48 protein-coding genes, 1 tRNA gene and 1 riboswitch (2 of these 50 only partly in view) are annotated in these 57,671 nt (G+C 54.9%); of the genes, 16 read left to right on the top strand and 33 right to left on the bottom strand.

Going from position 1 to position 57,671, the window contains the following annotated elements; translation table 11 throughout:
• Positions 1 to 2,832, top strand: the 3' portion of a protein-coding gene (locus ACZYUB_RS07805) for a putative bifunctional diguanylate cyclase/phosphodiesterase (RefSeq protein WP_463946906.1). Its footprint begins 108 nt before the window's first position; the window shows 2,832 of its 2,940 coding nt (coding positions 109-2,940); the start codon falls outside the window, past its left edge; it ends in the stop codon at positions 2,830 to 2,832.
• Between the two features lie 45 nt (positions 2,833 to 2,877).
• Here ACZYUB_RS07805 and tamB read toward each other — a convergent pair whose 3' ends face one another.
• Both tamB and tamA read right to left on the bottom strand, forming a co-directional pair.
• The gene (gene tamB / locus ACZYUB_RS07800; protein ID WP_463946905.1) at positions 2,878 to 6,630 is read right to left on the bottom strand and encodes an autotransporter assembly complex protein TamB; all 3,753 of its coding nucleotides are present in this window, start codon (positions 6,628 to 6,630) and stop codon (positions 2,878 to 2,880) included.
• Positions 6,627 to 8,381 (bottom strand): autotransporter assembly complex protein TamA, encoded by a 1,755-nt coding sequence (gene tamA / locus ACZYUB_RS07795; protein ID WP_463946903.1) that lies wholly within the window; start codon positions 8,379 to 8,381, stop codon positions 6,627 to 6,629. Before tamA ends, tamB begins: the two co-directional genes overlap by 4 nt.
• A gap of 169 nt (positions 8,382 to 8,550) precedes the next feature.
• On the opposite strand from tamA, the gene ACZYUB_RS07790 reads away from it, so the two are divergent.
• Together ACZYUB_RS07790 and ribB are read left to right on the top strand one after the other, a co-directional pair.
• Positions 8,551 to 8,826, top strand: a complete 276-nt coding sequence (locus ACZYUB_RS07790) for a peptidylprolyl isomerase (RefSeq protein ID WP_463946902.1) — start codon at positions 8,551 to 8,553, stop codon at positions 8,824 to 8,826.
• A gap of 77 nt (positions 8,827 to 8,903) precedes the next feature.
• Positions 8,904 to 9,063: riboswitch (FMN riboswitch) on the top strand.
• 93 nt (positions 9,064 to 9,156) lie between these two features.
• The gene (gene ribB / locus ACZYUB_RS07785) at positions 9,157 to 9,810 is read left to right on the top strand and encodes a 3,4-dihydroxy-2-butanone-4-phosphate synthase (protein ID WP_463946900.1); all 654 of its coding nucleotides are present in this window, start codon (positions 9,157 to 9,159) and stop codon (positions 9,808 to 9,810) included.
• 102 nt (positions 9,811 to 9,912) lie between these two features.
• Here the strand turns inward: ribB and htpX are convergent, their stop codons facing one another.
• The 5 genes from htpX to bioB all read right to left on the bottom strand — a co-directional run bounded on the left by htpX (position 9,913) and on the right by bioB (position 14,782).
• Positions 9,913 to 10,794: a protease HtpX gene (gene htpX / locus ACZYUB_RS07780; protein WP_463946899.1), complete on the bottom strand. Its 882-nt coding sequence runs from the start codon at positions 10,792 to 10,794 to the stop codon at positions 9,913 to 9,915.
• Between the two features lie 270 nt (positions 10,795 to 11,064).
• Entirely contained in the window at positions 11,065 to 11,745 is a 681-nt protein-coding gene (gene bioD / locus ACZYUB_RS07775; RefSeq protein ID WP_463946897.1) for a dethiobiotin synthase, read from the bottom strand.
• Positions 11,742 to 12,524: a malonyl-ACP O-methyltransferase BioC gene (gene bioC, locus ACZYUB_RS07770; protein ID WP_463946895.1), complete on the bottom strand. Its 783-nt coding sequence runs from the start codon at positions 12,522 to 12,524 to the stop codon at positions 11,742 to 11,744. The genes bioD and bioC overlap by 4 nt, the downstream gene beginning before the upstream one ends.
• A 14-nt stretch (positions 12,525 to 12,538) precedes the next feature.
• Complete coding sequence (gene bioF, locus ACZYUB_RS07765) at positions 12,539 to 13,696, bottom strand: 8-amino-7-oxononanoate synthase (RefSeq protein ID WP_463946893.1); 1,158 nt, start codon at positions 13,694 to 13,696, stop codon at positions 12,539 to 12,541.
• 3 nt (positions 13,697 to 13,699) lie between these two features.
• On the bottom strand, positions 13,700 to 14,782 hold the full coding sequence (gene bioB / locus ACZYUB_RS07760) for a biotin synthase BioB (RefSeq protein WP_463946892.1): 1,083 nt from the start codon (positions 14,780 to 14,782) through the stop codon (positions 13,700 to 13,702).
• 99 nt (positions 14,783 to 14,881) lie between these two features.
• Here bioB and bioA point away from each other — a divergent pair, with 99 nt between their 5' ends.
• The 3 genes from bioA to asnS all read left to right on the top strand — a co-directional run bounded on the left by bioA (position 14,882) and on the right by asnS (position 18,541).
• Positions 14,882 to 16,174 carry an adenosylmethionine--8-amino-7-oxononanoate transaminase gene (gene bioA / locus ACZYUB_RS07755; RefSeq protein WP_463946891.1) on the top strand — a complete coding sequence of 431 codons (1,293 nt, stop codon included), beginning with the start codon at positions 14,882 to 14,884 and terminating at the stop codon, positions 16,172 to 16,174.
• A 117-nt stretch (positions 16,175 to 16,291) separates the two neighbouring features.
• Positions 16,292 to 17,023, top strand: coding sequence for a HAMP domain-containing protein (locus ACZYUB_RS07750; protein WP_463946890.1), 732 nt, complete (start codon positions 16,292 to 16,294; stop codon positions 17,021 to 17,023).
• A 117-nt stretch (positions 17,024 to 17,140) separates the two neighbouring features.
• Entirely contained in the window at positions 17,141 to 18,541 is a 1,401-nt protein-coding gene (gene asnS, locus ACZYUB_RS07745; RefSeq protein WP_463946889.1) for an asparagine--tRNA ligase, read from the top strand.
• A gap of 115 nt (positions 18,542 to 18,656) precedes the next feature.
• Here the strand turns inward: asnS and sucD are convergent, their stop codons facing one another.
• From sucD to sucA, 4 genes are read right to left on the bottom strand one after another with little or no spacing between them, the layout of a single operon-like run.
• On the bottom strand, positions 18,657 to 19,532 hold the full coding sequence (sucD, locus tag ACZYUB_RS07740; RefSeq protein ID WP_463946887.1) for a succinate--CoA ligase subunit alpha: 876 nt from the start codon (positions 19,530 to 19,532) through the stop codon (positions 18,657 to 18,659).
• Positions 19,529 to 20,698 carry an ADP-forming succinate--CoA ligase subunit beta gene (gene sucC, locus ACZYUB_RS07735; protein WP_460884958.1) on the bottom strand — a complete coding sequence of 390 codons (1,170 nt, stop codon included), beginning with the start codon at positions 20,696 to 20,698 and terminating at the stop codon, positions 19,529 to 19,531. The genes sucD and sucC overlap by 4 nt, the downstream gene beginning before the upstream one ends.
• A 53-nt stretch (positions 20,699 to 20,751) precedes the next feature.
• Complete coding sequence (odhB, locus tag ACZYUB_RS07730; protein WP_463946886.1) at positions 20,752 to 21,957, bottom strand: 2-oxoglutarate dehydrogenase complex dihydrolipoyllysine-residue succinyltransferase; 1,206 nt, start codon at positions 21,955 to 21,957, stop codon at positions 20,752 to 20,754.
• 58 nt (positions 21,958 to 22,015) lie between these two features.
• Positions 22,016 to 24,814 carry a 2-oxoglutarate dehydrogenase E1 component gene (sucA, locus tag ACZYUB_RS07725; protein ID WP_463946885.1) on the bottom strand — a complete coding sequence of 933 codons (2,799 nt, stop codon included), beginning with the start codon at positions 24,812 to 24,814 and terminating at the stop codon, positions 22,016 to 22,018.
• Positions 24,815 to 25,437: 623 nt separating this feature from the next.
• On the opposite strand from sucA, the gene gltA reads away from it, so the two are divergent.
• Positions 25,438 to 26,727: a citrate synthase gene (gltA, locus tag ACZYUB_RS07720; RefSeq protein ID WP_460884955.1), complete on the top strand. Its 1,290-nt coding sequence runs from the start codon at positions 25,438 to 25,440 to the stop codon at positions 26,725 to 26,727.
• Positions 26,728 to 26,832: 105 nt separating this feature from the next.
• Here gltA and fbp read toward each other — a convergent pair whose 3' ends face one another.
• The 6 genes from fbp to ACZYUB_RS07690 form a co-directional block, all read right to left on the bottom strand.
• Positions 26,833 to 27,870 (bottom strand): class 1 fructose-bisphosphatase, encoded by a 1,038-nt coding sequence (gene fbp, locus ACZYUB_RS07715; RefSeq protein ID WP_463946883.1) that lies wholly within the window; start codon positions 27,868 to 27,870, stop codon positions 26,833 to 26,835.
• A 208-nt stretch (positions 27,871 to 28,078) separates the two neighbouring features.
• A complete protein-coding gene (gene kdsB, locus ACZYUB_RS07710; protein WP_463946882.1) occupies positions 28,079 to 28,825 on the bottom strand; it encodes a 3-deoxy-manno-octulosonate cytidylyltransferase in 747 nt (248 codons plus the stop codon).
• A complete protein-coding gene (locus ACZYUB_RS07705) occupies positions 28,822 to 29,010 on the bottom strand; it encodes a Trm112 family protein (RefSeq protein WP_463946880.1) in 189 nt (62 codons plus the stop codon). Before ACZYUB_RS07705 ends, kdsB begins: the two co-directional genes overlap by 4 nt.
• Positions 28,994 to 29,980, bottom strand: a complete 987-nt coding sequence (gene lpxK / locus ACZYUB_RS07700; protein ID WP_463946879.1) for a tetraacyldisaccharide 4'-kinase — start codon at positions 29,978 to 29,980, stop codon at positions 28,994 to 28,996. The genes ACZYUB_RS07705 and lpxK overlap by 17 nt, the downstream gene beginning before the upstream one ends.
• A complete protein-coding gene (gene msbA / locus ACZYUB_RS07695) occupies positions 29,977 to 31,743 on the bottom strand; it encodes a lipid A ABC transporter ATP-binding protein/permease MsbA (protein WP_463946878.1) in 1,767 nt (588 codons plus the stop codon). Before msbA ends, lpxK begins: the two co-directional genes overlap by 4 nt.
• A 42-nt stretch (positions 31,744 to 31,785) precedes the next feature.
• Positions 31,786 to 33,981, bottom strand: coding sequence for a DNA internalization-related competence protein ComEC/Rec2 (locus ACZYUB_RS07690; protein WP_463946876.1), 2,196 nt, complete (start codon positions 33,979 to 33,981; stop codon positions 31,786 to 31,788).
• A 49-nt stretch (positions 33,982 to 34,030) separates the two neighbouring features.
• Between ACZYUB_RS07690 and ACZYUB_RS07685 the strand changes: the two genes are divergently transcribed.
• Together ACZYUB_RS07685 and ACZYUB_RS07680 are read left to right on the top strand one after the other, a co-directional pair.
• Entirely contained in the window at positions 34,031 to 34,558 is a 528-nt protein-coding gene (locus ACZYUB_RS07685) for a DUF2062 domain-containing protein (RefSeq protein ID WP_463946875.1), read from the top strand.
• 175 nt (positions 34,559 to 34,733) lie between these two features.
• Positions 34,734 to 35,354 carry a DedA family protein gene (locus ACZYUB_RS07680; protein ID WP_463946874.1) on the top strand — a complete coding sequence of 207 codons (621 nt, stop codon included), beginning with the start codon at positions 34,734 to 34,736 and terminating at the stop codon, positions 35,352 to 35,354.
• Positions 35,355 to 35,606: 252 nt separating this feature from the next.
• Here the strand turns inward: ACZYUB_RS07680 and lolE are convergent, their stop codons facing one another.
• The 3 genes from lolE to ACZYUB_RS07665 are packed head-to-tail and all read right to left on the bottom strand — an operon-like array spanning position 35,607 to position 38,768.
• On the bottom strand, positions 35,607 to 36,854 hold the full coding sequence (gene lolE / locus ACZYUB_RS07675) for a lipoprotein-releasing ABC transporter permease subunit LolE (protein ID WP_463946873.1): 1,248 nt from the start codon (positions 36,852 to 36,854) through the stop codon (positions 35,607 to 35,609).
• Entirely contained in the window at positions 36,854 to 37,540 is a 687-nt protein-coding gene (gene lolD, locus ACZYUB_RS07670) for a lipoprotein-releasing ABC transporter ATP-binding protein LolD (RefSeq protein ID WP_463946871.1), read from the bottom strand. The genes lolE and lolD overlap by 1 nt, the downstream gene beginning before the upstream one ends.
• Positions 37,533 to 38,768, bottom strand: a complete 1,236-nt coding sequence (locus tag ACZYUB_RS07665) for a lipoprotein-releasing ABC transporter permease subunit (RefSeq protein ID WP_463946870.1) — start codon at positions 38,766 to 38,768, stop codon at positions 37,533 to 37,535. The genes lolD and ACZYUB_RS07665 overlap by 8 nt, the downstream gene beginning before the upstream one ends.
• Before the next feature lie 82 nt (positions 38,769 to 38,850).
• Between ACZYUB_RS07665 and ACZYUB_RS07660 the strand changes: the two genes are divergently transcribed.
• From ACZYUB_RS07660 to ACZYUB_RS07645, 4 genes are read left to right on the top strand one after another with little or no spacing between them, the layout of a single operon-like run.
• Positions 38,851 to 39,420, top strand: a complete 570-nt coding sequence (locus ACZYUB_RS07660) for a PilZ domain-containing protein (RefSeq protein ID WP_463946868.1) — start codon at positions 38,851 to 38,853, stop codon at positions 39,418 to 39,420.
• A gap of 9 nt (positions 39,421 to 39,429) precedes the next feature.
• Positions 39,430 to 42,891, top strand: coding sequence for a transcription-repair coupling factor (gene mfd, locus ACZYUB_RS07655; RefSeq protein ID WP_463946866.1), 3,462 nt, complete (start codon positions 39,430 to 39,432; stop codon positions 42,889 to 42,891).
• A 7-nt stretch (positions 42,892 to 42,898) separates the two neighbouring features.
• Complete coding sequence (locus tag ACZYUB_RS07650) at positions 42,899 to 43,546, top strand: CsiV family protein (protein WP_463946864.1); 648 nt, start codon at positions 42,899 to 42,901, stop codon at positions 43,544 to 43,546.
• A 13-nt stretch (positions 43,547 to 43,559) separates the two neighbouring features.
• Positions 43,560 to 44,039 (top strand): DUF2919 family protein, encoded by a 480-nt coding sequence (locus tag ACZYUB_RS07645; protein ID WP_463946863.1) that lies wholly within the window; start codon positions 43,560 to 43,562, stop codon positions 44,037 to 44,039.
• Between the two features lie 77 nt (positions 44,040 to 44,116).
• Here ACZYUB_RS07645 and ACZYUB_RS07640 read toward each other — a convergent pair whose 3' ends face one another.
• From ACZYUB_RS07640 to hinT, 8 genes are all read right to left on the bottom strand, one after another.
• Positions 44,117 to 45,430, bottom strand: coding sequence for an NAD(P)/FAD-dependent oxidoreductase (locus ACZYUB_RS07640; RefSeq protein WP_463946861.1), 1,314 nt, complete (start codon positions 45,428 to 45,430; stop codon positions 44,117 to 44,119).
• A gap of 67 nt (positions 45,431 to 45,497) precedes the next feature.
• Positions 45,498 to 46,037, bottom strand: a complete 540-nt coding sequence (gene ycfP, locus ACZYUB_RS07635) for an alpha/beta hydrolase YcfP (RefSeq protein ID WP_463946859.1) — start codon at positions 46,035 to 46,037, stop codon at positions 45,498 to 45,500.
• Between the two features lie 130 nt (positions 46,038 to 46,167).
• Positions 46,168 to 47,013: a DUF6279 family lipoprotein gene (locus tag ACZYUB_RS07630; protein WP_463946858.1), complete on the bottom strand. Its 846-nt coding sequence runs from the start codon at positions 47,011 to 47,013 to the stop codon at positions 46,168 to 46,170.
• On the bottom strand, positions 47,010 to 47,828 hold the full coding sequence (locus tag ACZYUB_RS07625; RefSeq protein WP_463946856.1) for a phosphotransferase: 819 nt from the start codon (positions 47,826 to 47,828) through the stop codon (positions 47,010 to 47,012). The genes ACZYUB_RS07630 and ACZYUB_RS07625 overlap by 4 nt, the downstream gene beginning before the upstream one ends.
• Positions 47,822 to 48,421 carry a penicillin-binding protein activator LpoB gene (gene lpoB, locus ACZYUB_RS07620; RefSeq protein ID WP_463946854.1) on the bottom strand — a complete coding sequence of 200 codons (600 nt, stop codon included), beginning with the start codon at positions 48,419 to 48,421 and terminating at the stop codon, positions 47,822 to 47,824. Before lpoB ends, ACZYUB_RS07625 begins: the two co-directional genes overlap by 7 nt.
• 2 nt (positions 48,422 to 48,423) lie before the next feature.
• Positions 48,424 to 48,825 carry a YcfL family putative periplasmic lipoprotein gene (locus ACZYUB_RS07615; protein ID WP_463946979.1) on the bottom strand — a complete coding sequence of 134 codons (402 nt, stop codon included), beginning with the start codon at positions 48,823 to 48,825 and terminating at the stop codon, positions 48,424 to 48,426.
• Between the two features lie 27 nt (positions 48,826 to 48,852).
• Complete coding sequence (locus tag ACZYUB_RS07610; RefSeq protein WP_463946852.1) at positions 48,853 to 50,310, bottom strand: COG3014 family protein; 1,458 nt, start codon at positions 50,308 to 50,310, stop codon at positions 48,853 to 48,855.
• Positions 50,311 to 50,314: 4 nt separating this feature from the next.
• A complete protein-coding gene (gene hinT, locus ACZYUB_RS07605; protein ID WP_463946850.1) occupies positions 50,315 to 50,665 on the bottom strand; it encodes a purine nucleoside phosphoramidase in 351 nt (116 codons plus the stop codon).
• Positions 50,666 to 50,888: 223 nt separating this feature from the next.
• On the opposite strand from hinT, the gene ACZYUB_RS07600 reads away from it, so the two are divergent.
• Complete coding sequence (locus ACZYUB_RS07600) at positions 50,889 to 52,895, top strand: methyl-accepting chemotaxis protein (protein WP_463946849.1); 2,007 nt, start codon at positions 50,889 to 50,891, stop codon at positions 52,893 to 52,895.
• Between the two features lie 72 nt (positions 52,896 to 52,967).
• Here ACZYUB_RS07600 and ACZYUB_RS07595 read toward each other — a convergent pair whose 3' ends face one another.
• Entirely contained in the window at positions 52,968 to 53,843 is an 876-nt protein-coding gene (locus tag ACZYUB_RS07595) for a 6-carboxytetrahydropterin synthase (RefSeq protein WP_463946847.1), read from the bottom strand.
• Positions 53,844 to 54,181: 338 nt separating this feature from the next.
• Here ACZYUB_RS07595 and ACZYUB_RS07590 point away from each other — a divergent pair.
• Positions 54,182 to 54,258 (top strand) — tRNA-Pro (locus ACZYUB_RS07590).
• 211 nt (positions 54,259 to 54,469) lie between these two features.
• Here ACZYUB_RS07590 and ACZYUB_RS07585 read toward each other — a convergent pair.
• Positions 54,470 to 54,934, bottom strand: a complete 465-nt coding sequence (locus ACZYUB_RS07585; RefSeq protein ID WP_463946845.1) for a DUF3465 domain-containing protein — start codon at positions 54,932 to 54,934, stop codon at positions 54,470 to 54,472.
• Between the two features lie 247 nt (positions 54,935 to 55,181).
• On the opposite strand from ACZYUB_RS07585, the gene ACZYUB_RS07580 reads away from it, so the two are divergent.
• Positions 55,182 to 55,679, top strand: a complete 498-nt coding sequence (locus tag ACZYUB_RS07580; RefSeq protein ID WP_463946844.1) for a hypothetical protein — start codon at positions 55,182 to 55,184, stop codon at positions 55,677 to 55,679.
• 12 nt (positions 55,680 to 55,691) lie between these two features.
• Here the strand turns inward: ACZYUB_RS07580 and ACZYUB_RS07575 are convergent, their stop codons facing one another.
• The 3 genes in view from ACZYUB_RS07575 to nifB are tightly spaced (each overlapping or abutting the next) and all read right to left on the bottom strand, a layout consistent with a single transcriptional unit that may run on beyond the window.
• Complete coding sequence (locus ACZYUB_RS07575) at positions 55,692 to 56,309, bottom strand: nitrogen fixation protein NifQ (protein WP_463946843.1); 618 nt, start codon at positions 56,307 to 56,309, stop codon at positions 55,692 to 55,694.
• Entirely contained in the window at positions 56,273 to 56,488 is a 216-nt protein-coding gene (locus ACZYUB_RS07570; RefSeq protein ID WP_463946841.1) for a 4Fe-4S dicluster domain-containing protein, read from the bottom strand. The genes ACZYUB_RS07575 and ACZYUB_RS07570 overlap by 37 nt, the downstream gene beginning before the upstream one ends.
• A protein-coding gene (gene nifB, locus ACZYUB_RS07565) for a nitrogenase cofactor biosynthesis protein NifB (protein ID WP_463946839.1) crosses the window boundary here: on the bottom strand, positions 56,488 to 57,671 show its 3' portion. It continues 274 nt past the right edge of the window; 1,184 of the gene's 1,458 nt are visible here — the last part of the coding sequence; its start codon lies off the right edge, out of view — the gene reads right to left on this strand; its stop codon occupies positions 56,488 to 56,490. The genes ACZYUB_RS07570 and nifB overlap by 1 nt, the downstream gene beginning before the upstream one ends.

The raw sequence follows: 57,671 nt of genomic DNA, 5'->3' as shown, positions 1-57,671 counted from the left end.
CCCTTCCCCGGACAACCCTGGCCTGAGCAATTGCCTGCCGACGAGGCCAGCGAAATCAATCAGCTCCTCGACAAGCAGCAGGCTGGATGTGTGCAGCTAGCACGATACGATACGCTCTGGTTATTGCAATTCATACCCGATCGGCATCCGGAATGGATCCTGGTTGCCCAGCCTTTGTTGGCAACTACGGGGAGTAGTCCACTACAAGCGCTCGAGTTTCTGGAGCTGGACAAGCAGGCGACGAGCTGTTCGGGAGTAGAGCGTAATCGACGGATTTTACACACTCTGTATGCCGCCACCGGTTGTGAGCGACTGATCCTGTGGAGTCTGGATAGCCAACTCATGACGCCGCTGTTCATGCTGGGCAACGGCAAAATCCCCTCGCCGCAAACCGTAGATAACCGTTACCTGAAAGCCTTGCGCTCACGAGGCTGTCTCGGTTTTTCTGATCTGTCTCATCAGCCTATGCTCAAGAGCCAACAGTATCTGGCCGAGGATGACATTCATGCCCGTCTGGACGTGCAGCTGCAACAATCGGGGATCCTTTCCGGGCTCATTACGCTGGAATACCGCTCATTTCAACAAAGTTTTCCGGCGCTCACCTTTCAGTTGGCCGAAAAGGCTGCCAGCCTATTGCTGGAGATCCCTCCATCACCAAACCTGGATCATCTGCAGTGGCTACAGGATTTCAATATTCGGATCGCCAGCCATAGTGGTACCGCCTATTTTGCCCATCTGGCCCAGTTACTCGCGGAGCAGTGTCAAGCCAGTCAAGTTCTCATCTGGCGCCAACTGCAACGGGAAGGACAAGCTCATCTAGCCAGCGTGGTTCGTTATGATCGCGGTAGCTGGTTACCGGAGCAGGAGCTCTCGCTGCAACCGGATGCTTGGCAACTCTTGCTCGATCCGCAGCCGCGACGTTTGCAGGGCAACTCCCTCGAAGCAGTGCGTCCGTTGCTGGCCGAATATGGCAACTTTGAAGCCTGCTTAAGCTATCCACTACTCGATGAGGATCAGCAGCTTGTTGGCCTGATGTGCTTACTGTTCCGCAATCAGCCTGCCAATAGCGCGCCGCTGGAAACGATTATCGCCTTGACCGCTCATCGCACCACCGGCGAGCTACTGCGGCGGCGATTTGAAGAAGAGTTGCAATTAGCTCGCGCTGCATTTGAAACCCCGATGGCGGTTCTGGTCATTGATGCCTTAGGCTTTATCGAGCGGGCCAATCCTGCCTTTATCGCCATGACGCAATTCGCGCCGGAGGCCATCATTGGTCACCACATGAAGCTACTACGTCCCAGCTTCTACGATGACGAATTCTATAATTCCTTGCAGCAAACTTTGAAACGACAAAATTATTGGCAAGGCGAGGAAAACATCCTCAAGGCCAACGGCTTCTATTTCCCCGTACGACTGACGATCACCACCATTCGTCGCCATGATGAGATCACCCATTATCTATGCACCATCGACGATATCTCCGAACGTCGCCATAACGAGCAGCAGATCGAGCAACTCGCCTATTACGATGACCTCACCAACATCTACAATCGACGCGCCATGCTGGAACAACTGGAGATGGCACTGCAAGAGGCCCAGGAGCTGAGTCTCTTTGGTGCTCTGTTGTTACTGGATATCGATCACTTCAAAAATATCAATGACTCACTAGGCCATGCCGTGGGCGATCAACTGCTGAAAGCTATCGTGGTGCGTCTCCAAAACAACCTTGGCCAGAAGCTGTTGCTGGCTCGAGCCTCGGCCGATCAATTTGCGCTACTGGCCAAAGATTTGGGATCCAGCCTGATCTCGGCCCGTATCCAGTGTGAATACCTGGTTCAGGAAATCAGCAGCCTGTTCAGCCAACCCTTCGACATCAATGGCATTACCTTACATGTCACCTGTACGCTGGGGATCAGTCTGTTCCCCGACGAGGTCTCTTTTGCCGAGGTCATGCAGCAAGCCGACACCGCGGTACACATTGCCAAACGCCAGAGTGGTGGGGGGCATGCATTCTTCACCAGCGATATGGGCAGAGCCGTGCGGCGTCGGTTGGAGTTGAATAACCAACTGCGCGATGCACTGCGGCTGCATGCATTCCAATTGTACTATCAGCCACAATTCGCGGTCGTCTCGGGTGCATTGGTCGGTGCTGAAGCCCTCTTACGCTGGGAGCATCAAGGGACCTTTATCTCGCCTGCCGAATTTATACCGGTCGCTGAAGAGACCAGCCTGATCAATGAAATAGGCCTCTGGGTATTGCGCCAAGCCTGCACCCAGTTTGTCTATTGGCAAAGCATCGGCATGCCATTACCGGCGATCTCCATCAATGTCAGCGCCCGACAATTTCATCACCGGGATTTCCTACCGCAACTGGAGTTGATCATGCAGGAGAGCGGGATCCCCGCCCACTGCTTAGTATTGGAACTGACAGAGTCTGTAGTCTTGGAGAACCTGAACGAGACAATCCACAAGATGCAGGCCATTCGTCAATTAGGGATCCGCTTGTCGATCGATGATTTTGGCACTGGCTACTCGTCGCTGGCCTATCTCAAGGAATTGCCGGTCAATGAGGTAAAGCTGGATCGCAGCTTTATCATGCGCCTGGCGGAGGACCACAAAGATCGGGTACTGGTGGCGACCGTACTGGCACTGGCCGAAGTCATGGATTTTTCAGTCATCGCTGAAGGCGTCGAGACCGAGGAGCAGTTGCAGGTATTGCGCGATCTGGGTTGCGATCATTTTCAGGGATTCTTACGCTCCCGACCACTACCTGTCCGCGAGTTGGAACAGCAATTTAGTCCGCCCCCCGCCTCATCACACAACCGCGAATAGACACGGTGTCGGTAAAAGCGTGAGCCCTGAGCACAGGGCTCACCCTCAAAACTCGAACTTGTAAAACAGATCCAGAGCCTGGTTCAAGCCACTCAAGGCTTGCACATAGAGTCTGGGCATCAATTCATAGCGCAACTTGACCTCACCAATCGAGGTGAAGACGCCCACGCCATATTGCAATTGCAAGCCGGGCATCAAATAGCCACTGATGCTGACCTGGGTATCATCCCCGCTACCGGTCGAATCCAGACTGACATCGCTGAACCCAAAATTCTCGACAATTCCCGATACCAGGCCATTGGCTTGACTCAATCCCGCCCCCAGCAAGATCCCGGTCATAGCCTCATCGTTTGAGGTGGTGCCGCTACTGGTCGAGCTTTTGCCGCGTAGCAGATAGGAGAGTTTTTCAGTTTGCGAGAGTTGAGGCTCGGAATAGATTTCGATCTTCGGCTGACTGGCAGGACCTGAAACCTTGACCCCGACCGTAATATCCTTATCTTCCATCGTTTCCGGATCCCGCTCGGCCTTCACCAACAGATACGGTGCAGTTGGATTACCACTGAACAGTAATTTACCTTCCTGGATCAGCAGATTTTGTCCAAAGGATTTGAAACGGCCATCATTCAGAGCAATCTCGCCGTCCACTCGTAGTGGTATCTCTGGATTCTGAACGACCCGGACTCCGCCCACCAATTTGGTTTTGAGCCCTAAGGCATCCAGTTGCACATCTCCGCCCAGCCCTAAACTGACATCCAACCAGATCGGCAATGGAGCCTTGGGTGGCGGCGCGGTTTTGCGCCGGGGATCCACCACCTCGACATCCTCCGACACGCTGACCGCACTATCGGGTAAGGACTTCACCTTGATACGAGCCCATGGGATCTGTACCTGGCCTGCCAGACGGATGGTGTCACCCAAGGCTAACGTCAAATTAGAGCTCACCCGGGCTCTTCCGTAGCCCGCCAGACCAATTTCCAGAGTATCGGCCTGCACCCGCAGTTGCCCCGACAGCGGTTCCTGGGACCAGTCCACATCCCCGTTCAATTCCAGCGTACCCTTGCCGACCTTCATATCACCAGCGAGGGTTGCCCGGGAACCATCAATCAGCAGCTCCGTATGCAACGCCTTGATAACCGCCAGTTCCGTCGAGGTTTCCACCTCGCCTTCACTAAGCGCCACGCGTCCATAGAACAAGGGTTTACTCAAGGTTCCAGCCATACGGCCTTTGGCATCGATGCGGCCACGAGTGCGCTTTAGTTCGTCAAAGAGTGGCGCTATACCATACAAACGCAGATTACTAATCGACAGCTCCCCCCCTAGGCCGCGTTCACCCATGGGATCTGTAAGCAACAAATTAATATCGGCCTTACCTAATTGCTGGGAAGAAAAGTGAAGCGCCAGCTTACCCTGTTGCTCATCCAGTTGGGTTGAAATGAACAACTGATCATAGGCCGAAGCGAATTCGTCGGCGATCAATTTGCCGGGCTCACTCACCAGTTGCAGGTTGGCATGAGGAACCCCCTGCCTCCAGCCCACATTTCCTTTCAGGCCAAGGACGGCGACCCAATCCATTCGCTCGGGCAGGAAAGGTTGTAATGCTTGAGTCGCAAAATCGGTTAATGCCAGATTCAGCTCCCCCTGTTGCGGTGAGAGTTCGGTTGCATCGACGCAGAAAGAAGATTTCTCCGAGCGCCAACATTGACTCCCGAGCACAACACTGGGTGATGAAGGAGTAATTGCCAGCGTCAAGGGTGAGACCAAATGCCAAGGGCCGATGGGGGTATCCAGTTGTCCCGAACCTAGTACTCCTTGCCACTGACGTCCAGTCCAACGACCTTGCAGTGCCAACGTGCTGGCAATCGGCTTGCCCTTGAACTGCAGCGCAATTTGATGCGCTTTTTCTGTTCCGGTAATGGACAGCTCCAGATCCTGCAGACGCTGGCTACCGCTCCGCAGTCGACCCAGTGCGAGCTTGGCATCCCCCTGCCATAAGGCGCCTAGTGACACAGAGGCATCCAAGGCGAGTTGTCGCAACCGGGTACCGGCAAAACTGATGCTTTCCGCCTGCAACTTCACCGTGACAACCGGCGTCGTGGCATTTCCGGACAGTGCAAACTGCCCGTCTATGCCGCCGTCCAGTTCGGGATGTAATGTTTCAAGTTTGGGCGCCAACAGACGACCTTGCAGTTGCCAGCGAGACGCAAGCTCGCCATCCAGCGATAGCTGGTTGCCGCCACTTCGCACCCTGATCTGCTCAAAACGCCATGCCATTTGGTCGTCGCCACTGAGCTTGCCCGAGAGCGTCAGTGGATAACCATTGAGTTGGCCCGAGGCTTGGATAGTCGGTAGCTTCAGCTGCCAGTGACCATCGTTCAGTGCAAATTCCGAGGTCACAGAGCCATTGATGCGCCCCGATAGCTCAGGAAGCCACTCCTGCAAATTACTGCTTTTTGCTTCGAGTTTGCCCGACCAGTGAATGCCGTGAACCCAACTCAGTTTGCCGGTTGCGCCAAGATGACTGTGGCCCGTGGTGATGCCAAGCGGTGCCAGCGCGATGCCATCCAGCGATCCCGTCAACGTCACATCAAGCTTGGAAATCGGCAATCCCTGCACCTTGACCTGACTTCGCAAGGAGGCCCGATAATCAGATAGACGGCCCGAAGCGCGCAAAGCCCCTTTCGTCAGCGCATATTCCGCAGCCTTGAGTGGCCACTGCAAGGTTTGCCATTGTGCCTCCGTCTCGAATGGCAAATCTGGAGCTAGCGTATTCAGCCGAGCCTTCATGACCAGACCTTCCGTGCCCTCGACCACCAGTTTTGTCTGCAGATCCGTCAAGGGGCCAGCTACGTTCAAACGGGCTTGCCGCCCCACGAGCTGCTTATCCAGCCATGGCATCTTGGAGAGGCCTTGGAGTTCAAACTGCATTGGATAATAGTCCAGGAAGGTCATCTGCCCTTTCAGGCGCAGTTCACCCCATGGATGCCAGACCTGCAGTTGCGCCACTCGCAGTTCAACGCCCTCGAATCCGACGCGGGCCTGAACATCAAATAACCCAGTATCAAATCCCGTCTGATGATAACGAGCGCGTTGCACCTTAAACTGCTCGACTTCCAGCGAGACCGGCAGGAAAACCTTGGGCAATAACTCGATTTGTTGCTGAACGACGTTCGCATCGAAGGGTTTGGTCAATGGCGGCGCGGCGGTCTCCCTCTTGGTCGCGCTGGATTTTGGCGATGGAAGCAAAGCGACATCGACATCCGCGCCGTCAGCGTGTTCCAGCTGTAATCGCGAACCATGCCAATTGGCAGCCGCTTGCAAACGGCCAACCGCCACCCGGACATCGGGTGTCGTCAGGACAAAGTCGCGAACCAGTAATCGCTTGAGCTGAATACCGAATGGTAACTGGATTAGCTGCTCCGTCGGCTCTGTCTGCAGTAGCTCCTCGGACTCAGGATCCGCGAGGGGATCGGCTAGCGGATGGATCTGGATACGCCCCTGATCGAGTTGAACCTCGTCAATCAACAAGCGGCCACTGAGCAAAGCGCCCAATTGCCATTTCAGGTGCAGTTCATCCGCCTGCACATCCAGTAGCGAAGAGCGGTAGTCGAGATGGCGAAACGTCCACCCCTGCCCTAGATGGCCACTGGCCAGCTCACCCTGCAGTGTCGGTTGCGAGCTCTGCAATTGTTGCCATAACAGCTGATTACCTGCGGCAGTAAAGAGCAGTAATCCCACCACGACCAACAGCAAGAGCAACAGGCTGCTCAAGGCCACAAATGTCAGCCGCAACCAACTCATAGCTCGGCTCCCAAACCAAAATGCAGACGCCAGGGAATATGGGTTTCCGACACCCCGAATGCCAGATCGAAGCGGATAGGCCCGAATGGCGAAATCCAACGCATCCCCAGACCAGTCCCGACACGCAATGGATCCTGATAATCATTGGTTGCGGTTCCGGCATCAATAAAACTGGCCAGTCGCCACTTCTCAGCCACGGGATGCGCATATTCCAGCGATCCGGTCGTGACATAACGCGCCCCCGTCAACTGACCACTCGCATCGACCGGCGAGATGGTTTCAAAACCAAAGCCCCGCACCGATTGGTCCCCCCCGGCGAAAAAACGCAAGCTTGGGGGCATCTCATCCAGATTGGAACCTATGATCCCCCCTTGTTCCAGGCGTGTAGTAAAACGCGCGCCCTCCCAGGGTGTCCGCAACCATTTAGTTCGAGCCCACAAGCGGGTAAAACCCAGATCCGAGCCCCAGGCTGGCTGTGAAAACTCAGTAGTGAGCAAGATCCGGTCACCGAATTCCGGATCGATAGCCTTGTCGACACGCAAACGGTTGAGACTAACACCGGGTATCAACAGCAAACTGTTACCCTCGCTCAGCCCTTGACGAAATGACTCATATTCCAGGCGGGTGAAATAATCACGCTCCCAATTGCCCAGCTTTTTGGTCCAGTAATGGATACCGGCTGAAGTTTTACTGGATCGAGTGTCATTTAAATCCGTGCGTTCATAACCGGTTTGTAGATTGTAGTAATCGTTGATCGGGTCTTTGCCCGGGATCCGGTAGTTGAATTTCAGGTCTTGCTTGGGTTGCGACACCTTGAATTGTGCCGCCAGACTATGCCCATGACTGTTTAACCAGGGCTTTTCCCAATTTAGCTGAACACGAGGACCTTCATCCGTGGAATAGCCAACCCCCGTCTCGACCAAGTTATCACTCTTGGGCTCGAGGCCAATGTAGATGGGGACTTGATGATCCCGGGTTTCGTTGAGCAGAGGTCGGACATCCACCTGGCGAAAATAACGAGTTTCCGACAGTGACTGACTCAAGGTCGCCAGATCTTGTGCCTGATAAGGATCTCCGGCTTTGAAGGTCAGCAGCGGGTGGATGAGTCGCAGCGATTCAGTAACCCCGACGATGCGTGCTTCACCAAAATGATAACGATGACCACTGGAAAACTCGATGACCACATCGGCAACCAGTTCATCGGGATAGACCTTGACCCGGGAGGTCACCAATTCCGCATCAAAATAGCCGCGATTAGCCGCGCGCGTGGCTAACGCTGACTTAATATCCTCATACTTGCCATGATTCAGCACATCGCCTTGCTTAAGCGGTAATTGCTTGAGGAGTCGGTCAAATGCCTCATCATTGAGAGCATCGCCCAATAGTTCTACTCGAAGAGTCCGGATCTTCACCGGCTTACCTTTAGTCACTTGCACATGCAACATAGCCGGGTCTTGCTCATCCACCTGAAGCTGGATCTTGGATTGATAATACCCTAATGCCTGTAAACCCTGTTCGACAGCGGAGCGGATCTGTTTGCCCCGATGCTCTATTCGACCGGGTTGGATGTTCGGCAGTGCGGTCAAGTGAGTCTCTACATTTTCCTTCAGGTCACCACTAATGCCATCAATCCGATAACTGATATTTTTTGCCTGCACCTGCATGCCCCAAAGAGCCAGCAGCAAGCAACCGCCAAGGAGCAAACGATGAGGTAACATCACTAGCGGAAGAAAAGCTGAGCGTTTTTTCACGTAATATTTTGCTCACTGTTAAAAAGATTGATCATGGCGATGCCCGAGTCCAGCCTTTGCCCGAAGGATAGTAGCACAGAGACTTTCAGCGAACAGCCCAGCCTGGGTCCGCTTGCAGCCATCGAGCAGATGATTGAAAATCACCCTTTTATAGCCAGCGGATTATGGAATGAAAGCAGCAGCCTTGCATATTCTGGTGAAAAATCGTCATGAATGTGAAGCCTTAAAAGTAAAACTTGCCAAGGGAGCCCATTTTGGTGAGCTCGCTCGCCGTCATTCGCTTTGCCCTTCTGGCAAAAAAGGCGGTGACTTGGGCGAATTTCGGAAGGGACAGATGGCCAAGCCTTTCGATGACGCTGTTTTTAAAGGTGAAGTACTCACAGTATTAGGCCCGATAAAAACTCAGTTTGGTTTTCATCTAATCAAAGTTCTCTACCGCAATTGAACCCACTTGCAGACGAAAACAATCGGCTTAACCGACTGCTACTGGCATTTTGACTGGCATCGAGTTAGCCTTGCCCTGCTTATTCTCAGGGCGGGGTGAAACTCCCCACCGGCGGTAATCCATGTTGCGACATGGTCAGCCCGCGAGCGCTCTTGTAGAAATCTATTCGGCAAGAGGTCAGCAGATCCGGTGTAACTCCGGAGCCGACGGTTATAGTCCGGATGAAAGAGGATACGACAGCCATTCTGAACGGCAGCCCAACGGGCTTGCCGCTTGCTGCCTTTCCATGCCCTGATTCAGGTAATCATTTGACATATCAGGATACTTACCATGGATCAGTCTTTACTCTCGCAATTTGGTTCCCCCTTGCAACGCATTGACGCCGCCCTTACCGCTCTGCGTTCCGGACAGGGGATTTTGGTCGTCGACGATGAGGATCGTGAAAATGAAGGCGATCTCATCTTTGCCGCAGAAACCATGACCGTCGAACAGATGGCCTTGATGATCCGCTCCTGTTCGGGGATTGTCTGCTTGTGCCTGACCGATGAACGAGTCCGGCAATTGCAACTACCAATGATGGTGGAAACCAATTCCAGCCACTTTCAAACCGCGTTTACCGTCACCGTAGAGGCTGCCGTCGGTGTCACCACGGGTGTTTCGGCTCGGGATCGCCTGACCACCATAACCGCAGCCATTGCCGACGGTGCCGTACCGGAAGATTTGCATCGACCCGGCCATGTATTTCCTCTCCGAGCCCGAAAAGGCGGCGTGCTGGAGCGCCGGGGACATACCGAAGCTACGGTCGATCTGACGCGGCTTGCCGGTTTCAAACCCTATGGTGTGTTATGTGAGCTGACCAATGACGACGGCAGCATGTCGCGCTTACCCGACGTCATTCGCTTTGCCAACAAGCACCAAATGCCAGTGATCAGTATTGATGATCTGGTGGCATATCGACTTCAGCTGCAGAAGCAGGCGAGTTAGTCGCTGAATTGAAACCCGGCTAGCTATCGACTTTTAGCCGAAATCAGCCATAAAAACAAAGGGCTATCCGAGGATAGCCCTTGTTGTATACAGAGTTGACGATTACAGCGACTGCTGGCGCAAGGCTTCGATCCGTTGCTCCAGGGGCGGATGGCTCATAAACCATTCACTCATCGAACGTTTACCATTGATGCCAAAGGCCATCATGGTGCCTTCCAGCTGAGGTTCATGGCCCTGACGCAGACGCTCCAGAGCGGCAATCATCTTGTGACGTCCAGCCAATCGAGCTGACCCCGCATCGGCACGGAATTCACGTTGGCGGGAGAACCACATCACAATCACAGAAGCCAGAACACCAAACACCATCTCCAGCACAAAGACAATCATCATGTAGGCAAAGCCACCCATCGCTGAACCTTGCTCTTCATCATTAGAGCGGAATGCGTTACTGATGATGCCTGCGACAACCCGGGCAAAGAAGATGACAAAAGTATTCACCACCCCCTGGATCAGGGTCAGAGTCACCATGTCACCATTGGCGATATGACTCACTTCATGGGCCAACACCGCCTCGGCCTCATCACGACTCATGCTGTAAAGCAGACCAGAGCTCACTGCGACCAGTGAGTTATTTTTGCTGGCACCAGTAGCAAAGGCATTCATCTCGGGTGAGTCATAAATACCCACTTCCGGCATGCCAATACCAGCTTGCTGTGCCTGCCGAGTCACAGTGGACAGGAGCCAATGCTCCATCTCACTGCGCGGTTGCTCGATAATTTGCACTCCATAACTGCGCTTGGCCACCCACTTGGAGATCAGCAGCGAAATGATGGAGCCACCGAAACCAAACACTGCCGCCATCAACAAGAGGCCGCCCATCCCCTGGCGATTCAACCCGAGCCAGCTGGAAAGCACACTCAGGACAATAGACAGAACCAGTACCACAGCCAGATTCGTTGCCAAGAACAACAACACGCGTTTCATGAAGACTCCTTAACAGATCAGGGACACAAAGACCTTGATTCAGGTATGTCATTGGTAACATAGATATTACCGAAAAGGCAGCAGTCTATACCGGCCTATTGCTCAGGAATAACCTGACAAACACACATTCAGCCACAAGACCAACACCTGCGCAAACCAGACGCTGACTCAAACTGATCATAGGGGCGAGAAATAGAATTTCAATGAACGGGGGTAAAACAAAAACACCATACCAAAAGGTATGGTGTTCCAGATCGCATCGTAAAAACATTACAGCAATGGAGAAAGATCCAGGTACTGCCCCAAATCCGACTCGAATGGACGAGCCAGGTAGGGGATTTCACCTAAAAATGGTGCCGGTAATAAACTTTTCAGGGTTTCCAGATTCGCTTTGTAATGACTCATCCCTGGGTGAATACGATTCACGCACCAGCCGGCAATATTGAGCCGATCATGCTGGATGGCCTCGCAGGTTAACATGGCGTGGTTCAGACAACCGAGTTTGGCACCAATAACCAGAATCACCGGTAAATTCTCATGCCGCACCCAATCCGAAAGAAAATGCCCATGCCCGACCGGTAAGCGCCACCCCCCCGCACCTTCGACGAATATCATGTCCGCATCGGTTTCCTTCAAGCGTTTGAGTCCGTCACTCAACACGCCAAGCTCGATGGGTACACCACTTTCTTCAGATGCAATATGGGGAGCGATATGGGGTTCAAAGCAGTAGCCCACCAACTCCTCATAGGCTAATCGCAACGAGGTATTCTTCTGCAACATCACCACATCCTGGTTACAGAGCCCCTCCTCCATCAGGTCGCAACCTGAGGCCACTGGCTTATAGGCTGCAGTCAGCAATCCAAGCTTGTTGGCCGCCCGTAGTAAAGCAACGGTTGAGACCGTCTTCCCGACCTCGGTATCCGTACCAGTGATGAAAAAAGTCTTTGTCATCGCGTCAAAACTCCGTAGCAAACTTCATAGCTAACTGGTAACAAGCCGGTATTATCTCGTTCATTTTCATAAGCTTTTTCTAACGCCAACCATCGTTGACGCCCGGATAGACCGGGCGCCCGCTGTCCGGTAACCTGATTTGCGCCAATTCCTTTGAGACCCATAAGTAGCTCACGCAACGTCGGATAATGCAATACATGACGACGGCAGAACCATTGCTCAAGACGAAATTTTTGCTGGAGGCATAGGGATTGTAATACTTCTTCGCCAATAAACGGGTTCACATGATCTAAATCATCAACCTGTTGCCAAGCTCGGCGCAGCTCCGGCAGGCTACCAGCGCTAAGCGTAGCAAATGCCACCCGGCCCCCTGGTCGCAATATCCGGTATATTTCACCCAGCGCCAGCGGCAAAGAAGCACACCACTGCAAGGCCAGGCTGGAGAATACCAAATCAAATGCGCTATCCGACAAGGGCAGCTGCTCCGCATCTCCACAGATAAAGTTGACGCCAGATACTTTCTGGGTGGCCGCCATCAACATCCCCAACGACAGATCGAGGGCAATGAGCTGGTTACTTAAGGGTTGCAGCTTTTGCAAAAAAAAGCCGGTGCCACATCCCAAATCGAGAGCAACCTCATAATTTTGTTGTGATATTAAGTGGAGCAGATACTCGCCTATCTGCTGCTGGACAACCGCATGCTGGTCGTAACAACTGGCGGCTTTACCAAATCTGGCTGCCAAATCAATTTTATCGACCGGCAATGACCAATCATTCATTCCCATGGGCTCCATCAACAACCGATCCCGTCCTCGCATTGTGCCAACGCTCTTAGCAGGACATCAATGTCATCGACCGAATGCCCGGCTGTCAGGGTCAATCGCAGTCGGGCCATACCGGGCGGAACCGTCGGTGGGCGGATCGCCGTGACCCAACAGCCCAGCTCCCGCAAGCGGGTCGCCAGTGACAAGGCGCAAGCACTATCCCCCACCAATAGCGGCTGTATCGCCGTCGCCGATGGCATAAGCGTCAAACCCAATGCAGTGGCACCAGCACGAAAATGGGCGATCAGCCGCTGCAAATGCGCGCGTTCATCATCCGCCTTGATGACCCACTGCAAAGCCGCATGTGTGGCTAACGCCTGAGAGGCTGGCATATGGGTGCTATAGACGTAGTCTCGGGCAAAATTCAGCAGATAATCGATCAACTGGCGGGAACCTGCCACGAAGGCTCCGGCAGTACCAAATGCCTTGCCAAAGGTCCCCACTAAAACAGCGACCCGGGAATGAGCAAGCCCCTGCACATCCAGAGTGCCTCTGCCACCTCGGCCATGAGCACCCAAGCCATGGGCATCATCCAGCATCAGCCAGTTACCACTGGACTCTGCCAACTGGAGCAGTTCCTCGCAAGGAGCCTGATCACCATCCATGCTGAAGACCCCTTCACTGATGATAAGCCCAGCCTTCGGTCGCAACTGGCTCTCCAGGTGAGCCATATCGTTATGCCGGAAGCGGTGCATACGGGAAGGGATCAGGCTTCCTGCCTCCTGCAAAGAGGCATGATTGAGGCGATCCTGCCACTGTTGATGCGACGGTTTGAGTAACGCCTTTAACACGGCCTGGTTAGCCGCGAATCCTGACGAAAACAATAAAGCAGCCTCGACATTTAGCCAAGCTGCCAGGGCTTCTTCCAACTGCTGATGCGCCTCGGTATACCCGGTCACCAATGGCGAGGCTCCGGATCCGGCCCCCCAGGTTGCCAATCCCTGTTGCCAAGCTGCCGCGATGGCGGGCTGGCTGGCAGCCCCCAGATAATCATTGGAAGAGAAATTCAGGTATCGACGCCCTTCAATCAGCAGCGAAGCACCCTGCCCGGATTGCAAGATCTGGCGTTGACGCAACAGCCCTTGGCCGTGCCTGGCCTGAAGCTCTGACTCCAGTTGAAACGGCATCGCTCACGCCTCGGTTTTGCTGAGTTGTCGAACCACTCTGGGCTTGGAGGCATCGTAAAACAGCTCTTGTTCATCCTGCTGTTCCAGTACAGCTTCACGGAGCTCTTGCTCCTGCATCAGATCTGGCTTCTGCACACGCTGCTCAGGACGGATCCCCAACCGGTTGAATAACTGCATGTCCGCATTTTCATTAGGATTGGCCGTGGTCAGGAGCTTACAGCCATAGAAAATAGAGTTGGCACCCGCCATAAAACAAAGCGCCTGCATCTGATCATTCATTTTTTCCCGCCCTGCCGACAGTCGGACATGGGAGGCAGGCATCATGATCCGGGCTACGGCAATAATGCGCACAAAATCAAATGGATCGACCTCGGCTTCGTTTTCCAGCGGTGTACCCTTAACCTTCACCAACATGTTGATCGGTACACTTTCCGGCTGTGGCGACAGGTTCGCCAGTTGCACCAGCAGACCGGCGCGATCAGTCGCACTCTCGCCCATGCCGATAATGCCACCCGAGCAGATCTTCATCCCTGCGTTACGGACATGAGACAAGGTATCCAACCGATCCTGATAGCTACGGGTAGTGATGATATCGCCATAGAACTCGGGCGAGGTATCCAGATTGTGGTTGTAATAATCCAGTCCGGCATCGGCCAGTTGACTGGCCTGATCGGCGGTCAGCATGCCAAGGGTCATACAGGTTTCCATCCCCATATCCTTGACCTCCTGCACCATGCGCAACAGATAAGGCATATCCCGGTCCCGCGGATTACGCCAGGCTGCGCCCATACAAAACCGTGACGACCCCGCCGACTTAGCTTCTCGAGCCCGTTCCAGCACCTTTTCCACTTCCAGCAGACGTTCCGATTCCAGCCCGGTTTGATAGCGAGCACTCTGCGGGCAATATTTACAGTCTTCCGGACAAGCCCCAGTCTTGATCGACAACAGGGTACTGACCTGAACTTCGTTCGGATTAAAGTGCTGACGATGAATAGACTGAGCCTGAAACAACAAGTCGTTGAAGGGTAAGGCGAACAGGGTTTTGACCTGTTCCACGCTCCAGTTATGGCGGATTTCGGCTTCCATGACAGACTCTCAAAAATGGGATTAGACTTGGCTAGTCTATGGCGGGCCAGTATGCTGTCAATCAAAACATCAGCTAACGCATTGACAAGCGACCATTAGATGAACAATAGAGATTTTGATCAGCAACATGTCTGGCATCCCTACACCTCGTTGACCCACCCCTTGCCCACCTATGAAGTAGCCCGTGCCGACGGGGTTTACTTGCAGTTGGCCGATGGTCGTCGTTTGGTTGACGGGATGTCATCCTGGTGGGCCTGTGTGCATGGTTATAATGTGCCTGAGTTGAATGCGGCAGCGACAGAGCAGTTACAGCAGATGTCCCATGTCATGTTCGGGGGCATTCGTCATGAACCAGCCACCCGTCTGTGCCGTACCCTGGTCGAATTGACGCCTGCAGGGCTGGATCGGGTATTTCTCGCCGATTCCGGCTCGGTGGCAGTCGAGGTGGCACTAAAAATGGCGCTGCAGTATTGGCAGAGCCGCGGCCAGCCCCGTGCGCGTTTTATTGCCCTGCGGCAGGGCTACCATGGAGATACTTTTGGCGCCATGAGCGTCACCGATCCGGATGGCAGCATGCATCGGCTGTATAAAGGATTCTTACCGGAACACCAATTTATCCCAGCCCCGCAAAGCCGATTCGAGGGTGATTGGCAACCGGACGATATCCTGCCCTTACGAAAATTGTTGCAGCGAGATAGTCAGCAATTTGCTGCCGTGATCCTTGAACCCATAGTCCAAGGCGCAGGCGGCATGCGCTTATATCATCCGGAATATCTGCGTCAGGTCCGCAATCTGTGCGACGAGTTCGATGTACTGCTGATTGCCGACGAAATTGCGACCGGTTTTGGCCGCACCGGTAAACTATTTGCCTGCGAGTGGGCCGGGATCAGCCCGGACATCATGTGTCTGGGGAAAGCGTTGACTGGCGGTTACCTCACCCTGTCCGCCACACTCACCAGCGAGAAGATCATGCGCGGTATCTGCGACGGTGAGGCAGGCGTGCTGATGCATGGTCCGACATTTATGGCCAACCCGCTAGCCTGCGCCATCGCCAATGCCTCGATTGCGCTGTTACTCGACTCCGATTGGCAACAACGAGTCGAGACTATAGCCCGACAGCTGGCGACCGAGTTGGAAGTGTATCGTCAACATCCTGTCGTCAAGGATGTCCGGGTGTTGGGAGCCATTGGTGTCGTCGAGACCCGGACTCCGGTCGATATGGCGCGCTTGCAGCGTTTGTTTGTCGATTCAGGCGTCTGGATCCGGCCCTTTGGTCATCTGATCTATCTGATGCCCCCCTTCATCATTCAGGCCGAACAGTTACGGCAACTCACCCAAGCCGTCGGTCAAGCACTCGATCTCATGCGGCTGGATAGTTCAAGAGCGAAGTAACGGCAAAACCAGACTCGATCCCCACATAGAGGGTAGCCACCACATCGACGGGCGGCTCTGGTATAGTAGCCCCATCGTCGGCGGCGCAGGGCTGCCGACCCATGACAGGATCCCGCGATGCGCATCTCGATTGCAGGCAAGGTCTGTTTCGTCCTGCTGATCATCTTTTCATCAGTACTGATTGCCATCACCGCTTACCAAGCTCAACGAGAGCGCGACTTGGTATTACAGGTGGCTCACAGTCAAGCCAAGTTGCTGTTGCAATCCTATCTGGATGGCGCCGCCCTGTTACCGACAGCCGCCGCTCGCCAAGCACTGGGGCAACGACTCACCCAGCATTCAGAGCTGGTCTCACTGCAACTGCTACCTCATGACCCGGCCATCTCACCCGCCTCGCCCTCTCCCGCTCGCCATGGCTATCAGGTTGTGGAACAGGGGGCTGATACCCGCTTGGTGCTGATGCAATCACTGGCGCCGGGCTGGTTTGCCGCATGCCAGGAATGCAACCGCCAGCATCCCGGGCCGCAGCTCATACGCCTTGAGTATTCATTGAATGCCGCATTTGATGACATCGAAACCCATCTGCTGACGACAGCCTTGCTACTCTGCCTATTTTTTGGCGCAGGTCTGCTGCTGGCGCTTTATATCATCCGTCGCCAGATTGTTGGTCCCTTGCATCGCATTTCGCTAGCGATGGAGCGGGCCAGTGATCTGGGTGATCACAGCATCCGCCTGCCTGTCGAGCGCAACGATGAGCTGGGTCGTCTGAGTGAAAACTTCAATCAGCTGATGGAGAGCCTGGCCTCGTCCCCACAAAGTCCTCCGGCATCGGGCGTATCCCAAAGCTGAGCAGCCAGAGCGACAGACCATCTTTTGCTTGAGTCCTGATTCGGCGCAGGTAAGATGATGCGATCAAAAAACCGGACCAGAAGCCCGGTACGACAATAAGTTGGAGAGATAAATCAGATGACCCATGCATCCGTAGATGATGTGCTCAAGGGCAAGTTTGCCGTTGGCAGCAGCCTGACCGTGAAAGGCTGGATCCGTACCCGCCGGGATTCCAAAGCCGGGATCTCTTTTTTGGCCATTCATGATGGCTCCTGTTTCCATCCGGTACAGGCCGTGGTACCCAACACCCTGAGCAATTACGAGGATGATGTGCTGCGTCTGACCACTGGCTGCTCCGTGGAGGTCACAGGCATCGTGGCCGCCTCGTTGGGAGCAGGTCAAGCATTCGAACTTCAAGCCACTGCAGTAACCGTGGTCGGTTGGGTCGATGATCCGGATACCTATCCGATGGCCGCCAAGCGCCACAGCATCGAATATTTGCGCGAACAAGCTCACCTGCGTCCACGCACCAACCTGATGGGTGCCGTGACTCGTGTCCGCAACTGTCTGGCTCAGGCCATTCATCGCTTTTTCCATGAACAAGGTTTTGTCTGGGTATCGACTCCGTTGATCACCGCCTCTGATTGCGAAGGCGCTGGCGAAATGTTCCGTGTCTCCACTCTGGATATGGAAAACCTGCCCCGCACCGATAAGGGTGGCGTCGATTACAGCCAGGACTTCTTTGGCAAAGAAGCCTTTCTGACCGTATCCGGCCAGTTGAATGCCGAAACTTATGCCTGTGCCCTGTCCAAAGTCTATACCTTTGGCCCGACCTTCCGCGCGGAAAACTCCAATACCAGCCGTCATTTGGCCGAATTCTGGATGATCGAGCCCGAGGTGGCCTTCAATGACCTGGAAGCCAACGCCAAGCTGGCAGAGCAACTACTGAAGTATGTATTCCAGGCGGTATTGGATGAACGCCGCGATGATCTGGAGTTTTTTACCCAGCACGTCGACAAGGAAGCCGTGAGCCGCCTGGAGCAATTCGTCAGCTCGGACTTCGCTCAGGTTGATTACACCGATGCCATCGAGATCCTGAAAAACTGCGACAAGCAATTCGACTTCGCCGTCGAATGGGGCATCGATCTGCAATCCGAGCATGAGCGTTATCTCGCCGAAGAGCACTTCAAGGCGCCGGTGGTTGTGAAGAACTATCCGAAGGATATCAAGGCGTTCTACATGCGCTTGAACGATGACGGAAAGACAGTGGCCGCGATGGACGTCCTAGCTCCCGGGATCGGTGAAATTATCGGTGGCTCGCAACGGGAGGAGCGTCTGGATGTACTAGATGCCCGACTGACCGAAATGGAGCTCAATAAAGAGGACTACTGGTGGTACCGGGATCTGCGCCGCTACGGTACTGTGCCACATGCCGGTTTCGGTCTGGGTTTTGAACGTCTGGTGGTATATGTGACCGGCATGGGTAACGTGCGTGATGTGATCCCCTTCCCGCGGACACCTCGCACAGCAGAGTTCTAATCTCTGTCCCAAGACTCCGATACGACAAGCCAGCTTTCGAGCTGGCTTGTTTCCTTTCAGGGTTCCCCAAACGACAACGCCGCCCGAAGGCGGCGTTGCATCACAGGTTGGCGACTCATGACCAACCGGTGATCTCTTTAAGCGCGGCACCAATATCGGCCAACGAACGGACCGTCTTCACGCCCGCAGCTTCCAGGGCTGCAAACTTCTCGGCAGCTGTTCCCTTACCGCCCGCGATAATGGCGCCTGCATGGCCCATTCGCTTTCCTGCCGGCGCGGTAACACCCGCAATGTAGGACACCACGGGTTTAGTGACATGGGCCTTGATAAAGGCAGCAGCCTCTTCCTCGGCCGTACCACCGATTTCACCGATCATCACAATCGCTTCCGTCTGTGGATCATCCTGGAACTCACGCAGAATGTCGATGAAATTGGAGCCCGGGATCGGATCGCCGCCAATCCCGACACAGGTGGACTGTCCAAAACCCGCATCCGTGGTTTGCTTCACCGCCTCATAGGTCAAAGTGCCAGAGCGCGAGACGATCCCCACCTTGCCTGGCAAATGGATATGCCCAGGCATGATACCAATCTTGCACTCACCCGGCGTAATCACGCCTGGACAGTTGGGGCCTATCATGCGCACACCGGTTTCTTCCAGTTTGCACTTCACCTGCAGCATATCCAGCGTCGGGATTCCTTCGGTAATACAGACAATCAGCTGAATGCCTGCATCAATGGCTTCAAGGATCGCATCCTTACAGAAGGGAGCAGGAACATAGATCACCGATGCGGTAGCTTGAGTCGCCAGAACGGCATCCCGAACTGTGTTAAAAACCGGCAACCCCAAATGGGTGCTGCCACCCTTACCAGGAGAAACACCACCGACCATCTGAGTGCCATAGGCAATCGCCTGTTCGGAGTGAAAGGTACCCTGTGCACCGGTAAATCCCTGACAGATCACCTTGGTATCTTTATTGATCAAGACGCTCATGCCACGGCCTCCGCTGCCTTCACTACCTGCACCGCTGCATCAGTCAGACTCTTGGCAGCGATAATATTCAACCCGCTCTGCGCCAGACGCTCAGAGCCCAAATCGGCATTGTTACCTTCCAGACGAACGACCACCGGGATCTTGACACCGACTTCTTCGACTGCGCCAATAATGCCATCGGCAATCAAATCGCAGCGCACGATACCACCGAAGATATTAACCAGCACCGCCTTCACCTTGTCGTCAGACAAAATGATCTTGAAAGCTTCCGTCACGCGCTCTTTGGTCGCACCACCCCCCACATCCAGGAAGTTGGCCGGGAAGCCGCCATGATGTTTGATAATATCCATGGTGCCCATCGCCAGACCGGCGCCATTCACCATGCAACCAATGTTGCCATCCAGCGCCACATAATTCAGCTCCCACTGTGCGGCATGAGCTTCGCGCTCATCTTCCTGACTGACATCATGCATTTCACGCAGCTTGGGCTGACGATACAGGGCATTGGAGTCGATGTTGATCTTGCCATCCAAACACAGGAGGTCGCCACTGGCGGTGATCACCAGCGGGTTGATTTCTAACAATGCCAGATCATGGGCCACAAACATCTTGCCCAAGCCCAAGAAGATGCTGGTGAATTGCTTGAGCTGTGCAGCATTCAGACCCAGTTTAAAACCCAGCTCCCGCGCCTGATACGCTTGTGGTCCAGTCAGTGGATCCAGAATTGCCTTGTGGATCAGTTCCGGGGTTTCGTGGGCGACCTTTTCAATCTCCATGCCCCCTTCCGTTGACGCCATGAACACCACGCGACGAGAGGCACGATCCACCACCGCTCCCAGATACAACTCCTTGGCGATCTGGGTACAGGTTTCAACCAGGATCTTGTTGACCGGCTGTCCTTTGGCATCGGTCTGGTAAGTCACCAGATTCTTGCCCAACCAGTGCTCGGCAAATGCCCGAACCTCTTCTTTATTGGTCGCGACCTTGACTCCGCCTGCCTTGCCTCGGCCACCGGCATGGACCTGACATTTAACGACCCACTTATCCTGACCCAAGGCGGTTGCCGCATCGACGGCTTCCTGAGCACTCTCGCAGGCCATGCCAGCTGGTACCGGCAGTCCAAATTCGGCAAATAGTTGTTTTGCCTGATATTCGTGCAAATTCATGACACTCAATCCCTGTTGTGAAATTCCGGCGCTCAAAGCGCCGGAGATGAATATTAGATGTCCAGTAGCAGGCGGGTCGGGTCTTCCAATAACTCTTTGACTGTCACCAAAAATCCAACCGAGTCTCTTCCATCAATGATGCGGTGATCATAAGAAAGCGCCAGATACATCATGGGCAGGATCACGACCTGGCCATCAACCGCCATAGGCCGATCCTGGATTTTATGCATTCCCAAGATGGCACTCTGTGGTGGATTGATGATAGGTGTTGACATCAGCGAGCCGAAAACACCGCCATTGGTGATGGTAAAATTACCACCGGAAAGGTCATCCACGGTCAACTTACCATCCCGAGCCTTATCCGCCAATGACTTAATCCCACGTTCAATATCAGCTAATGACATGCTGTCGCAATCACGCAAAACCGGAGTGACCAATCCACGCTCGGTGGAAACAGCAATGCTGATATCGAAATAGTTGTGGTACACGATGTCATTGCCATCAATCGAGGCATTCACGATGGGGTAACGCTTCAACGCCTCGGTCACCGCGCGTACATAGAAGGACATGAAGCCCAACTTGATGTCGTGACGCTTTTCGAACCGCTCCTGATAGCCCTTCCGGATATCCATGATCGGTTTCATATTGACTTCATTGAAGGTGGTCAACATGGCGGTGGTGTTCTTGGCATCCAGCAAGCGCTCGGCAACCCGCTGGCGTAATCGGGTCATCGGCACCCGTTTTTCTTCACGCATACCGGTTTGAACATCGGCAGTCACGGGTGCAGAGACAGAAGGTGGCGCCAGTGTCGTTGCGACGGGTATGGGAGCAGATGCCGCCTGCTGTACCAGATGGCGATTCACATCCTGCCGGGTAATGCGGCCACCCTTGCCGGTTCCGGTGATGCCAGCCGCATCAACGCCTTGTTCTGCCAGCAAGCGGCGTACCGAAGGGGTCAGAATATCCGCATCCTTGGCTGAATCCTCCAGGGATCCTGCGACCGGAGGTGCTGAAGTTGCAACACCAGGCTGTAACTGTGCCAAAGGTTGGCGAGATGTCACAGTACTGCCCCGCTCGAACAGGATGTGGGTCAACACACCATCTTCCGGTGCTGGAACCTCGAGCACGACCTTATCGGTCTCGATGTCGACCAGTAGTTCACCGGCTTTAACAAATTCGCCGACATTCTTGTGCCAGTCGCCAACTGTGGCATCGGCAACCGATTCGGGTAGGTCAGGAACTCGGATCTCAACACTCATGCTACTTATCCTTGTCAATTTTGGGGCTGACGATATGGGGTTTCGCGGGCCAAGCCGTTCAAATCAGCCCTAATGCCTCTTCTACCAAAGCTTTTTGTTGTTTCAAGTGTAATGAAATATAGCCCACCGCCGGAGAAGCCGATGCCGGTCGACCGGCATAACGGACTCTTGCCCCTGCGGGCAATGCCTCATTGAAATGGTGCTGACTGCAATACCAGGCCCCCTGATTCTGCGGCTCCTCCTGACACCAGACAAACTCTTTAACATGGGCATAGGGCGCCAGAATATCGGTCAGTTCGGCATGCGGGAACGGATAAAGTTGTTCAATCCGCACTAGGGCAACCTGTTTAAGCTCGGCCTTACGCCGGGCATCAAGCAGGTCATAATAAACCTTGCCTGAACACATCACGACCCGGGTGACAGCCTCAGGTTGGTGTTCATCCTGCTCGCCTATCACATTCTGGAAGCGGCCATGGGCCAATTCATCCAGGGTGGATACCGCCAACGGGTGACGCAACAGAGATTTCGGCGTGAAGACAATGAGTGGACGCCGCATCGGACGAACCATCTGTCGCCGCAACATATGGAACACTTGCGCCGGTGTCGTTGGCATACAGATTTGCATGTTGTGCTGCGCGCACAGTTGCAGATAACGTTCCGGCCGAGCCGAGGAGTGTTCAGGGCCCTGGCCTTCATAACCATGGGGCAGGAACAGAGTCAGACCACACAAACGCCCCCATTTTTGCTCACCAGAAGAGACAAACTGATCGATTACCACCTGGGCTCCATTGGCGAAATCACCAAATTGCGCTTCCCAAATCGTCAGGCCAGCGGGTGCGGCAGTCGCATAACCGTATTCAAAAGCCAGTACCGCCTCTTCCGAGAGTACCGAATCGAACACCTCGAACGGTCCCTGATCCGGACTGATATGCATCAGGGGCGTATGAGTCGCCGCGTCCCGTTGATTATGCAGCACAGCATGACGATGAAAGAAGGTACCGCGACCAGAGTCCTGCCCCGTCAACCGGACACGGAATCCAGCCTTCACCAGGGTGGCGTAAGCCAGATTTTCAGCAAAGCCCCAATCCACCAGCTTTTCCCCACGGCTCATCAACAACCGGTCGTCATAAACTTTCTGTACCTGACGCTGTAACTCGTGGTCTTCGGGATAGCGACAGAGCAGCTCGCCCAAGGCACTCAGCTCCTCCCGGGCACACGACGAGTCATAGGCGATGTCCCAGTCATGACCCAAGTACTGGGTCCAGTTCTGATACTGCTGTCCCATCGGGCGCCATTCCGGAACCACACACTCCCCTTTGTCGAGAGCCGCGCGGTAATCGGTAACCAACTGCTCCACATCTGCATCGGTGAAAATACCGCTATAGGCCAGACGCTCCCCATAGAGTTGACGGGTGGTCGGATGTTGCTTGATTTTCTGATACATCAGCGGTTGCGTCGCAGTTGGCTCATCGGCTTCGTTGTGGCCATTACGGCGGTAGCACACCAGATCGATGACCACATCCCGATGGAAGGTATTGCGAAACTCCAGCGCCAGTTTGGTGACGAAGATGACCGCATCTGGATCGTCGCCATTCACATGTAAAATCGGCGCCTGCACCATCTTGGCTATATCGGTGCAATACAGAGTAGAACGGGTATCTTGCGGATTCGAGGTGGTAAAACCGATCTGGTTATTGATCACAATCCGTACGGTTCCGCCCACGCCAAAAGCCCGGGTCTGAGACATATTGAAGGTTTCTGCAACAACCCCTTGCCCGGCCATCGCCGAATCACCGTGGATCGTGATGGGTAATACCTTGAGTCCAGAGGGATCACCTAAACGATCCAGGCGCGCTCGAACTGAACCTATGACCACCGGATTGACGATCTCCAGATGGGACGGGTTGAACGCCAGCGCCAGATGGACATTCCCACCTTCGGTCGCAAAATCTGACGAGAATCCCTGGTGATATTTCACATCGCCGGTACCCCAGGACTCGCCGTGTTTGCCGGCAAACTCGTCAAACAGCTCCTGCGAGCGTTTACCCAATACGTTGATCAGCATATTCAGCCGTCCACGATGGGCCATCCCGATCACTGCTTCCTGAGTTCCAACTTTGCCCGCTTCACGCAACAAGGTCTTGATCATGGGGATCAGCATGTCACCCCCTTCCAGGGAGAAACGCTTGGCGCCAGGGAACTTGGCACCCAAGTAACGCTCCAGCCCCTCGGCCGCAGTCAGATCACGCAGGATTTGTTGTCGTTCTTCACGGGAAAAATTAGGTTGCCCTTCGGCAGATTCCAGCCGGGACTGGATCCAGCGCTTCTCTTCGATGGAGTTCATATGCATGTACTCGGCACCTATGGTCGCGCAATAGGTCTTGTGCAAAGAAGAGAGCAGGTCCCGCAGGCTCATAGTGGGCAAGCCACCCATGTAAGAGCCAACGTTAAAGCGAGTGTCCATATCGCCATCGCTGAACTCATAGAATTGAGGATCTAGCTCAATCACGGGTTCGCGTTGCCACAGGCCGAGAGGATCCAGATTGGCGATCTGGTGGGCACAACTGCGATAGGCATTGATGAGCTGCAATACCCGGATCTGACGGATATCCGTTTTTACCTCGACCATGGACTGCCGAGAATGACCCGCCATTGCCAAGCGGCGAAAATAGTCACGCACCGGTGTATGGATCTGCTCGCTGGTACCCGCATTCAGGGCATGAAAACGAAGCTGCCATTCCTCGCTGACGGAGGACGGATTCTGCAAAAAAGATTCGTACAGATCTTCGATGTAACTTGCATTCGCTCCCGCCAGGTGGGAGGACTCAATCCAGGCGGTCATTTGGCCGTTTTGCATGCTGTTCCCTTAATTCAGATACTGCCTTGCAGCTTCACTTGGGTAATTCTTCTCAAGTGGCAGCAACTAGCTCCATGATGAGAGAAGTAACCACAAAGGAGACGGTAAGAAGCCGGAACGGACCGATCAGGGTAAAATTTTATTATTGGCTCATGCCGTACTGCTGGCAAACCGCAGATAATCCAGAAAACCTGTTTGATTATCAATAGTTACCTCAGTCACACCACAATACATTTACTATAATGCAGCAACAGGAACCACTACAAAAACCTGATTGCAAACGCTGTCATCTGGCCTTAAATGCCATTTGCACCATCATCCGCCCGATTCACGGTATAAAACCGTTATTTCACAAAAAGAGCTTCGTCGCCATATACCTTGTCATCGAGTATATCCACCCACCCAGTTTCATTACAAACCAACAACATTCATGAAACATCAATTATCCAAGCCAGATCTCAGTCTATGATGAGTTATTAACCAGACAGGGTCAGTTAAATTGACAAGGCCCCCTCATCTGATACAAATACTCCACATCTGGACCCTGTCTTTTTGCATCTGGTGATGTACGAAGGTTTTTAAGGACAAGGGCTCGCTGCAATTTTAAGCAAAGGAGACGTGCTATGGCTGACAAGATAGCCACCCTACATATTCCGGGCCGAGACCCTATCGAACTGCCAATTTTGGTCGGCACCGAAGGCCCCGAAGTTATCGATGTGCGTGCTCTGGGCGCCCATGGCTATTTCACCTACGACCCGGGATTTCTCTCCACCGCCTCCTGCGAATCCAAGATCACCTATATCGATGGTGATAATGGCATTCTGTTGCATCGTGGCTACCCGATTGCCGATTTGGCATTGCATGCCGATTACTTGCAGGTCTGTTATCTGCTGCTTTCCGGTGAATTACCCAACCAGGAGCAGTATCAGCAATTCTGTGCCCATGTAACCCGCCATACCATGGTGCATGAGCAGATGACCTCGTTGTTCAAGGCATTCCGCCGCGACTCTCACCCCATGGCTGTTATGTGTGGTGTCGCTGGTGCGCTGTCCGCCTTCTATCACGACTCACTGGATATCAATAACCCCAAGCATCGCGAAATCGCGGCTTTCCGTCTGATCTCCAAGATGCCAACCCTGGCAGCCATGTCATTCAAGTACTCGATTGGCCAGCCGTTCATGTACCCGCGCAACGATCTCAGCTACGCGGGTAACTTCTTGCATATGATGTTCTCGGTACCCTGCGAGGAGTACAAGGTCAACCCGGTGATCGAACGGGCCATGGATCGGATCTTTATCCTGCATGCCGATCATGAACAGAACGCCTCTACCTCCAGCGTGCGTCTGGCTGGCTCTTCCGGTGCCAATCCATTTGCCTGTATTGCGGCGGGGATTGCTTCCCTGTGGGGACCTGCGCACGGTGGCGCCAATGAAGCTTGTTTAAAAATGTTGCAAGAAATTGGCTCTGTCGAGCGCATCCCGCACTTTGTCACCCGTGCCAAGGATAAGAATGATCCATTCCGTTTGATGGGCTTCGGTCATCGGGTATATAAAAACTACGATCCTCGGGCTACCGTCATGCGGGATACCTGCCATGAGGTATTGCGTGAATTGAATGTCACCGACCATCCGCTGCTGGATGTCGCCATGGAGCTGGAGCGGATTGCCCTCTCTGACCCCTATTTCGTCGATAAGAAGCTCTATCCAAATGTGGACTTCTATTCCGGCATTATTCTCAATGCCATCGGCATTCCCACCTCGATGTTTACCGTTATCTTCGCCCTGGCGCGGACCATTGGCTGGATCTCGCACTGGATGGAAATGCAATCTGACCCGGCCAGTAAAATCGGCCGCCCACGTCAGTTGTACACAGGGGCACCAACACGGCATGTGGGTCCAATCAGCGAGCGCTAATTGGCCTGAAGAGCACCCGATAACAATTCGGAAAGACAACACAAGGGCAGTCCATGACTGCCCTTACTTATTGGTATTTCCGAACCTGCGGCTCATCATCCGTTATCAGGGTTGGTCAGGTTCCAAGTCAGGAGAGAATTGCGCCATCAGCTGCTGCAGTTGTTCAACCATACGCGGAGACCCAACAAAAAACGGCGAGCGCTGGTGCAAGGTCGTCGGCTCCAGTTCAAGGATCCGGCGAAAGCCATCACTGGCGATCCCCCCGGCTTGTTCCACCAAAAACGCCAGTGGATTGCATTCGTAGAGAAGTCTGAGCTTGCCCTGCGGCGAGCTGGTTCCGGAGGGGTACATATAGATTCCCCCTTTGAGTAAGTTACGATGAAAATCCGACACTAAAGAACCAATATACCGCGAGGTATAGGGCCGCGAACTCGCCTCGTCCTCGGCCTGGCAATACTTCAGATACTGCTTCACGCCAGCCGGGAACTTCAGGTAATTGCCCTCATTCACCGAATAGGTGCGCCCGTTGGCCGGGATCCGGATCTCTGGATGCGAAAGGTAAAAACAACCGATGGAAGGGTCCAGTGTAAACCCATTCACCCCTTGTCCCGTGCTGTACACCAGCATGGTTGAGGAGCCGTAGATGATATAACCAGCCGCCACTTGGCGATGTCCGGGCTGTAAAAAATCCGCCAGTTGCACCGGGGTGCCCACCGGCGTCACTCGTCGGTAGATGGAAAAGATGGTGCCGACAGAGACATTGACATCAATGTTGGACGAGCCATCCAGGGGATCCATCAGCACCACATATTTCGATCTCTGCTCGGGTAAGGGCTCGAAGCTGACAAAGTGCTCTTCCTCTTCCGAAGCCAGCCCACACACTTCACCCCGGGCAGCCAGAGCTGCCTTGAAGCGCTCGTTGGCAAACCAATCCAGCTTTTGCTGCTCTTCACCCTGAATATTATCCTGCCCTGTGCTACCGAGAATATCGCTAATCCCGGCCTGATTGATTTCCCGATTGACGATCTTGGCCGCCAGGCGAATAGAGGCCAGCAACGAACTCAACTCCCCGGTAGCATGGGGAAAATCTGCCTGCTGCCGAATGATAAATTCCCCAAGTGTGATCCCTTTTTGGCTCTGCATATGCTCACTCCATGAATCCATTGAAATCGCTTTCATCATAGAGCTAAGTCCGGGATACAGATCAAGAAGAATCGTTTCAGCAAGTCAAATTTTGCGCAGAAAGGTAGATATTCACGATAACGACTAGTCGTAAACGACAGAGGGTATGCGGGCTGGATGTCGAGGCCACGACAACCAGCCACCACGGCATGAGGGAAAAAATAACGGCTTAGCGGGCTAGAAAGGCCTGAACTCGCGCCAGATCCTCCGGTGTATCGACTCCGGCAGGTGGCGTCTCTAGGGCAATAGCAACATGGATCCGCTCGCCGTGCCACAGGACTCGCAATTGTTCCAGCGCCTCGATCTGTTCCAGTTCACTGGCTTGCCAGCCGACATATTGACGAATAAACCCGGCACGATACGCATAGATACCCAGATGGCGAGCATGAGCATGGCGCACCACGGGAGGCGTCTGGGAGAAACCATCCCGCTCCCAGGCAATCGGAGCTCGGCTGAAATAGAGCGCATACCCTTGGCGGTCCATCACCACCTTGACCGCATTGGGATTAAACAGCTCCTCCTCGCTCATCGGCACAGCAAGTGTTGCCATCGGCGCCGCCGCTTGCGCCAGATTTTCCGCCACCTGACGAATAATGACTGGCGGGATCAGGGGCTCATCCCCCTGAACATTGACGATGATGGTCTCCGGCGGGAAGGCATACTGCTCGCATACCTCGGCCAGACGCTCGGTACCGGACTGATGATGGGGCGAAGTCATACACACCTCGACTCCACTCAACGCCACAGCATTTGCAACCCGCTGATCGTCCGTGGCGACGATGACCCGTTCGGCCCCCGCCTGCAAGGCACGTTCAGCAACCCACTGGATCATGGGTTTGCCGTGAATGTCGGCTAATGGTTTTCCTGGCAGGCGCGTTGATTGATAGCGAGCCGGGATCACAACAACAAAACTCATGATGGCAGCTCTTCCAGACTCAAGGTACGCGCCCGGCTTTCCAGTAACACCGGAATATCATCCTGGATGGGATAGGCCAGACGATCGGCCCGACACACCAGCTCCGCTTTTTCCTTGTCGTAGTTCAGCTTGCCCTTGCACACAGGGCAGGCAACGATTTCCAACAACTTATAATCGAGCGCCATAGGGATGGTCCTTCAGTTTGTTCAGGATGAGATCGCGAAACGAGCGTGGCAACTCGGCGGAAACCGGCAGGTACCACCAGTTGTCTCGGGCAAAACTCCGGCACTTGACCGCATCTTTTTCAGTCATCAGCAGGGGGAGCTCCGAAAATTGCTGCTGCAATTCGGTTGCCGAATAGTCTTGATGATCGGCATAGCTTACGGCTTGGCGCAGACGATACCCCGCTAACTGCAACGTTTTAAAAAAACGGGGGGGGTAGCCTATCCCCGCCAAGGCGTCAATCTCGCCCTGTGGCGGCAACGCCTGGATATCCGGATCCAGAGGACGCGGCGCTTCGGGTTTAAGCTGCATCGGATACTCCCCGACAGCGGCCAGGCCCCCATTGCAGATCACCGCATCCACGCGTTTCAAGCGCCAGAGTCCTTCCCGCAGCGGCCCCATGGGTAGCAAGCGACCATTGCCATGACGACGCTCACCGTCCAGGACCACCAGTTCAATATCCCGAGCCAGCGCGTAGTGCTGCAGGCCATCATCGCAGACGATAATATTAACCTCACCACTGGAGAGCAGCAGTTTGACGGCCGACCGCCGATCTGGATCCACCGCCACTGGGCACTGACAGCGTTCAAACATCAGCTTGGGTTCATCCCCGCACTCCCGTGCCGTCACATCCGGGGTGACCCTTAGCGGATACCGCTTGGCCTGTCCACCATAACCCCGACTGACGATCCCGGGCCGATAACCGGCCTCCCGCAGCATTTCCACCAACCAGATCACCAGTGGTGTCTTACCATTGCCACCCACAGAGATATTTCCCACCACGATGACAGGTACATCGGGTCGATATCGGGGCAGCAGGCCATTGCTATACAAGGCACGACGACCATGACTAACCAGCCAAAACAGAAGGCTCAACGGACTCAACAACCAGATCCAAGGATTAGCGCGATACCACAATTGCTGCAACTTCATGCCGACTCCCCGAACTGGGTATTGCGCAGCATGGCATAGGCACCATTGAGCTGCATCAGTTCGCTATGGGTACCGCGCTCGATGATCCGTCCCTCGTCCACCACCAGGATCTCGTCCGCCTGCTCGATGGTCGAGAGCCGATGGGCAATCACCAGAGTGGTTCTATCTTTAGACAGTGCATCCAGCGCGCTTTGAATATGGCGCTCTGATTCGGTATCCAGGGCTGAAGTCGCCTCATCCAGCAGCAGGATAGGCGCATCCCGCAGCAGGGCCCGCGCAATCGCCAGACGCTGACGCTGACCACCGGAGAGATTGGAGCCATTCTCGCCAATCACGGTATCGTAACCGGCTGGCATCTGGCGAATGAATCCATCCGCATTGGCAACACGCGCCGCCTGCTCAATCTGCTCACGACTGAAATCATCAGCGGCCGCATAAGCGATATTATTGGCGACGGTATCGTTGAACAGATGCACGTTCTGGGAAACCAGGGCGAACTGACGCCGTAGAGCCATGAGGCGATAATCGCGAATATTGACCCCATCGAGCAGGATTTCCCCCTCACTGATGTCGTAAAAGCGGGTCAACAGGCTGGCAATCGTGCTCTTGCCCGACCCTGAGCGGCCGACCAACGCCACGGTTTTACCCGGCTCTATCACCAGCGAGACATCCTTCAGAGCCGGTTGCTCTTTAGTCGGATAAGTAAAGGTGACATGGCGTAACTCAATGCGTCCCTGAGCGCGAGTAAGTTCTCGCGTGCCATGATCTTGCTCCAGAGGTTGATCCATCAACTCAAACAGACTCTGGCTGGCGGTGATGCCACGCTGGAACTGGTTGTTGATCTGGGTCAGGCTCTTGAGTGGCTTGAGCAGCATCATCATGGAGGTGAGGATCAAGGAGAAAGCACCGGCGGTCAGACTACTCAGCACCCCGGGCATAGATGCTACCACCAGCAGCACCGTCAAGGCGCTGGAAGCAATCACCTGCACCATGGAGGATCCCAGCGCATCCACCACCACCATTTTCATGTTCTGTTGCCGCATGTGATTACTGACGTTGGCAAAACGTTCGGACTCCACCTCCTGGCCCCCGAACATCAGCACTTCCTTATGGCCGCGTAGCATCTGTTCGGTCGAGGTAGTGATATTGCCCATCGCCTGCTGAATTTGCCGGCTCAAGCGACGGAAGCGGCGACTGATAACAGAGAGTAAAACACCGACAATAGGTCCCACCAGAAAGAAAATCAGTGATAACTGCCACGAGTGATAGAACATCATCCCGAGCAGGCCAATCACAGTGACCCCCTCACGGATCAGGGAAACCAGAGTCGAGCTGGCCGCCGAAGAGACTTGCCCCGCGTCATAGGTCACCTTGGAGAGCAGATTGCCGGTGTTGTGTTTGTCAAAGAAGGCCATGGGCATGCCCATCATGTGGGTAAAGACCTGCCGTTGCAGCTTCATCACCACATGACTGCCGACCCAGCTCATGAAGTAATCCGATAAGAAGGCACTGATGCCGCGGACACAAACCAAGCCCATGACGACAAAGGCCATCCAGAACAAGACCGACGGATTCTTGCCACTCAGGCCGTCATCAATCAGCGGTTGGATCGAGTAGACTAGCGAGGTATCCACCACCCCGTACCCGGCCATGCCGACAATCGCCAGCGCCAGACCACCTTTACGATCCTTGATATAACCCAGCAAGCGCTTCAGGGTGGTCATGCTAGAGGGGTGCTGTTCTGTAGAGGCAAGCTGTCGCATCGAAATTCCGATCGGGTCAAGATAAGCTGGCTATTCTACCGACTAGTCTCCGCGCAACCAAGCGTCCAGATGTCGGTACCAAGCCCCCTGGGAGCGAAAGCCGCTTATTTGCGCAGTTCCATCCCGCACCGTGATGCGGATCAACCCCTGCTCGGCGGTATTCCATTGCCGAACGCCTCGGGCATCAAATCGCGCCACCACCGCCGGGTCCGGGAAATGCCAGCGATTAGCATAACCGCTGCTGTGGATCACCGCTTGCGGTTGCAAACGCCGGATCCAGGCCGAGCTCGAAGAGTGACGGCTACCGTGATGGCCGGAAACCAGCCAAGTGACCGATTGCACCAGTTCAGGAATGGCTAGCAGCTGACGCTCACCATCGCCGGGTAAATCACCAACCAGTAACAAGCTATGACGGCCATCGGTAATTCTCAGCACGCAAGAATCCTGATTTTCTTGTCCGCTACCCACCCGAGATGGAGCCAGGATCTCTAGTCGCAACCGCAACCAGTACCAGTTTCTCCCTCGGAGACAATGCTGAGTTACCGGATTCAGTGGAACCGACGACAGCAGGTGTCGTACCGGCAGCGCCTGATAGATCCGCAGCCAGTTACTGGCATGATCCCGATCGGCATGACTGATGACCAAATACTCCAGTTGCCGGATCCCTTCGGCCCGTAGCACGGGCAAAATGGCCGCATCCGCCATGTTATAGCCGCTGGGAAACGCATCTCCCGTGTCATATAGCAGGCCTCTCTCTCCTTGCCGAACCAGGACGCTTAGACCTTGACCGACATCAATCACCAAAACTTCCCACTCCGCTGCCGGTTGTCCGTAAATCAGAGCCGCGACGCCACAAGCACATAGACTCAAGGCGCGACCATGTGGCAGCAGCCAGAACAGACACGCGAACCAGCACAACAGGAGAGTTTGGCTTCCTTGAGCAGAAAACCAGACCCAGGAATCAACATGTATCTGCAACCAGTCCAGCCCGGTCATGAGATATCCAAGCAACCTGTCGCAGAGCCAGAACCCTGTCCAAGCCGCTGATGGCCAGAACGGCACCAGGAGGCCACTGACCAGCCCCAACGGAATGAGGATCAGACTAAACACGGGAACGGCGATCAAATTCACCGGTATGGCTAGCCAACCCAAGCCCGCAAACATCGCTAATTGTAGCGGCAAGAGGCCCAACGTCATCAGCCACTGCAACCGCCATAAGGAGGCTTTGCGCCACAGCAATGCGGCAACGCCTAACAGGGCCACCGCAAGGTAGGAGAGCCAGAAGCTGGCGCTGAACAAAGACCAGGGGTCGAACAAAATCAACAACACCAGGCTCAACCACCAGATCCGCCATAGCGACCAGTGGCGTCGCCAGATCCGGACGCCGAACCATAGTAGCAACATCAGCAAAGCCCTCTGGGTTGGCAAGGAAAAGCCAGCCAAGGCGGAATAAAGTACCGCCATCAGAATAGAAACCATCACCGGTAAGCCAACGACGCGCGAACCCAACCCCGGACACAACTGCAACACACGTCCTACCCAGAACCCAAGCCAGGCGGCCAGACCTATGTGCAAACCCGATACCGCAATTAAGTGAATAATGCCGCCATCACGAAGTAACAACCACTCGGCCGCACTGACATCCTGTTGCTCACCAAAAACCAGGGCTGACAGCAATGCCGAATGGGTGAAGGATTGAAGTAGAAAGCGGCTCTGTTCCAGCCAGGTTTGCCGCCATCCTGGATTGGACAATTGGCCAAGCTCCCGCCACTGCCGCACGCTACCCGTGGCGGTTATACCCATCCCCAGCAGCCAACGCTCTTGATTAAAACTGGGCGGATTGCCCAGGCCATGAACCGGTTTGAGTGTGGCGTCCAGTGCCACCTGCTGACCCATGCCAAGCGGTGACCCCGGTTGTGGTGAAAACAGGCGCACCATGGGGCGAGGCCAGAGCGTTTGTCCATCCAACTGGTGCAGACGCAAACTCACGCTACCGCCCTCACCCTGCGGCTGCCATGCCATCACCTCGCCTTTTATGCTATGTTTGCCGCCGGCAACGCCCAGTTGGTGCAACCAATCCAACTGAAGATTGAAAAACAGCAGAAAAAAAATCAGCCCGCACAAGCCACCAATGACGCAGCCCCATCGCCGATACCAAGCCAGCAGTAGCATGCTGATAAGCGGTAATGACCAGCCCATTGTGGGCAGTTCGGGCCAGAGCAAGGTGGTGAGGGCCATCAGGGTAAATCCTTGCAAAACACCACGGCCATTGAATGAGCGAGACTGGATGCCAAAAGAGATGATCAAACGCTGGATGCCGGATCCCAACAGACTCCGCCAGCATAAGCAGTTGCGAATTTTTGCCCGTTGGCTCGGCGAGCCCAATCTCTGGCATCTGAACCGTCGTTCTGCCGCCGGAGCATTTGCCATCGGTCTTTTCATGGCCTGGGTTCCTGTTCCATTCCAGATGGTACTGGCTGCGGGTATGGCCATCCTGTGCCGGGTAAATCTACCCATTTCAGTCGCCCTGGTCTGGATCACCAATCCGTTAACCATGCCCCCAATGTTCTATGCTGCGTACTATCTTGGTGCTCATCTGCTGGGGCTGCCAGCTGTCGATTTTGAGCTACCGGTCAACTGGGATGGATTACGCTCGGTGATGGCGACGATTGGCGAACCTTTTTTACTCGGTTGTGCCCTGATGGCACTCAGCTCATCGTTGATCGGGTATTTATCGATCCGCTTGCTATGGCGCTATTCGGTGGTTCGAAAAATGGCGACTCGCCGTCAGCGTACAATTCCTCGCCAACCCTGAGCATCCCTGGGAAATGGCGATGAATTTTGCTAGGCGTGAATCGGCCGCTCGGGTAGAGTGTGCGTCGATGAGCCCAGAGCCCCTGTCGCAGATCTGTCAATAACAGGGGTTATGCTGATGATACCCAAGCAACGTTGAAGTCATCGTCGGCACCACTCGAGGTAACAAGAGTACGATGGATATTCTGATCGCGATTTTTACCGACTACGGCTATTTTGCCGTGTTTTTTATTCTGCTGATCTGTGGTTTTGGCGTTCCCATCCCTGAAGATATAACGCTGGTTGCTGGCGGCATCATTGCCGGTTTGGGCTTTGCCGATGTGCATACCATGTTTGCAGTCGGTATGCTCGGTGTGTTGATCGGCGATGGCACCATGTTTACGCTGGGCTGGATATTCGGTGAGCGGATCCTGCAATATCGACCTATCCGCCGCATCTTGCCCCCCCATCGATTCGCCCATGTGCAGGATAAATTCGCCAAATATGGCAACTGGGTACTATTTGTCGCCCGCTTCCTGCCTGGTTTGCGCTCACCGATTTTTGTCACCGCCGGTATGAGCCGCCAGATCAGCTATTGGCGCTTTTTGATGATGGATGGTTTTGCGGCGTTCATTTCCGTGCCCATCTGGGTTTATCTGGGATACTTCGGCGCCTATAACCGCGACTGGCTGATGAAGTGGGTCGAGCGCGGTCAGTTTGGTTTATTGAGCCTCACCGGTCTGCTCTTTTTGTTTCTGGCTGGTTGGTATGTTCTGCATTGCTGGAAGAAACGTCAGCGCCAAGAAGGCAATGACTGAACTGTTACGACTCGATAACAAAGGCGCCCAGGCGCCTTTTGTTTTACTCCTGCGGCGCTATCCGTTACTCATGAATGGATCTGAATGTCCGCCCCGCAGCTAACATCCATCAACACGCCCCCCATTTGCTGACGAGGACGCCGCAGCACAACAAAGCAACGGCACCGACTTACCCCGGCACCGAACCGGCTGAACTCCACCCAATAAAAAGACGCCCGCAGGCGCCTTGATGACGATATGACGAAGTCGATGTCAGCGCCCCAGCTCCCGTGCCGGTTGCAGGCTGCTGGCATGCCATGCCGGATAGAGGGTCGCCAACAAACTCATCAAGATGGCCGCCCCCGTGACAATCGCCACATCCACACCGTGCAGCTCGGAGGGCAAAAAGTCGATGAAGTAGATCTCGGGATTGAGGAACCTATGTCCCAACAGAGACTCCACACCACGGATGGCCGGTGTGAGATACCGGGATAACCCGGCTCCCAACAGACCACCAAACAGAGCCCCTAATAGCCCGTTCATCATCCCCTGCACCATGAAGGTAATGCGGATCTGCCAGGGACCGGCACCCATGGTCTTGAGAATGGCGATATCGCTGCGTTTTTCATTTACCGCCATCACGAGTGTGGAAACAATGTTGAAGCAAGCCACCGCGACGACCATCAGCATCACCACATACATCACGGTACGCACCAGCTGGATATCTTGATACAAGTAGCCCTGACTGTTCTTCCAGCTACGCACATACATGCGCTCCGGCAACTTGCTGGCCGCTTCGAAGGCAACATCCTGAGCCTGCATCAGATCCTGGACGCGAAAGCTGAACCCTTGAACCCGGTCCCCCAGACCCAAAGCTTGCTGGGCATCCTGCAAGTGGATGAAGCCCAGCACGCCATCGAGTTGACCGCCAATCTCCATAAAGCCCACCACCTTGAAACGGCGCTGCAGTGGCGACTTGAGGCTCGCCTCGGCCTGCGCCGCCACATCCGGCAGCAACAGGGTGATGTTTTCGCCCAATGCCACGCCCAACTTATTGGCGATAGCTTTACCCAGGATGACACCATTTTCACCGGGTTTGAGCTCATCCAACCCCTGGCCCGTCATATAGTGACCCGCATCGGAGATACGCTTTTCCGAGGCAGGCAAGATGGCACGCAGTTGCACCGCCTTGAGTTTGTCACCTCGCTCGAGCAAACCATTCAGGCGGACAATCGGCGAGACAGCCACCATGCCTGGAGTATCCAGCAACATGGCTTCGGCACTGCGCCAGTCACTGATCTCGCCACGTACCATTTCAGTTTCGGCATGAGGCACCACCGCCAGGACCCGAACCCGCAATTCACGCTCGAAACCATTCATTGCCGACAGCCCCAGGATCAGCGCCATCACCCCGAGGCTAATGCCGATGATCGAGGAGGCCGAGATGAAAGAGACAAACCCGCTGGAGCGGCGAGCACGGCTGTAACGTAAGCCAAGAAACAGAGCCAGTGGACGATACATCAACTCTCCTCCGTCACCAGGCCATCCACCAGCGAAATGCGGCGGTGCAACTTGGCCGCCAACGCCCGGTCATGGGTCACCACCACGAAGGCGGTTCCCAGTTGGGCATTGAGCTCGCACATCAGGCTATAAATGCTATCTGCACTCTTGTGATCCAGGTTGCCCGTCGGCTCATCGGCCAACACCAGCTTGGGTTCATTGACCAGAGCCCGGGCAATGGCGACCCGTTGCCGTTCCCCTCCCGAGAGCTCCGAAGGCTTGTGATCCAGACGATGGCCAAGCCCGACCCGCTCCAGCATAGCCGCAGCCTTGGCGCTGGCAGCCTTGACCGGCGCCCCGCCAATCAACAACGGCATAGCGGCGTTTTCAAGGGCCGAGAACTCCCCCAGCAGGTGGTGGAACTGGTACACAAAACCCAGCTCCCGATTACGAAATTGTGCCTGAACCCGATTGGACCAGGCATGAATGTTCTGACCATTAAATTGAACCGAGCCATCGCTGGGGGTATCCAGAGCTCCCAGCAGATGCAACAAGGTACTCTTGCCAGAGCCGGAACTGCCCACCACCGCCAGCATTTCACCTGCGTGCAGCGTTAAATCCACGCCCCGCAACACCGGGGTTTCCAGCTTGCCTTCGCGGTAAATCTTGGTCAGCCCCTGACAGGACAACAGGAGATTGTTATTCATAGCGTAATGCCTCGGCAGGACGGATCTGTGCGGCGCGATAGGCCGGGTAAAGGGTAGCCAGGAAACTGATGGCCAAAGCACCCAGGGTAATAGTGACGATTTGCAACGGTGCAACACTGACCGGGATCCCGAGTCCACCAGCGGCCATATACAAATTCAGGCCCATCAGTTGCAGCAGAGGATTGATAAACCAGGCCAATCCCAATCCCAACAAGGTACCAAACAGTGCGCCCCAGAAACCGCTCCAGGCCCCCTGAACCATGAAGATGCGCAAAATGGCGCTGTCTTGCATGCCCATGGTGCGCAAGATGGCGACTTCGCCCTGCTTATCCAGCACCACCATGACCAGTGCCGAAAGGATATTGAACGCAGCTACCATGATGATCAGCACCAGCATCAGGGCCATGATGTGTTTTTCCATAGCCACGGCGCGAAATAGCTCACCGCGCTCCTGCCGCCAGTCGGTCACTTGTAATCCCTGCTGCGGCAACTGCTGTGTCAGACCATCGACGGCGAACGCATCATCCAGCCAGAGTCGCAGGCCGGAAATAGTTCCGGCCGGATAACGCATCAAGCGACGAGCATCCTCCAGATTGACAAAGACCACCTGATCATCGACATCCGCACCTACCTCGAAGGTACCGGACACGGTAAACAAGCGCTGACTGGGTGTCCGCCCCATCGGCGTGTAACGACTGCCCTCACTGGCCAGAATTCGAACCTGATCACCCGGCAATACATCCAGTTTTCGCGCCAGAGAAACGCCAAGAATGACGTTGAACTCACCCGCCTGCAGCGTACCGAGTCGGTCTTCCCCCATGCTGTTGCGCAGCAGATCATGTGCCGGGTAGCTCGCCGGATCGACGCCTTGTAAAACCACGGAAGCCAACTGCCCGCGACCTTGCACCATAGCCTCGGCACGCACCAGTGGCGCAACCGCCTGCACATGGGGTAACTGCGCCAAAGGGGCCTGTAATGCCTGCCAATCGGCCAGGCGCCCGTTGCTGTCGCTGACGATGGCATGGGGTACCACGCCGAGGATGCGGTTTTTCAGCTGACCTTCGAAACCGTTCATCACCGAACTGACCAGGATCAGCGCCATGACGCCAATCGCAATGCCAAAGGTGGAAAACAGAGAAATAAAGGAAGCAAAACGGTTGTCACCGCGCGCTCCGGCGTAACGCAGGCCAATAGCCAAGCTGACCGGTTGAAAGATAGTGGATTTCACGCCAATCCTGAGCGTTGCTATTAAAGAGGGATAGCGGATAATAAATGTAAAGGTGTTACCGCAACAAGGGATCTCTTCAGTCGTGAGCGAGCAGTTTTTCAGTGTTGTCCATAGTTTAGCCATCAATGTCGAACCGCTGACCGACGGATTTGTGCTGCCCAGCCTCGACGAGCTGGAGCAAGAACTACCGGAGCCCTTTCGTATCGCGGGAGCCATCAGCCATATCGACATGAGCACGGCCCGACAACTCCGTAATCTGGGTGAAGAGTTCAGCCTGCTGGTGGATGTCATCAACCAGCAATCGGGCAAGATCAATATGCTGCTCAGTTTCTTGCTGTCACAATTGGACGAACCCAGCCGACGATTCCAAACGGTCAGCATTGGCGGCAGTCAATTGAGTTTTTTATGTCATCAACCATTACATCTGCATCAACAGTTGCGACTGAAATTGTTCCTGCATGAAGAAGCATCAGCCATTTATTGCTACGGCAAGATCACCGAGCTGGAACAAAAACTGGGCGGCACTTTGGTGCATGTCAGCTACAGCCGGATCCGGCCCGAGGATCAGGAAGTTCTGGTTCGAGCCAGTCTGCATATCCAGTCTCGTCAACTCAAGCAACGCGCCGAGCAGCGTGCCAATCAACCCAAATAAGTTTTTGCCATGACCCCATTGTTTTCTCTGGCTTCACTCATCAAGCCGGGCGCCCGGCAGACCCTCGGTCAACTCGAAGGCAGTGGCCTGGCGTTGGCCGTTGCCGAACTGGTTGCTGGCCATGATCATCCCGTCGTACTGCTAGTCGCCGATACACCCAGCGCCTTGCGTCTGGAGCAGGAGGTGCAGTTTTTACTGCGCAACCAGCCTAAACCGCGGCCGGTGTTGCTGTTTCCGGATTGGGAAACCTTGCCCTACGACAGCTTTTCGCCTCATCAGGACATCATCTCCCAGCGTCTGGAGACCCTCTATCATTTGCCGCGCATGCAGCATGGCTTGTTGATCATTCCAGTCGCCACCCTGATGCTACGCACCCCGCCCCAGAGTTTTATCGATCGGTTCAGCCTACTGGTGAAACCCGGCGACAAGTTGGATTTGCATGGTTTGCGCCGCCGGTTGGAACAGGCCGGCTATAACGCCGTGGAGCAGGTACTGGAACATGGCGAATTCGCGGCTCGTGGCTCCTTGTTAGATCTGTTCCCAATGGGCTCGAAAGAACCTTACCGCATCGACTTCTTCGATGATGAAGTCGATACCATTCGTGCTTTCGATCCGGACAGCCAGCGCTCCAGTGAGCCGGTAAATGCCGTCCGGCTATTGCCCGCCCATGAATTTCCGACGGACAAGGAAGCCATCGAGCTATTCCGTCAACGCTACCGGGAGCGATTCGAGATCAGTCGAGCACCGGAGTGCGTCTATCAACAAGTCAGCAAGGGATTATGGCCTGCCGGCATCGAGTACTACTTACCGCTGTTTTTCGAACACAGCAGTACCCTGCTCGACTATCTGCCCACCGAGAGCCTGCTGCTGACCCTCGGCGACATTCACGGCGCGGGTCAGCAATTCTGGCAGGATGTGGAACGCCGCTATGAAGATCGCCGCTACGATCTGAATCGTCCATTGCTGCCACCGCCGACGCTTTATCAGCCCGTCGATGAACTGTTTGCCGCCCTTAAGGGATACTCGCAGTTCACGCTGCAACCCCTGCCGGCCGAAGAAAAAGCCGGGCGCTACAACCTCAGCATCCATCGTCTCCCCGAGCTGACGGTGGATGCGCAGCGCAGTGATCCACTGAGCTTATTGCGGGATTTCCTCGGCAATTATCAGGGCCGAGTGCTGTTTTGTACCGAGTCGGAAGGTCGTCGTGAATCCCTGCGTGAATTGCTGGCGCCATTGGATCTGCGCCTGGCGGAGTTTTCCAGCCTGGATGATTTCCTCACCGCCAAACCCCGCTGTGGCATTCTGGTCGCGCCACTGGAAAAGGGCTGTTTGCTGAATGATCTGGGATTGGCACTCGTCTGCGAAGGTGAATTGCTGGGCCAGCGCATCGTGCAACGCCGACGTCGCGATAAACAAAAAGCCAGCGCCAATAGCGATGCTATCATCCGCAATCTGGCGGAATTAACCCTGGGCCAGCCCGTGGTGCATCTGGATCACGGGGTGGGGCGCTATCTGGGCTTGCAGACCATAGATGCTGGCGGCATCGCCACCGAATATCTGACGCTGGAATATGCCGGAAACGACAAGCTCTATGTGCCGGTGACTTCCCTGCATCTCATCAGTCGTTACAGCGGCAGCGAGAATCCGCCGCTACATAAGTTAGGCAGTGAAAGCTGGCTCAAGAGCCGCCGTAAAGCAGCGGAAAAAGTCCGTGATGTGGCCGCTGAGTTGCTGGATGTCTACGCCAAACGCGCCGCCCGCCCCGGTCTGGCATTCCGTCACGACAAACAGGCTTATGCCAGTTTTGCCGCCGGATTCCCCTTCGAGGAGACCCCGGATCAGCTCAATGCCATCAACGCGGTACTCGGCGATATGTGCCAGGCCAAGGCCATGGACCGACTGGTGTGTGGCGATGTCGGCTTTGGCAAAACGGAAGTCGCCATGCGCGCCGCCTTTGTCGCCGTACATGGTGGCAAACAGGTCGCCGTGCTGGTGCCGACCACACTGCTGGCCCAACAACACTACGATAATTTCCGTGACCGCTTTGCCAACTGGCCGGTCACTATCGAAGTCATGAGCCGCTTCAAGAGTGCCAAGGAACAAAAAGCAGCTCTGGGCCAACTGACCGAGGGCAAAATTGACATCATCATCGGCACCCACAAGCTGCTCTCTGAAGAGGTGAAGTTCAAGGATCTCGGCCTGCTGGTGGTGGATGAAGAGCACCGATTTGGGGTGCGGCAAAAAGAAAAGATCAAGGCCCTACGCGCCGATGTCGACATCCTGACGCTGACCGCGACGCCGATCCCTCGCACCCTGAATATGGCCATGTCCGGCATGCGCGATCTGTCGATTATTGCCACACCGCCGGCCAAGCGCCTGGCTATCAAAACCTTCGTCCGCGAGCATGACAAGGCGGTGGTCCGTGAGGCCGTGTTGCGGGAGCTCAAACGGGGTGGCCAGGTCTACTATTTGCACAATAATGTCGAAAGCATCGAAAAGTGTGCTGCCGAACTCGAAGCGCTGCTCCCCGAGGCTCGTTTGTGCATTGCTCATGGCCAGATGCGTGAGCGGGAGCTGGAAAAGGTGATGAGCGATTTCTATCACCAACGGTATAACCTGCTGGTCTGCACCACGATTATCGAAACCGGGATCGATGTGCCCAGCGCCAACACCATCATCATGGATCGCGCCGATCATCTTGGTCTCGCGCAGCTGCACCAGCTGCGAGGTCGTGTCGGCCGCTCCCACCACCAGGCCTACGCTTACCTGCTGACCCCTCATCCCAAGCAGATGACCAAGGATGCCATCAAACGCCTGGAAGCCATCGAATCCCTGGAAGATCTGGGTGCCGGTTTTGTCTTGGCCACTCATGATCTGGAGATCCGCGGTGCCGGTGAGTTGCTAGGTGATGAGCAAAGCGGACAGATTGAATCCATCGGTTTCACCCTGTACATGGAAATGCTGGAACAGGCGGTCAAAGCGCTGCGCGAAGGCAAGGAGCCGTCGTTGGATCAGCTACTCGGTGAACATACCGATATCGAACTGCGGCTACCGACGCTGTTGCCCGAGGATTACATCCCGGACGTCAACATGCGGCTGTCGATCTACAAGCGGATTGCCAGTACCGTCAACGCCGATGAACTGGAGGATCTGCGCATCGAGCTCATCGACCGCTTCGGTCTACTGCCCGCCGCAGCGCAAAACCTGATGCTGGTAGCCGAATATCGACAACAGGCCACTCACCTCGGCATCAAGCGCATTGAGGTCACCGAGCGGGGCGGCTATATTGATTTCGCCGAGCAGACCCGGGTCAGCCCGGCTTATCTGGTTTCGCTGTTACAGAGCCAACCACGGATCTATCGGATGGAGGGGCCAACCCGGTTGCGCTTCCAGATCCCGAGCCCGGATGCGGCCGCACGGTTGCAGCTGGTTGCCAATTTACTCAACGAATTGACGGCGCACCAACTCTAAGGAGCATATGTTGAAACACCTGTTTTCTCTGCTACTGGCCCTGACGATGAGCCTGTCGGTTCAAGCCGCAGATCCCGTTTATGAAGTCGAGATCATTGCTTTTTCCCGTACCGCGGACCCAGCCCTGTCCGGTGGTGAAGATGCCAGCTTGTCGGCCCATAGACCCGATCTGGACAGTGGTTTTAGTCTGGACATGCTGGGTGGTTTGCCGCTGGATAATCTGCAACTGGGCAACGTGGTCGCCCGTCTGAAAGCCGATGGCAACTATCAGGTTTTGCTGCATCAAGCCTGGCGTCAACCAGTCGGTACCTCGGCTACAGCCCCCTGGTTGCATCTGAGTGCCGGGAGTGTAACCGATGCATCGGGTAGCCAACCCGAGTTTGATGGCTTGGTGAAACTGTATCGCAATCCCCATCTGTTCATGGATGCCGACTTGCTGCTACGCCGCCTCGGCATGAAAAAAACATCGGCTCCCTCAACAACCCAATATGCCGGCAGCAGTGAAACCACGGCCAGCGCCCCTGCGCCCGTTGAAGCCGTACCTGAGCTCAAGGAGTATCCGTTAGTCAGCAGCAATCGGGTCATGGAGGGACAAATCACCTACTTCGACGGCCCCATGCTGGGCTTGCTGGTTCAGGCCCGTCCCGCCAAGTGATGCGGATCAGAGGATGACCGCTTCGCCATTTAAGAATCTGGATCTGGAGGGGCACAGACCGCTGCCCTTTTCCTTACAACTGTGTTTATGGGCACTGATGCGTGGCTATATCCTGTTGCTGCTGGCGCTGGCCAGTCAGCAACAGAGTCAAACTCTGCTGGCGCTGTTTTACCCGGATCCACAGCAACTCTATCTGGCGTTGGCGCTGGGACTACCCGCGGCGATCACCTGGCTGGCTTCTGGTTATCGGCATCGCGCCGGGCATCCGCTCTATCACCGCATCTGGCGGCTGGGGCGTGGATTGTGCCTTGCCTCGGCGGCCGGTGAATTGCTGCTGCAATTGTGGCTGCTGCAATGTCATGGTTGGTACTTCAGTTGGCCGCAAGCCGCTGCGCTGGCCATCGGTATCTGGTGCCTGAGCTATCTGCTGCTCGCCAAGGGACTGACACAAGCCTTTACCCCGCAGCCACCCGAAATCAATGTGGCAAGATAAGCAGGCCGCGACTCTTCAGACACAAAAAAACCGCCGTTGAAACCGGCGGTTTTTTTATTCCAGGCACAAGCCAGTGATTAATGCAGTTTCAGACGCGGGCGCAAAATCCGGTTGATTTGCCCCACTAACATCATCAAACCCGTCTTGATATAACCATGCAGTGCCACTTGATGCATGCGATACAAGGAGATATAGACGAAACGGGCAATGCGCCCTTCCACCATCATGGAGCCACGCATCAGGTTACCCATCAGACTGCCGACGGTGCTAAAGCGGCTCATGGAGACCAGCGAGCCATAATCCATGTAGGAATAAGCTTTCAGCTCCTTGCCTTGCATCATGGCCAGGATATTGGCCAGAGCACGATCTGCCATCTGGTGCGCTGACTGAGCGCGCGGCGGTACCATTTTACCGTCTTCCATGGCGCAAGCTGCGCAATCACCGATCACGAAAATGTGTTCGTCACGGGTCGTCTGCAGGGTGTTTTTAACCACCAGCTGATTGATGCGATTGGTCTCCAGGCCACCGATGTCCTTCATGAAATCCGGAGCCTTGATACCCGCCGCCCATACCATCAGGTTGGCCTCAATCAATTCGCCATCCTTGGTCTTGAGACCTTCCGGTGTGGCTTCACTGACAAAGGTAGCGGTGCGCACATCCACCCCCAGATTACTCAGCTCCTGATGGGCAGCCGCCGAGATACGCTCTGGCAGAGCCGGCAGAATGCGCGGGCCCGCCTCGACGACCGTCACCTTCAGGCTGTCACGGGACAGATTCTTGTAGCCGTATGAGGCAAGCTCTTCGACCGCATTGTACAGTTCAGCAGAGAGTTCAACGCCCGTTGCACCGGCACCGACGATGGCAATCTTCACCTTTTCACTCGGCTTGCAGCTTTCATCACCCGGCTTGCAATCGGATGCAAACTGCAGGAACTGGTTCATCAGCAGCCCGTGGAAACGGAATGCCTGATCCGGGCTATCGAGGAAGATGCAGTTGTCGCGCACGCCTGGCGTGTTGAAGTCGTTGGACACAGAGCCAATCGCCATCACCAGATAGTCATAAGCTACTTCGCGTTCACCCAGCACCACTTCGCCTTTCTCGCCCAGGATCGGCGCCAGAACGATACGCTTCGCCTCGCGGTTGATATTGGTGAGAGTACCCAGCTGAAATTCAAAGCCATGATTACGAGCATGGGACTGATAGCTCAGTGCATCGATCCCCGCATCCAGTGAGCCGGCAGCAACTTCGTGCAACAACGGCTTCCACAGGTGAGTACGGTTCCGATCCACCAGCGTGATCTGGGCCTTGCCAGAACGCCCCAGCTTACGCCCTAATTTAGTGGCCAGCTCCAGGCCACCGGCACCACCGCCGACTACAACAATCTTGGTCATCAGTACCTTCCGTCCATAAAACAAAGGGAGCTCGACGGAGCTCCCTGAAATCGCAATTCAAAACCGATCAGGCAAGCTTGAAAGCTTTGATCGTCTGAAGGTGTGCGGAGATATTCTTGAACTTGTGGCTCTCGCGCTCATCCCAGACAATGTTGTAATAATCCTTCAGCTCACGCTCTGTGGACCTATTATCTATCACTTCATCGTTAACAGAAAGGATACAAATACAATTACCTGCATTTTTTTTACGAAATTCAGTTACACATTTGGTCGAGATATCCGCGTATTCTTCCGGTCGCTCGATACGCCCCACCATGGTGACTTCCGGATGCAGATTCGGGTTGAAGATGACCTGTTTGATCCCGCACAAAAAACCGATCCGCTCGCTCCAATAACCGCCCAAGCCCACACCACAGATCAGAGGCTGGGTGTCATTGCTCATTGCCAATTGCTTGTGCACTTCCTTGAGCAGGTGGCTCATGTCATGACGCGGATGCACTGTGCTGTAGTGAACAAAGCGCACATCATCATCAATAAACTGCAGCTGCAGAATTTTTTCATGATTTCCCGAGCTGGTAGCGTCAAAACCGTGCAAATAGATAATCATATCTGTTCCCTCATCCCATGCGGATTACGATGACCATATCAGGATTACGCGCCTCGACCAAACGCAACCGATTGAAGCTTGTGACGGATCAAATTCTACCCCTTCCGACATGATGCCAGCGGTCGGGAAATCACGAACTGCGACTTAACTCCTCGAGATCGGCCGCCAGTTCACTGAGCTTACGCCGTAAATATTGTCGTTGCTCAGGGCTCAGGCTTGCCGACAACGCGGTAAACCACTGGATGGAACGTTGACGGGAATCCGCCACATACTGCTTGAAACGTCCATCACCCAGTTCATCCCCTTTGACTACCACGGCAACCAATCCCGCGCCGAAACCAGGCTGACCACGCTGTGCCAGGGTCTGCTCGAGGGCCTTGAGCCAGACTTCCTGATAGTCCAGCCAGGTTGCATAGTACTGACGCTGCCATTCGGACGATTGGTCAATCAGCGGCTGTTGTGCCGGCTCTACATCACCTAGCCATTGGTCCAGATTCTTTTCCAGCTTGCGTTGAAAACTGGCGTAAACCTTCTTGCCATGTTCCTGAGCAAACTCTTTGCGTTGCTCTTGCTGTTTTTTCCAGCGCTCGGCCATAAACCGACGCACCTGCTCATCACTCAGCGTCACTGCAAAGCGATTAGCGGGCTCCTGAACTCCTTCCGCCAGCTGACGCATCAACTGTTCAAAGGTTTGCAGATGGATGGCCACTTCGGCCTCGGTCAGTGGGCGACGTAAGTCAAAGCTCAAACTGCGTAACGCCCGGACATAACCGGGCAGGGCCTCATGGCGGTGCCACTGCAAGATCTGCGCGACCTGGCGATCCAGCTCCGAGGATTGTTGACTGCTGAGCTCAAAATAATCATCCAGCTTCCAGGCAATGGCCCAGTCCAGCCAGTTATAGAGCATGCGTACCGCACAGCCGGTCAGTAGTAACGGAACCAGCAACAGCACAATGACAACGTGGCGCGGGATCATGATGACAATCCCTCTGCCAGACATAGCTGGTTCAGTTGCAACTCAAACATCTCCCGATACCGGACATCGTGGCTGTGCTCCCAGAACACATTGGCCCACAACAGGGCCACAAAATCTGCCACCGTCAGCATCTCGGCAACTCGTGACCAGGGGCAGCCTCCACCCGCTTGCTGATAAAGCTGCAACAGCTGTCGAGCTTCATCGTCATTCAGGGCAAAAGACCGGATGAGGCACGCCAGATCAAACGCCGGATCACCAATACCGGCATATTCCCAATCGACCAGGAGCATCGACTCCCCCAACACATTGGCCGGGCTGATATCGTTGTGACAGAACACAGGCGCAATCGAAGGCAATCTCTGCAGCAGGGCAATCATGCGGTGGAAGAGCCGGGTGACGCGTGGATCGCGATGACAGATCCGCGCCAGATAAAAGCGTAAGTGTGCTTCCAGATCCAGCGTCAGGGCTGGTGCAGGGGTAGCATGCACCCGCGCAACTAATCCAGCCAATCGCGTCATCGCCTCTGGCGTGTGCCAATCGGGCGGCGATATTGCCGGCTCAACCCAATCGGTAATCATCAATCCCAATTCGGCATCGACATACTGCAACCGCGGAGCCAGTCCCTGCTCGGCGGCCAGTTTATGCAACACCAATTCACGCCCGCGCTGGATACCCAGCCGGGACGCAAAAGGGGTGCTGACTCGCAAGAAGTAATCACCTCGAGGTAAGGTCAAGCGGTAACTGGTATTGGTCAGCCCACCTAACAGCAGCGTGTGTTGGCCTCCCCTGAACGGCCCCGGGAGCTCGATTACCATCCCAATGTTTTCTTCTTGCTCTGCTTACGGATTTCTTGTTGGTCGGCCCAAACCAACTCACCACTCTTGAGGTCCATCAGATTCATGGTCAATTGATAGAACACGTCCTTCACCTTGCCGTTATCTTTTACAATGCTGGCCAGGTTGCCATATAACATGTACTGGGCTCCGGTTTGTTTGCCCATACGCACCATGGAAGCCGGATCCACCATGCCCGCCGCCTGTTGATACTCGAGTTGCTCCTTCACGGCCGCGACCTTGCTCATATCGACGAAGCGAACCTTGCCGGAGCGCAATAACTGGGTTCGCATGGTATCGGTCAGCGCTTCGGTATCGATATGCTCGGAGGTTTTGTTGCGGATGCTATCCACAAACAGGACTGGACGACCGGCGCTACTGATCTCGGTCATCACCGGGTTATCGATCAGTGACTGCACCATCTTGCCGGACATGGATTGTAAATCGGTTGAGCCATAGTCCACCGTCACGGTTTCTGTGGCCTTGGCATCGCCATAAGAAACTTCGGTCGAACAACCGGAAACCAGTGCTGCGGCCAGCAAGCCGAGCACAAGGGCTTGATTCGTCATCTTCATCATTAATCCTTCACTACATCACGGACAGAAAAATAGAAAGCTGCAGCCTGTGGCAGCAGAGCGGAGGCCTGAATAACCCGCTGCTCCCCCCCATGCAGGGTCAGCGGTTGCCAACTGGTGCTATCCGGCTCAACCGGCATGCCCGCCGCATCGAACCAGGTCACACGGTATTGCAGGCTCTGGTCATAGGCAATATGGCTCTTGAGACGAACCGCTATCTGTAACCGACCATCACCAGCACTTCTCTGCTGCTGGGCCAGAACCAATTCCAGTCGCTGTTTCATGCCTGCGTTGTCCACTTGTAGGCGCGACTCCTGCCCCTCGGCACCACTCAAGGCAATTCCGTTGGTGGAGGAACAAGCCACCAAACCACAGAATAACAGTGCTAACACTATTGATTTCATCACGGTATCTCGTTGTTTCATCGACCTTCAGGATATCATTTTTACCATGCTGACTATATTGGCACCCAGCCGGTTTACCCAAACCAGAGTGACCCTACTTTTGACCACGGGAACCGATAATTGTTGCATCGCGGTGCCCTGCCCGACCGCTATGGCGTGATTGCCAGCAGGAACCGAGCGGCGCCAGATGCTGACTCCCGCAGGCAGGGTTGACCAGGAGCGAGTGTCAGCATGTTCAGAGAAGGTGTTGTAGAGCCCGACCAGAATATTGCCTAAATCCCCTCCTTGCGCACTGGCCTGATGACGTAAGGCTTCTTTGCTAGCCAAACGGAGCAGCTGGCGCATCATCAAACCCGGTAACCGCTCCTGCAGCGATTGACTCGCCAACCCCTGCAGCGAGACTAGCGGTTCGGTTTGAGTATTTTGACCATCCAGCAGAAATTGACCCGCCGCAACCGGGAGCTGAGTTGACCCATACCAGGGAAACGCCACGGTAAAGGTACGAAAATCCCCGGCAGAGGTTGCTATCGGCAACGGCAGGAAAAATTCCTGTAATGGCTCCAGCATCCCTTCTTCATACAGCACCAGGATCTGGCCCTGATCGGTAGAGCTCGATTCGTCGGTTGTAGCTGCTGCCGATGGACGACCAAAACGTTGTTGATAGGCGGCATGCTCACTCTTTAACCCCAGCCGGGTGGTGATGCGCAACAGATCGGCCTGCAACACCCGGTTGCTCGGCGCAACTTCAAGTGCCCGTTGGTAGTCGATGTAGGCGTCATTCAGCGCTCCGGTCGCCTCGTACAGGAGCGCCGACACATAAAAGGTATAGCCGCTCTGGATCCGCCCCTTGAGGCCATCCGGGGTAACCGGTAAGTCCGGCAATCCCTGTTGCGCCAACGCAAGCTCCTGACTCAGACCAGCCTGTTGGATCTCCTCCTTTGCCGCCTGGATCTCTCGCTCCCGTGTCGCCAGGGCTCGTTCCTGGGCCTGGTTGGCTTTGCGCACTTCCACCAAGGCATCCTGGGTCTGCCCCAGAAACAGGTAATTTAAGGCCTGATAATGATGAAGCAGGGTCTGTTCATAATCGGCAGCCTGGTAGGCAATCGCCTGATCATTACTCAGCAGAGAGCCAGCCTGCTGCAAGCCATGGCTGATACGGTATTCTGCCTGCTGATCTAGCCACGCCAGTTGGCTTGCTGCGGCATCCAGTTGCTGTTTGCTGGCATGCCAGTCTCGAAGCAAAAACGCAATTCGCCCCTGCTGCAGCCGATCCAGCACAAAGTTATTATCATTCGGCTCAGATGCCGGGATCGCCGCCATAGCTTCCGGCCATTGCCCCAACTGCAGTTGGGTCCGTACTGGTTGCATGACACTGCTATAACTGAGAAATAAGTCACTCAGCCCCATAGTGGCACATCCGGACAGCAAAACACCGGCTACCAGCAAGGAGGCTTGTCGCCAGCGCCGGATCGTTACGTTCGGCATGAAATCACTCAGCCAGTAGTGGGCCGAGAGGCTTACCACCCACCAGATGCATATGCAGGTGATACACCTCTTGCCCGCCATGCCGATTACAATTGACGATCAACCGATAGCCATTCTCGGCAATCCCTTCTTCTTCCGCTAACTGCCGCGCCACAGTAAATAGTCGTCCCAGCGCTTGCTCATCCTCGCGGGTGACCTGATTCACAGTCGGAATTAATTTATTCGGTACAATCAGGATGTGAGTAGGCGCCTTGGGTCCGATATCACGAAATGCGGTTACCAGTTCGTCTTGGTATAACAATTTGGCCGGGATCTCCTGACGGATGATCTTGCTGAAAATAGTCTCTTCTGACATGACAAAATCCTTAAAAACAACGGTATGCAAGAAAATGGAGCGAACAGATAAATCTGGACATCATTGAGTCTGCGGCCAGGAGGGTGAGTGTGATTCAGCTCCGGCTTTACCTGCACCAGCTCGAAAAAGAGTTAAATATTTGACAGCTTTTACAGAAGATATACAAGTTCGGACGCTTAAAGACGTCTAGCGAACTGCAGTCAACTTGGCGGGTGTTAATACAATGAAAATTAAAATAGCGGATCTATCCATTTTGCATCGAGTCTATCTCAGCTTTGCCGTGCTCATTGGCGTGCTGATTGCCGGCTCCATGCTCAATTATTCCAGTCAAAACCAGCTCAACTCTGCCTTGGTCTCCGTGACCGAAGAAGCAGCGCCGATTGTCTTGCTGGCCAATAAGCTGGAAGTAAGCCTTCTGTCCACCAACAAGCGTCTGACCGACGTTTTATCGGAAAAAGATCCTCAGCAATTGCTCGAGCTGACCAAGGAACTGGAGACGTCGCGGAAATTGTTCACCCAGTCGCTGGATAACTTCAAACAGCAAGCGGACAAGCTGCCGTTGGTGAAGACCTATATTCCCACACTGGAAAAAGCATCCAAAAGTTATCTGGGAGAGACCGCTGATCTGGCTGCTCAACGGGCGCAACTGCTGACCCTGCTGCGTCAGACCAACAAGGCCAAGAGTGAATTCCAGGCCATCATGCCGTTGTTCAAACAAGAACTCTCCGACATGCTGGCGAAGATCGATGACAGCTATGTGCAAGGCGTGTTTCGTTCCATGCAGGCCAAGCAGTCACCGATTGAAGTGACTACCTTTGATGCTCTGAACCAGAGTAGCCCGACCCTGGTTGCTGCGGCGTTGGAGCGCAACCGCAAACAAATTGCCGATTACGACAAGGCCGTAGCCGATCTCAAGCTGGAGATGCCTAGCTTGGAGAACGATATCGGTCTGTATATCAAAGGCTTCATCCTCAACACCACCCAGGACAAGGGTCTGTTGGCTCGTTATCTGGAGCTGGTCAAGACCCAGGTTGCAATGGAGAAGAAAGCCAAGGACGCCAGTTTACAAGTGGTCGCAGTCCAGGCTGAGCTTGGCCGTCTGCAACAAGTGGCGCAAGGAGTGATGAACCAGAGTATCGAGAACGCCAACAGCACCTTGGCCACAGGTCGTATGCAGCTACTCGGTACCGTCATCCTGGCAGTTGCCTTTGCCTTCGGCGTGGCCATGCAATTGGCCAAGAGCATCCGGAATCCGGTTCGCCAATTGATCGATGTACTTCACGCTGCCACGCAGGGCGATATGACCCGGCGAGTTGGTTATCGCAATCAGAACGAATTTGGCCGTTTGGGCACCCAGGTTAATACCCTGGTGGAACAGATGGGTGATGTGCTGAAGAAGCTGTCCCTGGCCTCCAGCCAACTGAACCGGGCTGCACACGACAACCGCACCACCGCCGAACGCTCTAGCCGGGAGCTGAATCTGCAGCGTCAGGAAACCGCCAGCGTCGCCGCTGCCATGACAGAGATGGAAGCCTCGGTCCGTGAAGTGGCCCAAGCCGCCAATCAGACCCTGGATCAGGTCATGGCCGTCGAAAAAGCATCCGAAGCCGGACGCAGCATCATGGCCACCAATATCTCGACCACTCACCAGTTGGCCAACAAGTTGACCGAAACCGGAAAAGTGATTGGTGACGTCAATAACATGAGCAGCAACATCGGCAACATCCTCGATGTGATCCGCAGCATTGCCGAACAGACCAACTTGCTGGCCCTGAATGCGGCGATTGAAGCCGCCCGAGCAGGTGAACATGGTCGTGGTTTTGCCGTTGTCGCCGATGAAGTCCGGACACTGGCTCGCCGCACCGCTGACTCCACCTCGGAAATCCGCGCCATGATTGAGGGGCTGCAACAGGCTGTGCAACGCGCGGTGCGGGTGATGAACGAGTGCAGTGGAGAAATGGAGTCCAGTGTCCAACAGAGCTCCAACGCCAACAGCTCGATGGAAGAGATCCAGGCCATCATCACCATGATCAGCGACATGTCGAGCCAGATCGCCTCGGCCGCCGAGCAACAACAGGCAACCAGTGCTGAAATTTCGTCCAACATCAACCGGATTTCCGAGATCTCCGACTCCAACTATGAAGGCATTCAAGAGGTAGCCAAGACCAGCTTGATCCTTGATGAATTGGCAGAGCAGCAGCAAGAGCTGGTTCACCGATTCCAGCTGTAACCTCGCGATAAAAATCAAAGGGGAGCCATGAGCTCCCCTTTTGTTTTTCTAGTCCTGGCGCATTTCCCCCGCTTACAACTCGGCGATCGCGCCCTTCCCCACCCCCTCATACGCCACAACACGCACCAGGTGCTGAGCAAATCGGGGTTTGAGCTGCCGGGCAATGTAGTGGGCAAGCAACTCGACTGTGGTATCCGTGTCCACCAATTCGGTTTCTGCCGCCGCAATCGCCAATTGGAAATCCCCTTGCGGCGCTTGATAGCGAAAACCCAGATGCTGGACACCCAGATGTTCGGTTGCAAGTGGGCTCAGTTGTAACTGTTGCAACGGCACTACATCTTCCTGGGAGCCCAGATAGATATCCGCCCAGCGTGCGGCCCACTCTTGTTCCAGCGCCAGATCCCGGCGTTCATCTACCCACAGCTCGATCATGGAACGATGACCATGGGCAATGCGCTGACAATTGCCGTCATGCTTTTTCAGGCCATGACTGTAATGATAAAAAGCGGTCGGGATAGCTTCTGGACGTAACCGGATGGTCAAGCCATCAATATTGCTGGGCAACCGAGCCTGGATCAGCTGATGCAAATAGCGGGTCACACTCTCCTGAGTGATGTGCTCTTCAGGAATAAACGCAAAAGCTTCCGAAGGAGCATTCAGATGCAGACTTCGACCTGCGCGGAGGAAGTCCACGAAGTGGTAGCCACTTTCGGCCGTGGCCACTTGGCAGCAAGATGCAGCAACCGGCACTAGCAGCCGATGATCTACTTCGGCATCGATGATGGCCTTGAGCTGTTTCTTTACCCGCGCGAAATCCAGCAGCATGCTCATTTCATTGAGGGTGCCGGTTAACTCGATATCTACCAACCAGCTCTCGCCCACCATGCCACGCTCAGCGCTCAAATAGGAGGCATCAATCACCGTCAAATCACGGACAAACAACTTCATTCTGCTTCAACACCTCAACGGGATGGGATTGACCATTATAACCAGCAACTCGAGCCACAGCAGTGTTGTTTCATCATGCCCCAGAAGAGATCTGACCTCAGGTGATGAACACCCGGATGATGTGAGCGAGAGCGCCCATCCATCAGCCACCAAGTTCATCTACATGTACACCTTCTGGCCCGGAATAGCCGGTAAATTGGCCTGACCAGTAAGCTTCACCTATTGATTGCACAGATATTCAGCGAATAAACAGCCGGGCTGGCTGAAGTGGTTGACAGCCAAGGAGCAGATCCCTAGACTCTGCCTCCGTTGCCCCGCTTGTTCAGCGGTACAACTCTCGGCGCGTAGCGCAGCCAGGTAGCGCACTGTCATGGGGTGTCAGGGGTCGGAGGTTCAAATCCTCTCGCGCCGACCATACAACCCTCGGAAAAGCCTCACTTTTTAGTGAGGCTTTTTTGTTTCCGGATCCGGATGTTGCCGTGGGTAAAACATGGGTAAAACTCGGGTAAAACCATCCCCCTTGCCTGCCGCCACCCGGGCAATATGAAGAAACAGATCCGCTAAAAATCAAAAACCGCCTGAACAGGCGGTTTTCTCTCGCTTATTGGTTCAAGCCCAGATAGCCATCAAGGATAGCGGCGGCCCGAGAACTCAATCCAGCCAGTTACCCACTCTCCTTGCGGATCTTGATAGCGATCATGCAACTCGCCACCACTCGGATTCCAGACATAGAAACCAGCAACCGTGGCTTGACTGCCATAGGCCAGATCAGGGATGACACCCGCCACCTTACTGTCATGCACCACCTGCAACGTCATGCCATTACCAATCTCGATGGTAAAACGTTGGTGTCCATCATCAGGAGCGTTCGCGGGCGACACCTGAATGATGCGGCCGGAAACCGTAACCGGCACATCCCCTTTTCCTTGCTGATAAGCCTTGGCCACAATGGACTCGTCCCGCTTTGCCGCCTGGCGCCATGATTCTTCGGCCGACACCTGCACCATCTGGGCTCGCAGCGACTTGATGCCAACATAGCCCAAGAGAGCGATGACCAGAATACCCAATACCACTATAGAGCTACGTCGCATGGCTCCCCTTACTCCAAAACGGCAATACCACTTCGGCATCATACACAGCCAGCCACAAATTTCATCGGGTTGCAGCTGCGGCTCGGCCTCTGAATGGCAAAAGGTCAAGATGTGACCGTCACCACTTTCGAGACATTCTTCGGCTCTCTGCGTGCGAATTTTGTGACAACCGCGCTTTTTGCATCAAAGGCGAACTCATACGATGCCCTGGTACCGGTTTCATGTCTAATTATTGCACGGGGTGGTTATGTCGTTGTTCAAACCTGCGTTAGCGGCCTATTTTGAAACATGTGGAGTGGGCGCTGCAGACGCCAAGCGAGTACAAGCTCGGTTTGGTCAAAACTACACCGCCATGGTGCAGCAGATGGAAGTCATGGGCTCCAAGGGAGATAGCAAAGCGCTGGCGGCGGTCCAGATCGCCGACGACGCATTTTTCACGCCGAGCCATTATCCTGATGGTCCGCATTGGGGCTATATCGAGTCAGAAGAGGATATTTATCAGCTGATCGACACCATCCGTGCCGCGGGAGTTTGCAGCATTGCTATTTATCGTCATGCCTTTGGTCAGGATGTAGTCCATGACTATGCCGACGTGTTCAACCGTTTCCTGCTCGAGGCCCAACAGCAGGCACAACGCCGCTCCATGCGAATTGACATTGCGCCCTTGCTTGCCCGGTTCCTGCAGGACGCCCAACAACTCAAAGCACCACGCACCAGCAAGGGGCTCACCGCACTCTTCAGTTGACAGGACACCCCGTCATGCCGGCTGATCGGTGGTGAAACACAGGGCTCGTTCCGGACAGACATCGCAGCTGGGAGCCCGACAGACATAGCTCCCCGCTTGCTCACACAACTGGCGATAGAAGAATTTTTTCCAGCGCATATCCTGCTGATTCAATGCCACCAGCTGCGGAAAACAATCCAGCATCAGGTTTCGCAACTGAGCGCGGGAATCCAGACCCAGATCTTCCCACAGATGCTTAAAACCCATGCTGGCCGTGGCCAGGATGAGACTCAACTCAGCGAATGGCGCCGCCAGATAGCCGCTGAGCCAGGTGGCCAGATCATCACGCTCCTGATATCGCGACTGCAATAACTCCGACACCAGGAGCTGGCGCCTCAGCACTTCACCGGCCACAGGCACCGGCCCTCCGAACGCCTCGCTCAAACGGGAAAACTGCTGCTCTCCTAACCCCATAGCCGGTGGTAACAGGGCTTGTCCTGCCATGAAACGTTGGTATAGCTGACCCAACCAGTAATGACAGGCCACATAGCGCTGATAGGCCTGGCTGACCCGGGCAGCCTGTTGCTGGCAAGAACAAACACTCGGCTCCAGCGTTACTTCTCCGCCTTGCATAATTTCACCACTTTGCATATGGCCCCCTCCACCGGACAGATGAGTTGACAGCGAGGACCGGGTTTGTTTTCCCGACACTCATTACAGCGCTTCACCCGAATAGCAAAGTGGCCCGCCTCTTCGACAATGGCGCCCCGCGGACACACCTCCAGGCAGTTGTAGCAGCCGATGCACGATGCCGTGATCTGGCAACTCATCAGGCAACCCCTTGTTGACGCCGACCCTGAATTTTCCGGACCAAGCCCTCGGCTTGTCCTCGGGTTTCCCACCATTGTTGCAACGCCTCGCGGATCGGCTGCCAGGCATAGTCAACAACCGGAGTAATCCCGGACTCTTCCAACTGCTGCCAGGGAGCCATTCCGACTCGGGCACAAAACACAGCATCAACATCAGTCAGCAGATCCAGCATGGTATTAAAAGTGTCCATCTGGGTATCGGTGTCACAATCACTCTCACCCTGGCAATAGAGCGGCACATGACGCTCACCGACCCGGACAGCACCCTCACTGGAAACTGCATAGATTTGGAAACGTCGGGCGTGACCAAAATGCTGATCGATCACTTCGCCATTCTGGCTGGCAACCGCCACCAGGCAGGCATCATCATCTTCTGATGCCCCCTGAGTCGATAGAGCAGCCTGGATCCGCGTCCGTCGCTGCATCACGTTGGCATAAGGCTCGGACTCGACCGCTAATTGCTCGAGAGTAAACTCCTGACTGCGGTCTTCACCCAACATGCCGACCGCATCGGCACGACACTGCTGACAGTGGCTCATCTGGGGCATGGCTCCGCCACACAGCTCACGCACCTGATCGACCTCGTAGGGCAAGGGCTCACGCTGGCCATTCAGGCCAAAGTAGGTACCGTGCTCCGGCTTGGAAATCAGTGGCATGATGTTGTGTAAGAAGGCACCCATGTCGCGGATTACCTCGCTCACCTCGGGCAGATGCACATCATTAACCCCCGGGATCAGTACCGAATTGACCTTCACCAGCACACCGCGCTCGATGAGCTTTTGCATCCCCTCCAGTTGACGGTCGATCAGCGCCTGGGCACCGTCTCGTCCGCGCAACCGCTGCCCATCCAGATAGACCCAGTCGTAGATACCGGCACTGACATGGGCATCGATGGCGTTCATGGTGATGGTGACATGATCCACCCCCAGCTCAACCAGTTGGTCAACCGCATTCGGCAACGCCAAGCCATTGGTGGAGATACACAGCTTCACATCCGGCAGAGCGCTACGCAGCCCCTCGAGGGTGTCAAAGGTGCGTGTGGCATTGGCCAGGGGATCGCCGGGACCGGCAATGCCGATCACCGAGAGCTGCGGGATAGCCGCCGCCACCGCTTTGGCTTTACGGATCGCCTGTTGCGGGGTCA

This window comes from Pseudaeromonas sp. HNCC25DJ182 (assembly GCF_055413365.1).
Note: the sequence above shows the minus strand (reverse complement) of the source record. Positions and strands in the feature narration are given on the sequence as shown.

Bases quoted from the DNA above. Each gene is read 5' to 3' on its own strand.
- tamB (WP_463946905.1), bottom strand. From the start codon at position 6,630: ATGAGTTGGTTGCGGCTGACATTTGTGGCCTTGAGCAGCCTGTTGCTC.
- ACZYUB_RS07790 (WP_463946902.1), top strand. From the start codon at position 8,551: ATGAAAGCAGCAGCCTTGCATATTCTGGTGAAAAATCGTCATGAATGT.
- ribB (WP_463946900.1), top strand. From the start codon at position 9,157: ATGGATCAGTCTTTACTCTCGCAATTTGGTTCCCCCTTGCAACGCATT.
- htpX (WP_463946899.1), bottom strand. From the start codon at position 10,794: ATGAAACGCGTGTTGTTGTTCTTGGCAACGAATCTGGCTGTGGTACTG.
- bioD (WP_463946897.1), bottom strand. From the start codon at position 11,745: ATGACAAAGACTTTTTTCATCACTGGTACGGATACCGAGGTCGGGAAG.
- bioC (WP_463946895.1), bottom strand. From the start codon at position 12,524: ATGAATGATTGGTCATTGCCGGTCGATAAAATTGATTTGGCAGCCAGA.
- bioF (WP_463946893.1), bottom strand. From the start codon at position 13,696: ATGCCGTTTCAACTGGAGTCAGAGCTTCAGGCCAGGCACGGCCAAGGG.
- bioB (WP_463946892.1), bottom strand. From the start codon at position 14,782: ATGGAAGCCGAAATCCGCCATAACTGGAGCGTGGAACAGGTCAAAACC.
- bioA (WP_463946891.1), top strand. From the start codon at position 14,882: ATGAACAATAGAGATTTTGATCAGCAACATGTCTGGCATCCCTACACC.
- ACZYUB_RS07750 (WP_463946890.1), top strand. From the start codon at position 16,292: ATGCGCATCTCGATTGCAGGCAAGGTCTGTTTCGTCCTGCTGATCATC.
- asnS (WP_463946889.1), top strand. From the start codon at position 17,141: ATGACCCATGCATCCGTAGATGATGTGCTCAAGGGCAAGTTTGCCGTT.
- sucD (WP_463946887.1), bottom strand. From the start codon at position 19,532: ATGAGCGTCTTGATCAATAAAGATACCAAGGTGATCTGTCAGGGATTT.
- sucC (WP_460884958.1), bottom strand. From the start codon at position 20,698: ATGAATTTGCACGAATATCAGGCAAAACAACTATTTGCCGAATTTGGA.
- odhB (WP_463946886.1), bottom strand. From the start codon at position 21,957: ATGAGTGTTGAGATCCGAGTTCCTGACCTACCCGAATCGGTTGCCGAT.
- sucA (WP_463946885.1), bottom strand. From the start codon at position 24,814: ATGCAAAACGGCCAAATGACCGCCTGGATTGAGTCCTCCCACCTGGCG.
- gltA (WP_460884955.1), top strand. From the start codon at position 25,438: ATGGCTGACAAGATAGCCACCCTACATATTCCGGGCCGAGACCCTATC.
- fbp (WP_463946883.1), bottom strand. From the start codon at position 27,870: ATGCAGAGCCAAAAAGGGATCACACTTGGGGAATTTATCATTCGGCAG.
- kdsB (WP_463946882.1), bottom strand. From the start codon at position 28,825: ATGAGTTTTGTTGTTGTGATCCCGGCTCGCTATCAATCAACGCGCCTG.
- ACZYUB_RS07705 (WP_463946880.1), bottom strand. From the start codon at position 29,010: ATGGCGCTCGATTATAAGTTGTTGGAAATCGTTGCCTGCCCTGTGTGC.
- lpxK (WP_463946879.1), bottom strand. From the start codon at position 29,980: ATGAAGTTGCAGCAATTGTGGTATCGCGCTAATCCTTGGATCTGGTTG.
- msbA (WP_463946878.1), bottom strand. From the start codon at position 31,743: ATGCGACAGCTTGCCTCTACAGAACAGCACCCCTCTAGCATGACCACC.
- ACZYUB_RS07690 (WP_463946876.1), bottom strand. From the start codon at position 33,981: ATGGCCCTCACCACCTTGCTCTGGCCCGAACTGCCCACAATGGGCTGG.
- ACZYUB_RS07685 (WP_463946875.1), top strand. From the start codon at position 34,031: ATGCCAAAAGAGATGATCAAACGCTGGATGCCGGATCCCAACAGACTC.
- ACZYUB_RS07680 (WP_463946874.1), top strand. From the start codon at position 34,734: ATGGATATTCTGATCGCGATTTTTACCGACTACGGCTATTTTGCCGTG.
- lolE (WP_463946873.1), bottom strand. From the start codon at position 36,854: ATGTATCGTCCACTGGCTCTGTTTCTTGGCTTACGTTACAGCCGTGCT.
- lolD (WP_463946871.1), bottom strand. From the start codon at position 37,540: ATGAATAACAATCTCCTGTTGTCCTGTCAGGGGCTGACCAAGATTTAC.
- mfd (WP_463946866.1), top strand. From the start codon at position 39,430: ATGACCCCATTGTTTTCTCTGGCTTCACTCATCAAGCCGGGCGCCCGG.
- ACZYUB_RS07650 (WP_463946864.1), top strand. From the start codon at position 42,899: ATGTTGAAACACCTGTTTTCTCTGCTACTGGCCCTGACGATGAGCCTG.
- ACZYUB_RS07645 (WP_463946863.1), top strand. From the start codon at position 43,560: ATGACCGCTTCGCCATTTAAGAATCTGGATCTGGAGGGGCACAGACCG.
- ACZYUB_RS07640 (WP_463946861.1), bottom strand. From the start codon at position 45,430: ATGACCAAGATTGTTGTAGTCGGCGGTGGTGCCGGTGGCCTGGAGCTG.
- ycfP (WP_463946859.1), bottom strand. From the start codon at position 46,037: ATGATTATCTATTTGCACGGTTTTGACGCTACCAGCTCGGGAAATCAT.
- ACZYUB_RS07630 (WP_463946858.1), bottom strand. From the start codon at position 47,013: ATGATCCCGCGCCACGTTGTCATTGTGCTGTTGCTGGTTCCGTTACTA.
- ACZYUB_RS07625 (WP_463946856.1), bottom strand. From the start codon at position 47,828: ATGGTAATCGAGCTCCCGGGGCCGTTCAGGGGAGGCCAACACACGCTG.
- lpoB (WP_463946854.1), bottom strand. From the start codon at position 48,421: ATGAAGATGACGAATCAAGCCCTTGTGCTCGGCTTGCTGGCCGCAGCA.
- ACZYUB_RS07615 (WP_463946979.1), bottom strand. From the start codon at position 48,825: ATGAAATCAATAGTGTTAGCACTGTTATTCTGTGGTTTGGTGGCTTGT.
- ACZYUB_RS07610 (WP_463946852.1), bottom strand. From the start codon at position 50,310: ATGCCGAACGTAACGATCCGGCGCTGGCGACAAGCCTCCTTGCTGGTA.
- hinT (WP_463946850.1), bottom strand. From the start codon at position 50,665: ATGTCAGAAGAGACTATTTTCAGCAAGATCATCCGTCAGGAGATCCCG.
- ACZYUB_RS07600 (WP_463946849.1), top strand. From the start codon at position 50,889: ATGAAAATTAAAATAGCGGATCTATCCATTTTGCATCGAGTCTATCTC.
- ACZYUB_RS07595 (WP_463946847.1), bottom strand. From the start codon at position 53,843: ATGAAGTTGTTTGTCCGTGATTTGACGGTGATTGATGCCTCCTATTTG.
- ACZYUB_RS07585 (WP_463946845.1), bottom strand. From the start codon at position 54,934: ATGCGACGTAGCTCTATAGTGGTATTGGGTATTCTGGTCATCGCTCTC.
- ACZYUB_RS07580 (WP_463946844.1), top strand. From the start codon at position 55,182: ATGTCGTTGTTCAAACCTGCGTTAGCGGCCTATTTTGAAACATGTGGA.
- ACZYUB_RS07575 (WP_463946843.1), bottom strand. From the start codon at position 56,309: ATGCAAAGTGGTGAAATTATGCAAGGCGGAGAAGTAACGCTGGAGCCG.
- ACZYUB_RS07570 (WP_463946841.1), bottom strand. From the start codon at position 56,488: ATGAGTTGCCAGATCACGGCATCGTGCATCGGCTGCTACAACTGCCTG.